The 57,487-nt window shown below is 69.6% G+C and carries 49 protein-coding genes and 1 pseudogene (1 of these 50 cut by a window edge); 24 read left to right on the plus strand and 26 right to left on the minus strand.

Going from position 1 to position 57,487, the window contains the following annotated elements; genetic code table 11:
- Positions 1-73 precede the first annotated feature (73 nt).
- The 11 genes and pseudogenes from ACIP9H_RS39675 to dnaK form a co-directional block, all read right to left on the minus strand.
- Positions 74-199, minus strand: a pseudogene (locus tag ACIP9H_RS39675) (aldehyde dehydrogenase); the annotation flags it as partial.
- A gap of 313 nt (positions 200-512) precedes the next feature.
- A complete protein-coding gene (locus tag ACIP9H_RS39680) occupies positions 513-1,604 on the minus strand; it encodes a hypothetical protein (protein ID WP_401597297.1) in 1,092 nt (363 codons plus the stop codon).
- A 302-nt stretch (positions 1,605-1,906) separates the two neighbouring features.
- A complete protein-coding gene (locus tag ACIP9H_RS39685; protein ID WP_401597295.1) occupies positions 1,907-3,619 on the minus strand; it encodes an FAD-dependent oxidoreductase in 1,713 nt (570 codons plus the stop codon).
- Positions 3,619-3,882: a UBP-type zinc finger domain-containing protein gene (locus tag ACIP9H_RS39690; RefSeq protein ID WP_401597292.1), complete on the minus strand. Its 264-nt coding sequence runs from the start codon at positions 3,880-3,882 to the stop codon at positions 3,619-3,621. Before ACIP9H_RS39690 ends, ACIP9H_RS39685 begins: the two co-directional genes overlap by 1 nt.
- A 442-nt stretch (positions 3,883-4,324) precedes the next feature.
- Complete coding sequence (locus tag ACIP9H_RS39695; RefSeq protein ID WP_401597290.1) at positions 4,325-4,774, minus strand: DUF1931 family protein; 450 nt, start codon at positions 4,772-4,774, stop codon at positions 4,325-4,327.
- Positions 4,775-5,153: 379 nt separating this feature from the next.
- Complete coding sequence (gene trxA / locus ACIP9H_RS39700) at positions 5,154-5,612, minus strand: thioredoxin (protein WP_401597287.1); 459 nt, start codon at positions 5,610-5,612, stop codon at positions 5,154-5,156.
- Entirely contained in the window at positions 5,609-8,248 is a 2,640-nt protein-coding gene (clpB, locus tag ACIP9H_RS39705; protein ID WP_401597284.1) for an ATP-dependent chaperone ClpB, read from the minus strand. Before clpB ends, trxA begins: the two co-directional genes overlap by 4 nt.
- Positions 8,239-8,646: a chaperone modulator CbpM gene (locus tag ACIP9H_RS39710; RefSeq protein WP_401597281.1), complete on the minus strand. Its 408-nt coding sequence runs from the start codon at positions 8,644-8,646 to the stop codon at positions 8,239-8,241. The genes clpB and ACIP9H_RS39710 overlap by 10 nt, the downstream gene beginning before the upstream one ends.
- A complete protein-coding gene (locus ACIP9H_RS39715) occupies positions 8,643-9,596 on the minus strand; it encodes a DnaJ C-terminal domain-containing protein (protein ID WP_401963804.1) in 954 nt (317 codons plus the stop codon). Before ACIP9H_RS39715 ends, ACIP9H_RS39710 begins: the two co-directional genes overlap by 4 nt.
- A gap of 6 nt (positions 9,597-9,602) precedes the next feature.
- Positions 9,603-10,214, minus strand: coding sequence for a nucleotide exchange factor GrpE (gene grpE / locus ACIP9H_RS39720; RefSeq protein WP_401597276.1), 612 nt, complete (start codon positions 10,212-10,214; stop codon positions 9,603-9,605).
- Between the two features lie 8 nt (positions 10,215-10,222).
- Positions 10,223-12,115, minus strand: a complete 1,893-nt coding sequence (dnaK, locus tag ACIP9H_RS39725; protein ID WP_401597274.1) for a molecular chaperone DnaK — start codon at positions 12,113-12,115, stop codon at positions 10,223-10,225.
- Between the two features lie 608 nt (positions 12,116-12,723).
- Here dnaK and ACIP9H_RS39730 point away from each other — a divergent pair.
- Positions 12,724-14,502 (plus strand): PucR family transcriptional regulator, encoded by a 1,779-nt coding sequence (locus tag ACIP9H_RS39730; protein ID WP_401597272.1) that lies wholly within the window; start codon positions 12,724-12,726, stop codon positions 14,500-14,502.
- A 153-nt stretch (positions 14,503-14,655) separates the two neighbouring features.
- On the opposite strand, the gene ACIP9H_RS39735 is transcribed toward ACIP9H_RS39730, so the two are convergent.
- The gene (locus tag ACIP9H_RS39735; RefSeq protein ID WP_401597269.1) at positions 14,656-15,108 is read right to left on the minus strand and encodes a helicase associated domain-containing protein; all 453 of its coding nucleotides are present in this window, start codon (positions 15,106-15,108) and stop codon (positions 14,656-14,658) included.
- A 1,252-nt stretch (positions 15,109-16,360) separates the two neighbouring features.
- Here ACIP9H_RS39735 and ACIP9H_RS39740 point away from each other — a divergent pair.
- Positions 16,361-16,753, plus strand: a complete 393-nt coding sequence (locus tag ACIP9H_RS39740; RefSeq protein ID WP_401963841.1) for a Type 1 glutamine amidotransferase-like domain-containing protein — start codon at positions 16,361-16,363, stop codon at positions 16,751-16,753.
- A gap of 10 nt (positions 16,754-16,763) precedes the next feature.
- Here the strand turns inward: ACIP9H_RS39740 and ACIP9H_RS39745 are convergent, their stop codons facing one another.
- A complete protein-coding gene (locus ACIP9H_RS39745; RefSeq protein ID WP_401592673.1) occupies positions 16,764-17,693 on the minus strand; it encodes a MerR family transcriptional regulator in 930 nt (309 codons plus the stop codon).
- 366 nt (positions 17,694-18,059) lie between these two features.
- Here ACIP9H_RS39745 and ACIP9H_RS39750 point away from each other — a divergent pair, with 366 nt between their 5' ends.
- Entirely contained in the window at positions 18,060-18,824 is a 765-nt protein-coding gene (locus tag ACIP9H_RS39750) for an SDR family NAD(P)-dependent oxidoreductase (RefSeq protein ID WP_401592675.1), read from the plus strand.
- Between the two features lie 36 nt (positions 18,825-18,860).
- Here ACIP9H_RS39750 and ACIP9H_RS39755 read toward each other — a convergent pair whose 3' ends face one another.
- A complete protein-coding gene (locus tag ACIP9H_RS39755; RefSeq protein WP_401592677.1) occupies positions 18,861-19,628 on the minus strand; it encodes an alpha/beta fold hydrolase in 768 nt (255 codons plus the stop codon).
- A 672-nt stretch (positions 19,629-20,300) separates the two neighbouring features.
- Between ACIP9H_RS39755 and ACIP9H_RS39760 the strand changes: the two genes are divergently transcribed.
- From ACIP9H_RS39760 to ACIP9H_RS39795, 8 genes are all read left to right on the plus strand, one after another.
- Positions 20,301-20,948 carry a cysteine hydrolase gene (locus ACIP9H_RS39760; protein WP_401592679.1) on the plus strand — a complete coding sequence of 216 codons (648 nt, stop codon included), beginning with the start codon at positions 20,301-20,303 and terminating at the stop codon, positions 20,946-20,948.
- 441 nt (positions 20,949-21,389) lie between these two features.
- Positions 21,390-22,472: a methyltransferase gene (locus ACIP9H_RS39765; RefSeq protein WP_401592681.1), complete on the plus strand. Its 1,083-nt coding sequence runs from the start codon at positions 21,390-21,392 to the stop codon at positions 22,470-22,472.
- A 332-nt stretch (positions 22,473-22,804) separates the two neighbouring features.
- Positions 22,805-24,025, plus strand: a complete 1,221-nt coding sequence (locus tag ACIP9H_RS39770; protein ID WP_401592881.1) for a phosphatidylserine/phosphatidylglycerophosphate/cardiolipin synthase family protein — start codon at positions 22,805-22,807, stop codon at positions 24,023-24,025.
- A gap of 164 nt (positions 24,026-24,189) precedes the next feature.
- Positions 24,190-25,125, plus strand: coding sequence for an SDR family NAD(P)-dependent oxidoreductase (locus tag ACIP9H_RS39775; RefSeq protein ID WP_401592683.1), 936 nt, complete (start codon positions 24,190-24,192; stop codon positions 25,123-25,125).
- A gap of 175 nt (positions 25,126-25,300) precedes the next feature.
- A complete protein-coding gene (locus ACIP9H_RS39780; RefSeq protein ID WP_401592685.1) occupies positions 25,301-25,957 on the plus strand; it encodes a TetR/AcrR family transcriptional regulator in 657 nt (218 codons plus the stop codon).
- Between the two features lie 51 nt (positions 25,958-26,008).
- The gene (locus ACIP9H_RS39785) at positions 26,009-26,326 is read left to right on the plus strand and encodes a hypothetical protein (RefSeq protein WP_360915789.1); all 318 of its coding nucleotides are present in this window, start codon (positions 26,009-26,011) and stop codon (positions 26,324-26,326) included.
- On the plus strand, positions 26,323-26,694 hold the full coding sequence (locus ACIP9H_RS39790; RefSeq protein ID WP_401592687.1) for a type II toxin-antitoxin system death-on-curing family toxin: 372 nt from the start codon (positions 26,323-26,325) through the stop codon (positions 26,692-26,694). The genes ACIP9H_RS39785 and ACIP9H_RS39790 overlap by 4 nt, the downstream gene beginning before the upstream one ends.
- A 20-nt stretch (positions 26,695-26,714) precedes the next feature.
- Positions 26,715-27,746: a WGR domain-containing protein gene (locus ACIP9H_RS39795; protein ID WP_401963810.1), complete on the plus strand. Its 1,032-nt coding sequence runs from the start codon at positions 26,715-26,717 to the stop codon at positions 27,744-27,746.
- 373 nt (positions 27,747-28,119) lie between these two features.
- Here the strand turns inward: ACIP9H_RS39795 and ACIP9H_RS39800 are convergent, their stop codons facing one another.
- Positions 28,120-28,539, minus strand: coding sequence for a CoA-binding protein (locus ACIP9H_RS39800; protein ID WP_401592691.1), 420 nt, complete (start codon positions 28,537-28,539; stop codon positions 28,120-28,122).
- Between the two features lie 338 nt (positions 28,540-28,877).
- Here ACIP9H_RS39800 and ACIP9H_RS39805 point away from each other — a divergent pair, with 338 nt between their 5' ends.
- Positions 28,878-30,209 (plus strand): PP2C family protein-serine/threonine phosphatase, encoded by a 1,332-nt coding sequence (locus ACIP9H_RS39805; RefSeq protein ID WP_401963812.1) that lies wholly within the window; start codon positions 28,878-28,880, stop codon positions 30,207-30,209.
- A 76-nt stretch (positions 30,210-30,285) separates the two neighbouring features.
- Here ACIP9H_RS39805 and ACIP9H_RS39810 read toward each other — a convergent pair whose 3' ends face one another.
- Positions 30,286-31,599 (minus strand): DUF2254 family protein, encoded by a 1,314-nt coding sequence (locus ACIP9H_RS39810; RefSeq protein ID WP_401592695.1) that lies wholly within the window; start codon positions 31,597-31,599, stop codon positions 30,286-30,288.
- Positions 31,600-31,948: 349 nt separating this feature from the next.
- On the opposite strand from ACIP9H_RS39810, the gene ACIP9H_RS39815 reads away from it, so the two are divergent.
- Positions 31,949-33,850: an alkyl/aryl-sulfatase gene (locus tag ACIP9H_RS39815; protein ID WP_401963814.1), complete on the plus strand. Its 1,902-nt coding sequence runs from the start codon at positions 31,949-31,951 to the stop codon at positions 33,848-33,850.
- A gap of 215 nt (positions 33,851-34,065) precedes the next feature.
- Here ACIP9H_RS39815 and ACIP9H_RS39820 read toward each other — a convergent pair whose 3' ends face one another.
- Entirely contained in the window at positions 34,066-35,064 is a 999-nt protein-coding gene (locus ACIP9H_RS39820; RefSeq protein WP_401963816.1) for an RNA polymerase subunit sigma-70, read from the minus strand.
- A gap of 142 nt (positions 35,065-35,206) precedes the next feature.
- On the opposite strand from ACIP9H_RS39820, the gene ACIP9H_RS39825 reads away from it, so the two are divergent.
- The 4 genes from ACIP9H_RS39825 to ACIP9H_RS39840 all read left to right on the plus strand — a co-directional run bounded on the left by ACIP9H_RS39825 (position 35,207) and on the right by ACIP9H_RS39840 (position 42,443).
- A complete protein-coding gene (locus tag ACIP9H_RS39825) occupies positions 35,207-35,545 on the plus strand; it encodes a ParB N-terminal domain-containing protein (protein ID WP_401592701.1) in 339 nt (112 codons plus the stop codon).
- Positions 35,545-36,099 (plus strand): histidine phosphatase family protein, encoded by a 555-nt coding sequence (locus ACIP9H_RS39830; RefSeq protein WP_401963818.1) that lies wholly within the window; start codon positions 35,545-35,547, stop codon positions 36,097-36,099. The genes ACIP9H_RS39825 and ACIP9H_RS39830 overlap by 1 nt, the downstream gene beginning before the upstream one ends.
- 58 nt (positions 36,100-36,157) lie before the next feature.
- Complete coding sequence (locus tag ACIP9H_RS39835) at positions 36,158-37,357, plus strand: cysteine desulfurase-like protein (protein WP_401963820.1); 1,200 nt, start codon at positions 36,158-36,160, stop codon at positions 37,355-37,357.
- 520 nt (positions 37,358-37,877) lie between these two features.
- Positions 37,878-42,443, plus strand: coding sequence for a family 78 glycoside hydrolase catalytic domain (locus ACIP9H_RS39840; protein WP_401963822.1), 4,566 nt, complete (start codon positions 37,878-37,880; stop codon positions 42,441-42,443).
- A gap of 93 nt (positions 42,444-42,536) precedes the next feature.
- Here the strand turns inward: ACIP9H_RS39840 and ACIP9H_RS39845 are convergent, their stop codons facing one another.
- Positions 42,537-44,078 (minus strand): PLP-dependent aminotransferase family protein, encoded by a 1,542-nt coding sequence (locus tag ACIP9H_RS39845; protein ID WP_401963824.1) that lies wholly within the window; start codon positions 44,076-44,078, stop codon positions 42,537-42,539.
- 21 nt (positions 44,079-44,099) lie between these two features.
- Here ACIP9H_RS39845 and ACIP9H_RS39850 point away from each other — a divergent pair, with 21 nt between their 5' ends.
- Positions 44,100-45,026 carry a DMT family transporter gene (locus ACIP9H_RS39850; protein WP_401592711.1) on the plus strand — a complete coding sequence of 309 codons (927 nt, stop codon included), beginning with the start codon at positions 44,100-44,102 and terminating at the stop codon, positions 45,024-45,026.
- Positions 45,027-45,327: 301 nt separating this feature from the next.
- Positions 45,328-45,807, plus strand: coding sequence for a nuclear transport factor 2 family protein (locus ACIP9H_RS39855; protein WP_401592713.1), 480 nt, complete (start codon positions 45,328-45,330; stop codon positions 45,805-45,807).
- A gap of 52 nt (positions 45,808-45,859) precedes the next feature.
- Here the strand turns inward: ACIP9H_RS39855 and ACIP9H_RS39860 are convergent, their stop codons facing one another.
- Positions 45,860-46,249: a hypothetical protein gene (locus ACIP9H_RS39860; RefSeq protein WP_401592715.1), complete on the minus strand. Its 390-nt coding sequence runs from the start codon at positions 46,247-46,249 to the stop codon at positions 45,860-45,862.
- A gap of 77 nt (positions 46,250-46,326) precedes the next feature.
- On the opposite strand from ACIP9H_RS39860, the gene ACIP9H_RS39865 reads away from it, so the two are divergent.
- Positions 46,327-46,647 carry a hypothetical protein gene (locus ACIP9H_RS39865; protein WP_401592717.1) on the plus strand — a complete coding sequence of 107 codons (321 nt, stop codon included), beginning with the start codon at positions 46,327-46,329 and terminating at the stop codon, positions 46,645-46,647.
- Positions 46,648-46,796: 149 nt separating this feature from the next.
- Here the strand turns inward: ACIP9H_RS39865 and ACIP9H_RS39870 are convergent, their stop codons facing one another.
- Positions 46,797-47,186, minus strand: a complete 390-nt coding sequence (locus ACIP9H_RS39870; RefSeq protein ID WP_401592719.1) for a VOC family protein — start codon at positions 47,184-47,186, stop codon at positions 46,797-46,799.
- Between the two features lie 242 nt (positions 47,187-47,428).
- Positions 47,429-48,826, minus strand: coding sequence for a carboxylesterase/lipase family protein (locus ACIP9H_RS39875; RefSeq protein WP_401592721.1), 1,398 nt, complete (start codon positions 48,824-48,826; stop codon positions 47,429-47,431).
- A 335-nt stretch (positions 48,827-49,161) separates the two neighbouring features.
- Between ACIP9H_RS39875 and ACIP9H_RS39880 the strand changes: the two genes are divergently transcribed.
- On the plus strand, positions 49,162-51,189 hold the full coding sequence (locus ACIP9H_RS39880) for an ATP-binding protein (RefSeq protein ID WP_401963827.1): 2,028 nt from the start codon (positions 49,162-49,164) through the stop codon (positions 51,187-51,189).
- Positions 51,190-51,398: 209 nt separating this feature from the next.
- On the opposite strand, the gene rpsR is transcribed toward ACIP9H_RS39880, so the two are convergent.
- From rpsR to rpmG, 4 genes are read right to left on the minus strand one after another with little or no spacing between them, the layout of a single operon-like run.
- Complete coding sequence (gene rpsR / locus ACIP9H_RS39885; RefSeq protein ID WP_360917775.1) at positions 51,399-51,635, minus strand: 30S ribosomal protein S18; 237 nt, start codon at positions 51,633-51,635, stop codon at positions 51,399-51,401.
- A gap of 42 nt (positions 51,636-51,677) precedes the next feature.
- Positions 51,678-52,844, minus strand: coding sequence for a CobW family GTP-binding protein (locus ACIP9H_RS39890; RefSeq protein ID WP_401963829.1), 1,167 nt, complete (start codon positions 52,842-52,844; stop codon positions 51,678-51,680).
- Positions 52,841-53,098 (minus strand): type B 50S ribosomal protein L31, encoded by a 258-nt coding sequence (locus ACIP9H_RS39895; RefSeq protein WP_360917779.1) that lies wholly within the window; start codon positions 53,096-53,098, stop codon positions 52,841-52,843. The genes ACIP9H_RS39890 and ACIP9H_RS39895 overlap by 4 nt, the downstream gene beginning before the upstream one ends.
- A gap of 21 nt (positions 53,099-53,119) precedes the next feature.
- Positions 53,120-53,284 carry a 50S ribosomal protein L33 gene (gene rpmG, locus ACIP9H_RS39900; protein ID WP_201843023.1) on the minus strand — a complete coding sequence of 55 codons (165 nt, stop codon included), beginning with the start codon at positions 53,282-53,284 and terminating at the stop codon, positions 53,120-53,122.
- Between the two features lie 66 nt (positions 53,285-53,350).
- Here rpmG and rpmB point away from each other — a divergent pair, with 66 nt between their 5' ends.
- The 3 genes from rpmB (at position 53,351) to ACIP9H_RS39915 (ending at position 55,245) form a co-directional block, all read left to right on the plus strand.
- Complete coding sequence (gene rpmB, locus ACIP9H_RS39905) at positions 53,351-53,587, plus strand: 50S ribosomal protein L28 (RefSeq protein ID WP_360917781.1); 237 nt, start codon at positions 53,351-53,353, stop codon at positions 53,585-53,587.
- Positions 53,587-53,892, plus strand: a complete 306-nt coding sequence (gene rpsN / locus ACIP9H_RS39910; RefSeq protein WP_401963832.1) for a 30S ribosomal protein S14 — start codon at positions 53,587-53,589, stop codon at positions 53,890-53,892. Before rpmB ends, rpsN begins: the two co-directional genes overlap by 1 nt.
- Before the next feature lie 258 nt (positions 53,893-54,150).
- On the plus strand, positions 54,151-55,245 hold the full coding sequence (locus ACIP9H_RS39915; protein ID WP_401592731.1) for a barstar family protein: 1,095 nt from the start codon (positions 54,151-54,153) through the stop codon (positions 55,243-55,245).
- Between the two features lie 267 nt (positions 55,246-55,512).
- Here the strand turns inward: ACIP9H_RS39915 and ligA are convergent, their stop codons facing one another.
- Positions 55,513-57,487 carry the 3' portion of an NAD-dependent DNA ligase LigA gene (gene ligA / locus ACIP9H_RS39920; protein ID WP_401963835.1) on the minus strand. Its footprint extends 44 nt past the window's final position, so the window shows 1,975 of its 2,019 coding nt (coding positions 45-2,019); its start codon lies beyond the right edge, outside the window; its stop codon occupies positions 55,513-55,515.

Consider the following 57,487-nt stretch of genomic DNA (forward strand, 5'->3'; position numbering starts at 1 on the left):
AGCGGGTACTTCCTCGGGGCAGGCATCGTCAGGGCTCCTCTCATGAGACCCATCTGACCCGCTGTCACCCTTCCCCGCATCTCGGGGGAACCTCAGTAGTGGTGATCTTGACGATGATGTCGCAGGGATGTTCGATCTTCGCGTCCGGTACGTCCTTCACGGTGACCGTTCGCGGGCCTTCGTATACCGCTGCTTTCATGATGGCTTCCTTTGGTGCCGCGGCATGACCGCAGCACGGCAGGGACGGAGACTGGCGCAGAGAGCCTGACTCCAGGAAGTGGATGCGACGGGGTCCGTGGCTCCGGCGTGCCTCTGCGGGCCGTTGCCACGGCAGTTGGACCGGTGGTGGCCACATCTGGGCCGTCAAGCGGAATCCCGGCGCTCCGGCGGCGTATCGTCCGGGTCCCGTCGGCCCGCGACGCGATATGGCCACGCGCCTATCGACCAGCGGAATTCCCGGACCCGGACAATCGCCGACAAATGACGCTTCTCAAGCCAACGTTACCAGCCGGCTAGTCATGATGGCCGTCCTGAAGCATGCGGCGACGTTCCTGTTCGCGCTTGGAGTAGGCGGCCGCCCGGATCGCCTCGTCGCTCTCCAAGCCTGAGCCCAGCGCTCCACCCACGGTGGCGACCGAAGCGACGAACCAGGACAACGTCCAGTATTCCGCGGCGTGCAGCGGGGTTCGTGTGGTGGATGCGAACACTTGGCCGTTGATGATGAACAGGGCCCACACCAGGTTGATGACGATCAAACCGCCGTAGCAGACGAGTACTCCGATCCCCACGGTCATGACGGTCGAGGTGTTGTAGAGCCTTGCCCTCTGCCTCGCCTCCCGGGAGACCTCTGCTGATCGATGCCACAGCTGCGCGTCCACGATCAGCCAGCCGATCATGAGCGCGACGGACCCGACCGTGGCGATCACGAGGCGTGGCGTGCTCAGGGACTCGGCCAGGCTCCAGATGGTGGAGTTCACCGTGGCGACTGCTCCTGTGGCGAGTGCGGCCGCCAGGGCTTTCGACAAGCCCGGCACCAACCGCCACGGCCGGTTGGCGCGGACCATACCGAGGAGCACTCTCAGGTACCCGCGGGGCCCGCTGACGACGTACCGGAGATCAGCGGTCTCCTCCTCACCGACCTGGCCCGGGTGAACAGGCGCGAGGCGACTGACGAAGGACCCCAAGAGCGGCTGACCCTGCGGAGGTCCATCGGGCCCGGAGGCCCCGGGGCCCGCCAGGCTGAGGACGGCTTCTTCCACGGCCCGCCGAGCCCTGGTCTGCAGACGCAAGCCCCCCAGCGGAGGGAGGGACAGCAGGGCCAAGCCGTGTTCGTGACTCAAGTCCACAACGAGTTTGAGCCCATGCGAGTGCAGCGGAAGGTCGGTGAGGGCCACGACGATGTCCCAGCTCTCCGCTCTTCCGCGGTCCATGATCCGGCGCATCAAGGTGGGCGGGTCCTCGGTCCCTGCGGTGAAGGGCTCACTGACCACCTCGACGTCGAAACGCCGTCCCTGGCCCCACTTGTCGGCGAGCCGAGCAGGAAGTACCCGTGCCATGCGCCGCGCGATCTCCGTCGGCGCATCCGGATCCGCCAGGAGAGCCACGACCGTAACGCCCTTAGAGGACACCCGCATGACTCCTTCTCGACGGTTGCCCCCGCGATCGCCCGCGCCCACAGGATGCCCCCGAGGTAACGTCGATGCCGCGTGACACGCTGGCCGCCGCCGGCAGGTGCACGGGGTACGGCCGGACCTCCTCCGCCGTGCTCATCGGCATCTCCCGTCTCTACGCCATGCCGTTTGAGTTACCGTCACCGCGGCGTTCTGCACACACCGGCGGCGTTGCGCTCGCTTGCCGGGTCCCATTCAAGGGCTGGACCGGCCCGCCACCGCCCGAGGCCCCTGCACTAGGAGCCGGCGGAGCGGACCAGACTTCCCGTCTTTCCGCGGTGCTCGTGCACGAGGCGGATCGCCATGGCACCCTCACCGGTTGCCGAGGCCACGCGCTTGACCGAGCCGCTCCTGACGTCGCCGGCGGCGAAGACCCCGGGAAGGGTGGTCTCCAGCAGCAACGGACCCCGGCCGAGCGAGTCCCACCGGGTCGGGTCGGCCGCCGCCTCGGCGTCGGCGCCGGTGAGGACGAAGCCCTTGTCGTCCAGGGCCAGTACGCCCCTGAGCCATTCCGTGTGCGGCCGGGCCCCGATGAACACGAAGAGCGCCGCGACCCGCAGCTCCCGGCGCTCACCACTCGCGTTGTCCTCCACCGTCAGCGACTCCAGCTTCTCCTGCCCGGAGGCCACCCGGACTTCGGTGTGGAGCAGCACCTCGATCTTCGGGTGCCGTTCCACCCGGTCCACCAGGTAGCGCGACATGTCCGCGTTGAGGTCACCGCCCCGGACGAGGAGGTGGACCCTGGACGCGTGCTTCGCGAGGAACAGTGCCGCCTGCCCGGCGGAGTTCCCGCCGCCGACCACGGCAACCGGGTCCGTCTGGCAGAGACTGGCCTCGTGGACCGTCGCGGCGTAGTAGACGCTGTTGCCCTCCAGGCGGTCGATGCCGGGCGCCTCGAGCCGGCGGTACCAGACGCCCGAGGCGAGCACCACGGCGCCTGCCCGGGCCCGGGACCCGTCTGTGAAGGTGACGACGTACTCGTCGTCCTGCGGCCTGAGCCCGCTGACCTGGGCCGGCACCATCAGGCGGGCACCGAACTTGCGGGCCTGGAGCACCGCGCGTTCGATGAGCTCACCGCCGGAGATGCCCGACGGGAAGCCGAGGTAGTTCTCGATCCGAGACGTGGTGCCGGCCTGGCCTCCGGTGGCCATGGCGTCGACGGTGACCGTGGTGAGACCGTCGGAGGCACCGTACACGGCGGCGGCGAGTCCCGCGGGGCCCGCCCCGACCACCATCACGTCACACCGCCCGGCCTCCGGGGAGGGGGCGGGCAGCCCGATGAGCCTGGCGAGTTCGGCGTTGCTCGGATTGCGCAGCACCCGTTCGCCCTTCCAAAGGACCACCGGAGTCTCCTCGGGGCGGATGGAGAACCGGCGCAGCAGCGCCTCTGCCTCCTTGTCCTTCTCCAGATCCACCCAGCGGTGGGGCAGCCGGTTGCGAGCGGCGAACTGGCGCAACCGCAGCGTGTCCGGCGAATAGCACGACCCCAGGATCCGGAAGCCGGCGCCGAGGCCGATGAGCAGATACCGGCGGCCCAGGTAGGCGCGGAGGATGAGGTCGCCGAGGACCGGGTCGCGGCCGACCAGGGAGCGTTGCCGCTCCACCGGCACGGCCAGGACCTCGCCGGCCTCGCGCACCACGGCGGTGTCGAACGCCGCCTGGCCTTCCAGCAACCCGAGTTCACCCAGGAATCTGCCGGGTCCGTGCACGGCCACCGTGCGCTCGTCGGACCCGCCGAGGTCGTGGACCATCTCGACGGTCCCGCTGAGGATCGCGAGGAACTCCCGGAACGGCTCGCCCTCGCAGTACAGCACTTGGCCCTCGGCGGTCCTTCGGCGCTCACCGTGCGCGGCGAGGACCTCGAACTGCTCCGGTGTCAGGCGCGGGAACGCCCCGTACCGGTCCGGTGTCTCGTGGACCGCGCTCTGCTGGTGCTCGGCCGCGTTCATCAGACCAGGGCCTCGTGGACGTAGCACCAGCGCCAGTCCTCTCCCGGCTGGAAGGACTGCACAATGGGGTGACCGGCGCTGCCGGCGTGCCGCCTGGCGTGCTTGAGGGGCGAGGAATCGCAGCAGCCGACGTGCCCGCAGGTGAGGCAGAGCCGCAGGTGTACCCACGGGGAATGCTCCTTGAGACACTCCTCGCAGCCCTCCGGGGTGTGCGGCGTCACGGCGCGCACCATCGCCAGGTGTGGGTCGGAAATCGTGACCATCAGGCTTCTCCTTCCGTGTGATGGGACTGCTCAGCAGCGGCCCGCGAAGCTCTCCTTCTCAAACAGCGGCGCAGTTCCGGAGCGGCGGCACCAGCCGGGCGGGTCGTCGCCCCCTCCCCGGCCAAGTAGGACCAGGGGCGTTTCGATGCGGTTCTCCTGCTGGCACCTGTCGGCGGGGTGGTCCGCCACGTGCAGGTCCTGAAGCGCGTGTTGCCGGGCGCGTCGGAGACGATGGAGAAGCCGTGGTCTCGGCCTTGTTGTGGAACTCGTCGAAGCAGCGGTCAGGGGAAACGCTGCGGGGAGTAGACGATCCCCGTGGGGTTGGGGGTCGCCCGCCTGCGGGCAGCTGGAGAGCCCGCGCTCAGGACCGGCCGCGCTTCCGGTGGAGGTGGCAGACCGCTCTTGGCGGCCCCCTGGACGTGCATGAGGCGGCGATCGCCACTCACAGCAGGAGGTCGAAGACTGCTCGGGCCTCGTCCCAGTGCTGGGTCTGGGGGTTCTTCAGCTCGGGGTGGAGGATTTTGAAGCTCTGAGCAAGGGCCAGGCTGAGTCCGCCGACGATGTCCGGATAAGCCGCCTCGGTCTCCTCGTCGGGCGTCCGGTCCAGCGCGGGGTGGCTGGCGAGCTGTTCCAGTATCGGTTTGACTTCCACCTCCTGGTCGATCTTCTGGAAGTGGTGAATGCTTTCCTGCAGGCCCTTCGTGATCGGCAGGTCACAGGTCCGGATGATGTCCCGTCCGTTGGCCTTGGCGGTGGCCTGGGCAACGATCAGCAGATCGTAGAGCTTGGCGTCGACGAAGTCGCTGTAACGCTTGAGATCGTTCTTGTCGACGTCCAGCCCCGCGGCTGCGCGGAAGAACCTTTCGAACCTGGCGATGGACATCACAGTCATAACGGCAACCTCCGACTGCGGGTGCCGGGGTGACTCCCGGCCCCAAGGTTTCTCCGCCAGCCTCGCCGACGGGGCATGTGAACGCATACGCATGTCGGGACCAATCAGCCTCCCCGAGTTGCACTGCCAGGCCCAGACGTCCGATCCGCAAAGCAGGCGGAGGAGCGTGCGATCCGTCGAGCCAGACATGTTTGTGGGTGGGCCCATGATCGCTGTCATTGTTTGTGTTGGTCGGCCTGGGCAGCCAAGTGAATTGCGCTTGGCCGTACGCAGGCCTTTCATTCGAGGCCGCCGAGCGGTTACGGCAGCACGCGGGCCGGCGAGTTCGGCATACCGGAGAGCGGTCTCGTCGGTTTCCGCAGTGGCCTGCCCATGGTGTTCACGCTCCAGCAGTGGTTTGCCAGCCCGAAAGCGCCTGCTCGACCCACGAGCGCAGGACGTGCGCGGGTGCCGCGCCGGCCTGCCGGGCGACGGTCTCTCCGTGGTCGAGGACGAGCAGTGTCGGTACCGCCTGGACCTGAAAACGCTGCGACAGCTGCGGGTTTTTATCGACGTCTACCTTGACGAGCTTGATTCGGCCGGCGAGGTCGCGGGCGACCTGTTCGAGGGCGGGGCTGACCATGCGGCAGGGGCCGCACCAGGTAGCCCACAGGTCGACCACGACGGGGACGTCGGCCCGCTCGGCGACCTCGGTGAAGTCGTCGTCGCCCGCGTCCACCATCCACGGTAGGAGCTGCTTGCAGTGGCCGCACTGGGGGCGTCCCTCCGCTGCCGCCGGCACCCGGTTGATACGCCCGCAGTTCGGACAACTCACGGTTGCAGCCTGCATCGTGTTCATGCCGCCCGCGCTCCCTTCACGTCCCCGGGCTGGTCGTAGGTGACAACCAGCTCTCCGTGCTCGGCGTCGACGCGCACCGTCGCACCGTCCTGGACGTCGCCGCGCAGCAGGGCGCGTCCGACCAGCGTCTCGACCTCGTGGGAGATGTAGCGGCGAAGCGGCCGGGCCCCGTACACCGGGTCGTAGCCCTGGTGGGCGATCACCTCGCGGGCCGCGTCGGTGAGTTCGACGGTGATGCGGCGTTCGGCGAGCCGCTGCCGCAGCTCGCCGAACTGCAGCTCGACGATCCGCTCGATCTGCCGCTCGCCGAGCGGCTTGAACAGCACGATGTCGTCGACGCGGTTGAGGAACTCCGGGCGGAAGTGCCCGCGCAGTTCGCCCATCACCCGGGCGTATGCATCGGGCTTGATCTCTCCCTCGGCGGTGGCGCCGTCGAGGAGGTGCTCGGAGCCGATGTTGGAGGTCATGATGACGATGGTGTTGCGGAAGTCGACGGTGCGGCCCTGTGCATCGGTGATGCGGCCATCATCGAGCATTTGCAGCAGGGTGTTGAAGACATCGGTGTGCGCCTTCTCGATCTCGTCGAGGAGCACAACGGAGTACGGCTTGCGGCGCACGGCCTCGGTGAGCTGTCCGCCCTCCTCGTAGCCGACGTATCCGGGCGGTGCGCCCATGAGCCGGCTGACGGTGTGCCGCTCCTGGTACTCGCTCATGTCGAGGCGGACCATGTTCTCCTCGGAGTCGAACAGAGTCCGGGCGAGGGTCTTGGCCAGCTCGGTCTTCCCGACGCCGGTGGGGCCGAGGAAGATGAACGAGCCGATGGGCCGGCGAGGGTCGCGGATGCCGGAGCGGGCTCGGATGATGGCGTCGGTGACGAGCTTGACGGCCTCGTCCTGGCCGATGACGCGCTCGCGCAGGATCTCGTCGAGGCGCAGCAGTTTCTCGCGTTCGCCCTCTTGGAGACGGGCGACGGGGATGCCGGTCCAGGCGGCGACGATCTCGGCGATTTCCTCCTCGGTGACGACCTCGCGCAGCAGCCGGTCCTTCCCCTGTTTGGCGGCCAGTTGTTCCTCCTCCGCGGTGAGTCGCCGCTCCAGTTCCTGGAGGCGGCCGTAGCGGAGTTCGGCGGCGCGGTTGAGGTCGTAGGCGCGTTCGGCCTCCTCTGCGTCGTGGCGGACCTGCTCCAGTTCCTGGCGCAGTTCCTGCACGCGGCGGATCGCCTGCCGTTCGGCCTCCCACTGGGCGTGTTTGGCGTCGGCCTCGCCGCGCAGGTCGGCCAGTTCCCTGCGCAGCTCCTCCAGACGGGCTTTGCTGGCGGGGTCGGTCTCCTTGGACAGGGCCGCTTCCTCGATCTCCAGGCGTGTGACGCGGCGGGTGATCTCGTCGAGTTCGGCGGGCATCGAGTCGATCTCGGTACGCAGCCGGGCGCACGCCTCGTCGACGAGGTCGATGGCCTTGTCGGGCAGGAATCGATCGGTGATGTAGCGGTGGCTGAGGGTGGCCGCGGAGACCAGCGCGTTGTCCTGGATCTTCACGCCGTGGAACACCTCGAGGCGTTCGCGCAGTCCGCGCAGGATGGAGATGGTGTCCTCCACGCTCGGCTCGTCGACCAGGACCTGCTGGAAGCGGCGTTCGAGGGCGGCGTCCTTCTCGATGTGCTTGCGGTACTCGTCGAGGGTGGTGGCGCCGATCATGTGGAGTTCGCCGCGGGCGAGCATCGGCTTGAGCATGTTGCCCGCGTCCATGGCCCCTTCGGCTGCGCCCGCTCCTACGACGGTGTGGAGTTCGTCGACGAAGAGCAGGATGCGCCCCTGGGCGGCCTTCACCTCGGCCAGCACGGCCTTGAGGCGTTCCTCGAACTCGCCGCGGTACTTGGCACCGGCGACCAGGGAGCCCATGTCGAGGGCGAACACCGTCTTGTCGCGCAGGCCCTCGGGGACGTCGCCGCGAACGATGCGCTGGGCCAAGCCCTCGACGATGGCGGTCTTGCCGACGCCGGGGTCGCCGATGAGGACGGGGTTGTTCTTGGTCTTGCGGCTGAGGATCTGGGTCACGCGGCGGATCTCCGCGTCCCTCCCGATGACCGGGTCCATCCTGCCGCCGCGCGCCTCGAGGACCAGGTCGCGGCCGTACTTCTCCAGAGCCTCATAGGCCACTTCGGGGTTGGCGGAGGTGACGCGCTGGTTGCCGCGGACCTGGGTGAGCGCGTTCAGGAACGAGTCCCTGGTGATGCCGGCCTGTTTGAGCAGTCGCCCGGCGGCGGTCGAAGAGCTCTCGTCTGCCAGGGCGAGCAGGAGGTGCTCCACGGACACGTATTCGTCCTTGAGGCGTTTGGCCTCCCGTTCGGCGGCGTCCAGCAGGCGGCTGAGGCGCTGGGTGACGAAGACCTGGCCGGGTGCCGCGCCAGGGCCGGTGACCTTCGGGCGGCGGGAGAGTTCCTCCCGCACGGCCGCGCGCAGTTCCTTCGGCTCGGTGCCGGCCTGCTGCAGCAACCGCGGGATCAGACCGTCCTCCTGATCGAGAAGTGCGAGCAGCAGGTGCTCCCCGTCGACCTCGGTGTGCCCCAAGCCGACGGCCGCGCTCTGAGCCTCCTGGAGGGCTTCCTGGGACTTCTGGGTGAGACGGTTCATGTCCATGGGGATGTTTCACTCCTCGTGCCGCGGCCGCGCAGGGCGGCTTCGAGCAGGCTGATGCGGTCCAGCAGGTCGAGCACCAGGCCGATGGATGCGTAGTTGAGGCAGAGTCCGGCGCGCAGCCGCTGGATGCGGGCGAGAACCGCCGGGGCCGTGGGGTCGAACACCAGGTGCCCCGCGGCGTCGCGTTCGGCGTCGACAAGGCCGAGGGCGACGAACCGGCGGATCAGATCGGGGTGGAGGCCCGAACGGCGCGCCACGGCGTCCAGCGAGAGCCTGGGGGCGGGCACGAGCCCGTACCGGACAGCCGTCGAGGCGGTGACGTCGGCGCCCGTTCGTACCGGACGGGCGCCCACGCCGGCCCGGCCGATGCCTGCCGCTCCCACGGGTCGGTCGTTCATCGCGTCCTCCTGGGGTCGAACGAGGAGGTTGCCGCCAGCTCCTCGAACAGTTCGCGCTCCCTGTCGCCGAGGGTGGGCGGCACCATGATGCGGACTTCGGCGTACAGGTCACCGTTCGCGCCCCGCGGGTTCGGCATGCCCTCACCGCGCAGCCTCAGCCGCCGGCCGCTGGACGAACCCGCGGGCACCGTGACCTTGGCCGTTCCGCCGCCGGGGGTGGGCACCGGAACTGTCGCGCCCAGCGAGGCCTCCCAGGGGGTGACCGGAAGCTGCACGTACACATCCCGGCCGTCGAGGCGGAAGCGGGGATGCGGCTGGATCCGCACCCGCAGATACAGGTCCCCCGCGGAGCCGTCGCCGCTGCCTCGGCCGCCCTCGCCCGCCAGCCGGATGCGCTGCCCGTCGACGACGCCGGGCGGCACGTCCACCTCGTACCGCCGCGGCTGCCCGGTGGGACCGGCGAGCGTGACGGTGCGACGGCCGCCTCTGTACGCCTCCTCGACGGTGAGCGGCAGCTCGGCCTCCTGATCCGCCCCAGGGACGTTGCCTGGAGCGGTGCCGGCTCCGAACATGGAGCCGAGCAGGTCCTCGATGTCGATGTCCTCCGCACCGAAGCCGTCGCCGAAGCCAGTGGTGTACCGGACGCGGGGACCGCCCCCGCCCGCGGTCCTCCGACCGCGGAATCCGCCGCCCGCTCCCGCCGCGACCCGTTCGTCGAAGTCCTCGGGGACCTTACGGAAGTCCTCGCCGAAGCGGTCGTAGCGGGCCCGGGCCTTGGGATCGGACAGGACGCTGTGTGCCTCGTTGAGGTCCTTGAAGCGTTCCTCCGCCCCGGGGTCCTTGTTGACGTCGGGGTGGTACCTGCGGGCGAGTTTGCGATACGCCTGCTGGATCTCGTCCTGGCTCGCGCTCCGCGACACGCCCAGCACCTCGTAGTAGTCCCGTGCCATGACCGGTCACTCCCGCTTCGCGACGGTCACCGCGGCCGGCCTGAGCTGCATCTCGCCGTCCCCGTAGCCGGGGCGCAGCACCTCGACGACAGTGCCCGGTTCCACGTCGGGGTCCTGGACGACGCCGACCACCTCGTGCCGGGCCGGATCGAAGGCGACGCCGGTCTCCGCATGCCGCGGGTAGCCGAGCCGTGCGAGGACGTTCACCGCCTGGTCGCGTACGGCCCGGACGCCCTCCACGATCGCGCCCGAATCCCCGCCGGCGTGGGTCAGGGCGAGTTCGAGGTTGTCGATGACGGGCAGGAAAGCGGCCGCCGTGCGGGACCGCTCGACCGCCCGCTCCCGCTCCAGCTCCCTGGCGTGACGCTTGCGAAGGTTGTCGAGGTCGGCGAGCGCGCGCCGCCAGCGGTCCTCCAGTTCCCGGATCGCGGTCGTGTACTCGTCCTCGGCACGCGCGGGGCCGGCGGCGTCGGGCCCCGGTTCGCCGTCCGCCGCTTCCGGCCGGGGCAGCGGGCCCGGTTGCGGCACGTCCCCACGCGGAGGGCGTACGGCGTTCTCCGGGACCGGTTCGACCGGATCCGACGGAGGGCGGCCGGGTTCCTGGGGGCGGGTGGGCATGGCGCGCCTCAGCCCCTCTCGAACTCGGCGTCGACGACATCGTCGTCACTGCCACTCGTGGGACCACCGGTGTCGGCGTCCTGGCCGGGACGGCCTGTGGGAGCGGCGCCTTGATGGGCAGCCAGCCCGGCGAGCACTTGCTGGAGTTCGGAGGTCAGGGGCCGCACTCGCTCCACGCCCGCCTCGTCCTTGACGGCCTCCCGGGCGTCGGACACGAGCATCTCGGCGCGTGCCTTCTCATGTGCGGGCGCTGCGTCTCCCAGTTCGGCGAGGCGCCTCTCGACCTGGTACGCGACGGCGTCGAGTTCGTTGCGGGCATCGACGGCCTCGCGGAGTGCCTGGTCCTGGCCCCGGTTGCTCTCGGCCTCCTGCACCATGCGTTCGACCTCACTGCGGTCCAGGTTGGAACTCTCGCTGATGGTGATGCCCTGTTCCTTGCCGGTGTCCTTGTCACGGGCGGTGACGTGGAGGATGCCGTTGGCGTCGATGTCGAAGGTGACCTCGATCTGTGGTTCTCCCCGTGGCGCCGGCCGGATGTCGGTGAGCTGGAAGCGGCCGAGTACGCGGTTGTCGGCCGCGGACTCGCGCTCGCCCTGCAGGACCACCACGTCGACGGCCGGCTGGTTGTCCTCCGCGGTGGAGAACGTCTCGCTGCGGCGTACCGGGATGGTGGTGTTCCGCTCGATGATCTTCGTCATCACGCCGCCGCGCGTCTCGACACCCAGCGACAGCGGGGTCACGTCGAGCAGCAAGACGTCCTTGACCTCGCCCTTGAGCACGCCGGCCTGGATCGCGGCGCCCAGGGCCACGACCTCGTCGGGGTTGACGCTCATGTTGGGGTCCTTGCCGCCCGTCAGCCGGCGGACCAGGGCCTGGACCGCCGGGATACGTGTGGAGCCGCCGACGAGGATGACCTCGTCGATGTCGCTCTCGCCGACCTTGGCGTCGGCCATGGCCTGTTGGACCGGTCCCAGGCAACGCTCCACCAGGTCGCCGGTGATCTGCTCGAACGTGGACCGCATGATCGAGTCGGTGAGGTGCTTCGGACCGGACGCGTCGGCGGTGATGAACGGCAGGCTCACCTGCGTCTGCGTCACCGAGCTGAGCTCGGTCTTGGCCTTCTCCGCGGCCTCGAAGAGCCGCTGCAGCGCCTGCGGGTCCTTGCGCAGGTCGATGCCGTTCTCCTTCTGGAAGTCGTCCGCGAGGTAATCCACCAGACGCCGGTCGAAGTCGTCGCCGCCCAGGTGGCTGTCGCCGGCGGTGGAGCGCACCTCGACCACGCCGTCGCCGACATCGAGCAGGCTCACGTCGAAGGTGCCGCCACCCAGGTCGAACACGAGCACCGTCTCGTGCTCCTTCTTGTCCAGGCCGTACGCGAGGGCAGCCGCCGTCGGCTCGTTGATGATCCGCAGCACCTCCAGGCCCGCGATCCGTCCGGCGTCCTTGGTGGCGGTGCGCTGGGCGTCGTTGAAGTAGGCGGGCACCGTGACGACCGCCTCCGTGACCCGCTCCCCGAGCTGCTTCCCGGCGTCGTCGGCAAGTTTGCGCAGCACCTGTGCGCTGATCTCCTCGGGCGCGTACAGCTTGTCGCGCACCTTGAAGCGGGCCGCTCCGCCGTCGCCCTCGACGACGTCGTAAGCCACTGCCCTGGCCTCCTCGGAGACCTCGTCGAAATGCCGGCCGATGAACCGCTTGGCCGAGTAGATGGTGCCCTTCGGGTTGAGGATCGCCTGCCGCCGGGCCAGCTGTCCCACGAGACGTTCCCCGGTGTCGGTGAAGGCGACGACGGACGGTGTCGTACGGCTGCCCTCGGTGTTGGGCACGACGGAAGGTTCACCGCCCTCCCACACGGCGATCACGGAGTTCGTGGTGCCCAGATCGATGCCCACTGCCTTGGCCATGAGGAACTCCTCCCGATGCGGCGGCATGCGCCGGCACTGCGGATCTGTCGTTCATGTATGGTCCCGACCGGTCCGAAATCAGGTCGTACAGGGCGGCGACGAAGCGAAGGCGAGGGGGCCGCCCGATCGCCGAGGCCGCGAACCCAAGGTCAGCGCACCGGAGAGGGCCCCGCGCGACGCTTGCGTACTGGCTGGCCCGCCGTAGTTCGTACGGCCGACGACATCCTCGACGAGGCGGACGTCATGACCGATGACGGCCACCCTTTGTCCGAGAAAACTCCCGGTCCGCGACGTGATCGACGGCGCGTCCGGCTTCCTGGTACGTCCTGTACGTGACCATCGGCCTTCATGGGTGCCCGGTCATCGCCCAGTGCTTCCGCGGCCCCCGACACACCCAGACTCGCGAACCGAGCACCTCTACGCCTGCACCCGGCAAGTCAAAGAACAGCAGAGCCCGTCGCCCCGCGAGCACAACCGGATACTCCGGACATATCGGGTAAGGCTCTACGCGAAGGGTCGCCGTCATTTCTCGGCCGGCTCGGGGGACGGGAGTAATCCCATGGCCGGCTGCCGGGGCGTACCGCCCCTACGGAGAACGGAGTGATCTTATGACTGGCAGCCGGGCGCACAGCCTGTACCGCCGCCACGACCGGGAGATCAGCCCACGGCGGTGTAACGGGCGGTACCCCACGCCCGCGCGGAGAGGACAGCGCCCACGCGTTCCCACCCCAGCCGAGCATGCCCCCCACGAACTGATGGCGCTCTCCCGCGCCCTGTTCGACACACGGGACGAAGGCGAGATCCTGCGCTTGGCCATGGACCGCATAGCCGCCGCAGGGCCATACAGCGCCGAAGCCGGATACCTCAGGGTGGACGGTGACCTGGTCCCCAGCCCAAGGGGCCGACAGATCCATGCCTTGGCCGTGGACCGGAAGGTACGAGAGCTGACTGGGCAGGACGGCCCTGTGGCCGTACCCGACCGGCCCTGGGGACGGGCCCTGGGGCTGCGCGGACACGAGGGACTCCTCGGCTACCTCGTGGTGACGTCCCGGTCCCAGCCCACCGAGGCCGAGCGATCCCTGCTCGCCACGCTCGTCCGGCACACCGCTGCTGCTTTGTCAGTCGCCTTCGCACACCGCTGCCACCGCGAGGACGCGCTGGAGCTTCACCGGCTGCGGGAGGAACGGACAGCCCTCCAGCGGCAACTGATTTCCGTCGTGGCCGAGCTGGGGTGGCAGCGAGCCGTACACGCGATCATGACCGAGGTCGCCGGCTCGGGCGGCGGCGAGGAAGCCATCACCCGCGCTCTGCACAGGCTCACCGGACTTCCCGCGCTGGTCGAGGACCGCTTCGGTCGGCTGAGGTCCTGGACCGGCCCCAGCCGCCCTGACCCCTATCCGGAACCGGACCCCCTGCGCCAGGACGAGATGCTGCACGCCGTCGCCCGGGAGGCCGGGCCGGTGCGGATCAAAGACCGGCTGATCACCCTCGTCCGCCCGCACGGAGAGATACTGGGCGTGCTGGCCTTGGTGGACGCCAGGGAGGAAGCCGACGAGCACACGGTGCTCGCACTGGAGCACGCCGCCACCTCGCTCGCCCTGGAGCTGGCACACCTGCGGCACCTGGCCGAAGTGGAACTAAGACTGCACCGCGAGCTGGCCGACGACCTCCTGGCCGGGACGGACGCGGCGAGCGCCTACGCCCGGTCCGAGGCAGTCGGACACGACCTGCACCGCAGCCACTACATCGTCGTGGTGCAGTGGTCGAACCGGACTGCAGACGACTCTTTCGCACAAACCGTGGGCCGAACGGCCTCTGCCGTGGGCATGCGCTCGCTGCTGACCCGACGTTCCGACCACGTGGTCCTACTCGCCGACGACAGACCGCCCGCCAGCGCTTTGTACGAGGCGCTCGCCCGGGAGATCGGGACACGGTCCGGGGCTATCGGGGTGAGCGTCCCCTGCAACTCCCCGGACGACATCCCCCACCGCTACCAGCAGGCACAGCGCGCCCTGGAAGTGCGCCGCCGCTCCCGCGACTGCTACGGCACGACGTTCTTCGACGAGCTAGGCATCTATCGCATCCTGGGACCCGGCAACGATTACCGGGAACTGGAGACGTTCGTCCATGAGTGGCTCGGGCAGCTCATCGACTACGACTCCCGGCACCATACAGCCATGGTGGAGACCCTATGCAGGTACTTCGACTGCGGCGGCAACTACGACGAGACCGCCAAATTCCTCGCGATTCACCGCAGCACGTTGCGCTATCGGCTCCAGCGCATCCGCGACATCAGCGGCAACAACCTCGCGAACGTCGAGGATCGGCTCAATCTCCAGGTGGCGACCCGGGTGTGGAAGATCATGTTCGGCCTGTCTGGTAATTGATCTTGTGGCAGGTCGAGGTGAGTTGACGGACGCGGCATGGGAGCGCAAGTCGTCTCCAAGTAGAGCCCACCGCAGCCGACGGCACTCAAAGGCGTCATGGGGCGGGATCATGCCATGTGCCACGGACACCGCCGCGTCACCACATGCTCCTGCTCAAGCCCAGCGCATGCCGAGTTCAACGAGTTCTGTGACGCGCTCCGGGGCGAGGTTGGCACGTCGGGCCCGCTGGTTGGCGATGAAGACCCCAAGAGCATGGCCGGTGCCGTCGACGTCCTCGACATGGGATCGGGGGACGTTGAGGTGTCCTTCCCGTTGGGCGTATTGACGGGCGGCGGTGAGGTTGGCTGCCCAGATCTGCGCCCGGGTGCGCTTCGGCCTCGCCGCCCCTGAGGCCGGTGCCTGCTCCTCTTCCGCGGCGGCGGTGATGCCGAGGATTTCGGTCAGGAGCCATTGCTGGACGGCGCTGAGGGTGTCCCACTGGGTTCGCTGGGCTCGTACACATCGGCCGATGTCCTCGCCCTGGACGACGAGCTGACCATCCCGGTCAGGCAGTGTGCCGCCAGCGGTGTGGTAGGTGCGGGCGAGGTGGAAGCAGCGTTGCCACACGACGGGCCAGGTGGGGCACCAGGCGGGGTCGATGTCCTCGAGTGCCTCGCGCCGCTCCCGGTCCAGTCTCGCGCCCTTCCGGTCGTCTGCGGTGGTGCCTCGGCGGGCTGCGGATCGTCGGCTGGTCCGCCTCGACCACCCAAGCAGACCCGTCTGGGTGCGTGGTTCACGAGTCGAGACCGGTCGGGCCCGGACACAGGTGGTGCTCACGGGGTGGCCGTGGTGCTTCGTCCAACCCGATAGCTGGCCTTCGGGAACGATCTTGTTGCGTGTGGGAAACGATCTTCGCTGGTGGGGAGGCGGCGGGCGAGGCGGACCTGATCCGGCGTTCGGTGCGGTCGGGTTCCGGCACCTGGAAGTGTTCCGCGGCCTGGCGTCGGGGCCGGCAATCCTCGATGACGCAGCGGGCCATCGCAGCCGTCCGGCATCGGCCAGGGGCGCATTGCGGTGTGACACAAGCGCCCTTCTGTCACTGGTGCAGATGCCGCAATCCATACCAGGTCGGAAGGCTCTCACCCGGTTCAAGGCCGAGACCTGCACTACCCGTCCAGGCCCTTTCCTGACAGAGCAGGTAGGACCTTGCGGACGGGTGGCGTAATCCCCGAAGTGCGTTGCCTGAATCGTGACGTTCTACACAAGAGGGCATCTGCACGTGCATCTGCACGTGATTTCAACTCTTGGGACCCCGTGGGCCGTTAACGTCAACTCAGGACGCCCGCCCTCCGACTGAAGGTTTTGCGGACCGGTCGGGAGCGGGCGTCCCACGCACAACCACGCCTCCAACTGAGAGAAACGAGGTTTCGCATGCCCATCCATCCTAGGACTGCAGCTCTACTTGCTGCAGTGAAGCGCGTCGCAGGGGCTCTCTGTGCGGATTTCTGCCGAGCTGGCCGCTACCTCCGTGAGCGGGTCCAGCGGTACCGGAAGATCGTGGCCTACGGGCTGGCCACGGGAGTCGCGACGAAGGTCGGCGCGTTCGCCGCCGACCTGATCATCCTCTGGTGGATCAGTCGCCACTGACCCCAGCAGGCCCGCGAAAGATGCCCCCGCCGCCGCGGAACATGCGGCATGAACTGGCTCGTGGGAAACGATCTTGATGTTCGTGGGAAATGATCTTTGTTGGCTGTGTGTAAGCCCCTGATCAGCGCATTTCGTCGGTGCCCCGCACCTGACCGGCCTGGGCTGGGCGTCGCTCGGCGTCCTCGAGCTCACCGCACTTCCTACGGTCGGCGCCGAGCGGTACGTCCCCTGGATCCGGGAGGCCGACGTCCTCCTGGTCGACGGCGGCGACGCGACGTACCTGTGCCACTGGATGCGCGAGTCCGGAGTGGCCGACCTGCTGCCTTCGCTGCCCGACACGGTCTGGGTGGGAGTCAGTGCCGGAAGCATGGTGATGACACCCCGGATCGGTGCGTACTTCGTCGAGTGGGCGTCCGCGCCGGACGACCGTACCCTGGGGGTCGTCGACTTCTCGATCTTCCCGCACCTGGACGCCTTCCCGGGCAACACCATGGCCGACGCGGAGCGGTGGGCCGCCGACATCGGCGCCCCGGCCTACGCCATCGACGAACAGACGGCCATCAAGGTGGTCGACGGCATCGTCGAGGTGGTCTCCGAGGGCCGATGGACGAAGTTCGGGTCGTAGCCGCCCGGCATCAAATGTGCGCCCGCAGGGCCTGTGCCAGCCAGTGGTGGTCGGGGTTCGCTGCGGGCCCGGGTTCCTCGCCCCGGATGACCGCCAGGAGGTGTCCGTACCTGTCGGCCTGCGTGTCCAGGGCGGCCTCGATCCGTTGCAGGACCTCGCTACGGCGAGGCGACCCGGGCCCCGTACCCAAGAGGTCGTCGAGTACGGCGGCGGCCTCGTCCGACGCGGGATCCGTGCCGTTCTCTCGCGCCGGGGTGACGAGCAGGGCGATCTTCTGGGCGAAGAACAGGAAGGCGCCGGGCTGCCGGCCCGGCCCGTTCCGGTCTCCTCGCCCCTGGGCGTGGTGCTCCATCATGTGCCGCATGCGGGTGCGGAAAGCGGGGTCGGCGACCAGTTCGGCCAGTTCGATCCAAGCGTCGACCTGTTGCGGGGTCGGGTCGTCGGGAAGCTGCGGGGGCAGGCCGCGTATTCGGTCCTGAAGGAGAGGATCGGCCTCGAGGCCGTCGAAGACCTCACGGGCGAAGTCCTCGATGATCGCCGTTCGCTCCTGTGCGGAGAGCCGTGCGAGGTGGTTCATGAGTTCCATCTCCTCCGTGTCGGACTGCCGTCCGGCCACCGTGGCAAGGACGGCCCGGTTCAGCCGCAGGGCACGGATCTGTACGTCCAGGGCCTGCACGTGTGCGGCGGCGACCTCGGCGACGGTGGCCTCCCGCTCCAGGACCCGGCGCACCTCTTCCAGCCCGAGCCCCAGCTCACGCAAGGTGCGCACCAGCTGGAGGCGGGCCACGCCCTCGGTGTCGTAGAGCCGGTAGCCGCCGCCGGACCTGTCGGCCGGAGGCACGACGCCGAGGTCGGACCAGTAGCGGATCGTGCGTACCGGCATGCCGGTACGCCGGGCCAGCTGCCCGATGGTCAGCAGCGGAAGGCTGTCGTCGTTCACGTCAGGAGTGTGGGCCTTCCAGCCGGTGGAGACTCAAGAGCGGGCCGACTCGCACGGGCAGAGAGCCGGCTCATGGGCGACCGGGTGGACACCCGGCCCCGATGCCGCCAGGACCGCGCCCCACGCGGCGCCGTGGTCGTTGTACCGCCCGTCCGGCCGGACCGCCGCACGCTGTCCTGCGGCCAACGTGTCACAGACCGGAGCGCCGTCCGGTCCAGTACCCCGAAAGGCAAATGCCTCATGTCGTCGGGAATCAGGGCCTGCGCGACGGACGCACATGGTCCGTTTGCCGCCGCGGTGGCCGTACGCCTGTGACCCCGGCGGCTCGGGTGCTCCCAGTCCACGTTCCAATGGAAGGGTCCGACCATGTCGAATCGTCCGGCAGTCGACTTCACCGGCCGAGTGGTGATCGTGACCGGCGCCAGCTCGGGAATCGGCCGTGCAGCGGCCATGTCCTTCGCCGATGCCGGAGCAGCCGTCCTCGGGACCGGCCGCAACGCACAGGCTCTCGCCGAGCTCTCCGATGCACACCCCTCGATCGAGACCATCCGCTGCGACGTCAGCGAGCAGGACGTACCTCAGTCGATCATCCAAACGGCCGTGGACCGCTGGGGCCGGCTGGACGTCCTGGTCAACAACGCCGGCGTCTTCGTGTCCATGCCACTGCGCGAGGTGGCGGCCGACCGCGTCAGGCACATCTTCGACACCAACGTCGTCGCCCCCAGCCTGCTGGCCGGCGCCGCACTGCCGTACCTGGCGCAGTCCCGCGGGTCGATCATCAACATCGCGAGCACCTTCGGGCACCGTCCCCTTGCCGTGGCGAGTCATTACGGCGCGTCGAAGGCGGCGATCGAGCACCTGACCCGTAGCTGGGCGCTCGAACTCGCCCCGGAGGGCATACGGGTGAACGCCGTCGCCCCTGGGCCCGTGGAGTCCGGGGCGCTGGCCTCTTCCGGCTTCTCCCCGGCCGAAGTCCAGCAGATCAAGGACGCCGAGGCCGCCCGCATCCCCCTCGGCCGCCGTGGCAGGCCGGAGGAGGTCGCCGCATGGGTGCTCCGGCTCGCCGACCCCACGGTGGAATGGGTCACCGGCCAGGTCCTCACCGTCGACGGCGGCCTGGAGAACACCTGACGCGGCCGCCCGCAGAAGCCTGGTCCGCAGGCCCACTCACGTCCGGTCTCCCAGCCAGTCCGCGAGGAGTGGGCCGACGATTCCGGGTGCTTCCACCTGGGGGAAGTGGCCGACTGCCGGAGCCTTGTCCAGGACGGTGAGCGCCGCGTGGGGCGCGACCTCGCGGATACGGGGAATCACGTGTGCGCCGCTGACGGGATCGGCCGGTCCCCAGATGAAGTGCTGCTCGCCCTGGTAGGTGCACAGCGTCCCGGTCCAGCGGGTGCTGTTCTCCCTGCGTTCTTGCATGTAGTTCAGGAGCGACGGCAGGATTCTGAAGCCGTCATGTGAGCGTGCGCCGAGCCACATGTCGTGCAGCAGGTCGGCCGGCAGGGGCCGTTCGCCGGTGAGGCGCTGGATGGCCGCGGTGAACTTCTCCTCGTCCACATGGCGCGCCACGTCCGTACCGCCCGGGCCGGCAAGGAGGTTCTGCTCGGGGATCGGGTGATGCAGATCAGGCCAGATGCCTCCGTTGAACCACGTCATGGACGTCACCCTGGCCGGACCCCGGGCCAGCAGTTCCTGCGCGACGGACACCCCGTAGTCGTGGGCGACCAGGGCAGTCGTCTCATCGCCGGTGAGCCGCCAGAGTGCTTCGACGAGGTCGGCCTGCTCACAAACCGAATAGTGATGGGGGTACGGCTTGTCGCTCTCACCGAAACCGAGGAAGTCCGCTGTCGTCACCCGGCACCCGGCAGCCACGAGGTGGGGGACTACGGCACCCCAGTCGTGCGAGGAGGTGGGGAAACCGTGCAACAGGGTCACGGGACGACCGGACACGGGCCCGTCCTGTCGCACGAATATCGTGTACGGGAATCCGGGGAGGGGCCGGCGGCTGCCCCCGGCGATCCACTCCTCGCGGGATGGAAAAGTTTCAGCCATGCTGATTCCTGAATTCTGGCGGGGATATGATTCCAGTGGCTGTGTGAACTGGCGCTCTTTCGGCACATCATGGTAGGCGGCTCATCGCGGCGCATCCTGGGACATTCCGCGAGTGCGTCAACCCGGTCGGGAACACTCCCGTCCGCCCGTCGTGCTCGGGTCGCGTGGAGTCGTTCACCTGCTCCCAACGGCGTAATCGACGACGCCGAACCGGCGTTGTGCGGCCCCGAGGGCCCGGCCCGCCGGCACCGGCCAAGACCGGCCGATCGCATCGTGGGGCGGCAGGGACGGTGATCGGGTGCAGCAATGCACCGATGCGGAACGCCCCGAGATGGTGCAGGGTGGGACGGAGGGCCGAGTGGCCGGGAAAGCGCCCCTCAGGGCATGCACCCCGAGGTGAGCGCGGAACTCGAGTGCTGTCGCTTGGTGTCGCAGCAATCCGCACCGGACAAGGAAGAGACATCGTCTCGCCGGACCGGAATGTACTTCGGCAGGACACCCCGCGATACCGGAATATTCGTCGCGCCAGTGGTGCGTATCGCGTGAGGAGCACAGGTGGAAATCTCGAAGACCGACACGGCCGTCGTGTTCATCGACCCGCAGAACGACGTGCTGAGCGAGGACGGGGCTGCCTGGGACGCGGTGGGGGCGAGCGTCACGGAGAACAGGACCGTCGAAAACATGGAGAGAATCTTCGAGGCGGCGAAGGCGGGGGGATACGAGGTCTTCATCTCGCCCCATTACTTCTATCCGACCGACAGCGGATGGCGAATGAACGGCCCCCTCGAGACCAGCGAGCTGGAGAACCACACGTTCGCCCGTGCGGGACAGCTCGATCTGACGGGGTTCCGGAACTCCGGTGCGGACTGGGTGGAGCGCTTCAAGCCCTATATCGAAGACGGCAGAACGGTGGTTGCCAGCCCGCACAAGGTGTTCGGGCCGGAAAGTAACGACTTGGTACTGCAACTGCGCAAGCGGGGAATACAGCGCATCATTCTTGGCGGCATGCTGGCGAACATGTGCGTCGAGTCCCACATGCGTCACCTCATCGAGGAGGGATTCGAGGTCACCGTGGTCAGGGATGCGACAGCCGGACCCCGCCACCCGGTCTGGGGCGACGGGTATCAGGCGGCGATCATCAACTACCGCTTCTTCGCCCATGCACTGCTGTCGACCGACGAAGTCCTCGATGCCATGCGATGAGGAGTCTGCCGGCGCGACTCGTACGTGCCCGCCGGCTGGTTGCTGACGCCGTCCGGTGCCGCAGGGCGAGGATCCTCCGCTCATCGCTGCGGGTCGATGCCCGGCCGGACAGGTGCAGCTGATCTCCGAATGCCGCTCCTGCGGCGTGGGCGGGCCGCCGAGGCCTGGACGCAGCTCGCCCCCTCTGCCTGCTGCGATCTGCCAGTCACGGCACGATCGATAACTTTATTGATCAATCCAGAAACATGTTAGCCTTCCCCGTGAGGCGGAGCGAACGCTCGACCCCGATCGCGGTCGGGTGGGACGGGCCCGCGTTCCGGATGTCTCGCGGTGGGGACGTGTGTGGTCTGGCGGGCGGCCGCGGTCGGGCTCCGGCTTGCGCGGCGCAAGCCGGTCTCCGTCTGCCGTAATTCTGTATTGATCACTCCACAAAGGAGCTTCATGGAACTGCACTCCGAGAGCAAGGCCGGGGTCGTCGCCGACGCCGGTGCGACCACCGGCCCGACGGCCGGCGTTGCGATCACCCCCGAGCCGATCCTGCAGCTGGGCCTGGGATTCATGGCGTCGAAGACGCTGCTGAGCGCGGTGGAGCTGGGAGTGTTCACGACCCTCGCGCGGGGCGGTCGGGACCGTACATCGCTCGCCGGGGAAGTGGGCCTTCACCCCAGGTCGTCGGCGGACTTCCTCGACGCCCTCGTGTCGCTGGGCATGCTGGAACGCGACGACGACGGCGTGTACCGCAACAGCCCCGCGGCGGACGTGTTCCTGGACCGGGCGAAGCCCTCCTACATCGGTGGAATCCTGGAGATGGCCAATGCCCGCCTCTTCGGTTTCTGGGGCAACCTCACCGAGGCCCTGCGAACCGGCACCCAGCAGAACGAGGTCACGCTCACCGGGGCCCCCTTCTTCGCCACGCTGAGCCAGGACCCCGTTGCCTGGCGCAACTTCCTCAACGGCATGGACGGAGTCAGCACCCCCCTCGCCGGCGCACTCGCCGCCGACTTCGACTGGACCGGCCGGCAGCACGTGGTCGACCTCGGCGGCGCTCTGGGAGCGGTACCCGCGGCCGTACTGCGATCCCACCCCGAGATGACCGGAACGGTCTTCGAACTGCCCCAGGTACGGCCGGTGTTCGAGGAATCCGCGCATGCCCGCGAGCTGGCCGGCCGCCTCTCCTTCCACAGCGGCGACTTCTTCGCCGATCCCCTTCCTCCGGCCGATGTCTACGTCATGGGGCAGATCCTGCACGACTGGGCTCCCGAGCAGCGGCAGTTCCTGCTCCGCAAAGCGTATGAGGCCCTGCCGGCGGGAGGCACGCTCATCGTCTACGACGCCATGATCGACGACGGCAGGCGGCACAACACCTACGGTTTGCTGGTGTCGCTGAACATGCTCATCGACACGGAAGGCGGATCCGAGTACACCGTCGCCGATGCCACCCATTGGCTGGAGGCGGCGGGCTTCGCCACGACGGTGGCCCGTCCCCTCATCGGCGGCTACACGGCGGTCTACGCCACCAAGTGATCTGACGGTGGCGGCGCGTCGTGCGGCCATCCCGGAGTGAGGATGCGCATGTGGGACGCCCTCGGCTCTGCTGGATGCCTGCGGACCTGCCGGCTCCGTCGCGAGGGAGCGGGGCGGGGCAGGGTCCGCAGGTGTTCGTGAGGGCGCCCCCGCGCGCCACTACGACACCGTGGTGGATTCGTCCGGGGTCCGGCGATGGTGCCCGACTGCTCGGCGTGGGGGGCGATGAAAACGATCGTGGTGGACAGACTGAGCGTGTCGCTGTCCGCCTCGCACGCGTCCAGTCGGCTGCCCGGCACCAGCCCGTTACGGATCCCCAGGAGAAGCCCCGCATGAGTACGGAGAAGACCCTTGTCCCGTCCCTCCCTCCGGAGGACGGCGACGATCCGGTGCGGGTGGGAGAGCGCAAGCAGCGTCTGCGCAGACGTCTGGAGCGGCTGATCGGGGTCGCGGCGACCGAAGGCAATGAGCTTGTTCCGCTGCGCAACGGGGATGAGATCTTCCCCGCGATGCTGGAGGCGATCCGCGGGGCCGAGCACGTCATCGACATGATGACGTTCGTGTACTGGCGCGGCCAGATTGCCCGTGACTTCGCCGCCGCTCTGGCGGACCGCGCCCGCGCCGGCGTCCGGGTGCGGCTGCTGCTGGACGGCTTCGGGGCCAAGGAGATCGAACAGGAACTGCTCGATGACATGGACGCTGCCGGGGTGCAGGTCGCCTGGTTCCGTAAACCGGCGTGGATCTCCCCGCTCAAGCAGAACCACCGGTGCCATCGCAAGGCCCTCATCGTGGATGAGCGCACCGCGTTCACCGGCGGCGTCGGCATCGCCGAGGAATGGTGCGGCGATGCCCGCACCCCTGACGAGTGGCGTGACACCCACGTGGAGGTCCGTGGCCCGGCGGTTGACGGGATCGCGGCCGCGTTCGCCCAGAACTGGGCCGAGTGCCACGACGACCTGTTCGACGACCGGGACCGCTTCGCCGAACATGCCCAGCCGGGCTCCGCGACCGTACAGGTGGTGCGCGGCTCGGCCAGCTTCGGCTGGCAGGACATGCAGACGCTCATCCGCGTCGTGCTCACCTCCGCGCAGGAACGCTTCCGGCTGTCCACCGCCTACTTCGCTCCCGACTCCTTCTTCGTCGACCTGCTGTGCGCCACCGCCCGCCGCGGCGTCCAGGTCCAGATCCTGCTGCCCGGCCCGTACACCGACCAGCGGGCTTGCCGGCTCGCGGGCCAGCACCATTACGCCGCGCTGCTCGCGGCGGGTGTGGACATCCGCCAGTACCAGCCGACGATGCTCCACACGAAGATCATGACGGTGGACGGGGTCGCCGCGCTGATCGGTTCCAGCAATTTCAACCGCCGCTCGATGGAGCACGACGAGGAAGTCATGCTCGCCGTTCTCGACGAGACCTTCACGGGCGTCCTGGACAACGATTTCGACGACGACCTCACACGCAGCGAGGCGATCGAGGCGGACCGGTGGAAGCGGCGGCCCCTGTCGCAGCGTCTGAAGGAAGCAGCCGTCATTCCTGTGCGGCGCTTCCTGTGACCTGCGGGCTCCGCGCGCGGGCTCGGCTTCACGTAGGCGCACTCCGGGCAGAACGAGAGTCTGAACACGATGTATGGTTTCTCTTCAGTGACGCCTGGACCGAAGCGGTGAGTGGTCTCACCGGCCGGGCGAGGAACCAGATCTTGTGAAGGCAGGGCACAGCTATGACGCTCATCACCACGCCGTTCGGAATGCGGGCCACCGCCGCTGAGGTACTCGAGGGAGTCGACCTCAGCGGGCGCCGGATGATCGTCACCGGGGGGTCGTCCGGTCTCGGTGTCGAGACGGTGCGCGCGCTTTCCGGTGCCGGGGCGCAGGTCACGATCGCCACACGGAACCCCGCTGACGCCGAGGTGCTGGTCAAGGAGCTGCCGGGCTCGCGGGCCGTCGCACTCGACCTGGCCGACCCGGCTTCCGTCCGCGCTTTCTGCGACGACTGGAGTGGGCCGCTCGACGGCCTCGTCGCCAACGCGGGCGTGATGATGCTCCCGACGCATCAGCTCAATGCGCAGGGATGGGAGATGCAGCTCGCCACCAACTACCTCGGCCACTTCGCCCTGGCGGTCGGACTGCACAGCGCATTGCGGGCCGCAGAGAAGCCGCGCGTCGTCGTGGTCAGTTCCGGCGCCCAGCTGCGGGCGGGGTTCGACTTCGACGACCCGCAGTTCGAGCGGCACCCCTACGACCCGTTCGTCGCCTACGCGCAGTCGAAGACCGCGGACGTGCTGCTCGCCGTCGGGATCAGCCGTCGGTGGGCGGAGGACGGCATCGCCGCCAACGCCTGCGCGCCGGGGTGGATCCACACCAACCTGGCCCGCCACATGGACCAGGCGACCATGCAGGCCCTGGGTGCCATGGACGCGGACGGCAACCTGCTCACCCCCGACTACTTCAAGACCCCGGCCCAGGGAGCCGCCACCACCGTGCTGCTGGCCGCTTCGCCGCTCCTGGACAACGTGACAGGGCGGTACTTCGAGGACAACCAGGAGTCGCAGGTCGTCGACGGGGGCCCCGACGTGATGGCGGGTGTCGCGAAGTGGTCGGTGGACCCCGCCGCCGCGGACCGGCTGTGGGACTACGCCCTTCCCGTGGTGCGCTGAGCCGGGGACGCCCGTGCACAATGGGGGGGGGCGGCCCCACGGCCGTACGAAGCCGCAGGCGGGCCCCCACCGGGCATGCGGCCGTTTCCACATCGGGGAAGATGGAGCGAGCCGCTGCGCAGGGACACTGCGGCACGGGTCGGTTCGAGGCACGACACACACCGGAGGACGCCTGATGCGACCCGTGACCCGCCGCCAGGCGGACAGCTACGCCGCGCGGTCGGCCGCGACCCGGGCGCAAGTGACGTCCACCCTGGAGCGGCTGCTCGATTCCGGTACGGCCTTCTCCGACATCAGTGTCCAGCAGCTTCTCGAGGAAGCGGGCGTCTCCCGGGCCACGTTCTACGCGCACTTCCAGAGCAAGTCGGAGGTCCTGGTGCGGCTCACCGACGGCCTGCGGGAGTCGCTGCTGGCGCTCGCACGCCAGTGGGACCCTGCCGCGGGCGAGGACGGAGCAGACCGCTTCGCCCGGTTCTTCGAGGAAGTGATCAGGATCCAACGTGCCAACCAAGGCGTGATCATGGCGGTCCGGGAGGCGGCGTCGTACGACTCCGTGGTGAGCGATTTCTACACCGCCAACCTCGAAGGCTTCGAGGAGACGACGCTGCGCACCGTACTGTCCGAGCAGGCCGCCGGCATGACGACGGCCGACCTCGACGCCGTTTCCGCCAGCCGGATCATCGTGTGGGGCGGCGCCCAGGCGATCGCGCACCACATCGAAGTCGACGACGGCAGTCATGACGCCGTCCTCGCCCGTGAACTCGCCCGGATCTGGTGGTACGGCGCCTACCGTCGCCCCGCCCATGGCGAACAGGACACGAAGCCCGCCTGAGCGGGTGGGCTGCCCCTCCCCGGTGGTGCCACCAGTGGTAGCATCGCCACCATGAAGCCGTCATCGGAGAAGAAGGCGATGAGCCTCCGGTTCCCCGACCCGGAGCAGTACGACGCCATCGCCGCGGCCGCGAAGGCCGCCGACATGAGCTTGCAGGAGTACGTGCTGTCCGCGGCCTACGACCGTGCCACGGCCGTTGAGCGGGTCTTCCTCGACGCCGCCCGGCAGGCATCGGAGTACACCCGTGAGGCCTTCGCCGAACTCGGCGACGACCGGCCCGACACGGACCGCCGCGCCGCGGCCCAGGCCGCGCGCAACCGCCTGGCCGAGCTGGACGGCGCCGAGGCCGGCCACGGGAACGCCGCGTGATCCACCGCATCGACGTGCCGTTCCTGCTGCACGTCGCCGAGCAGATCGACGGCGACCCGCAGGTGCACGAACTGGGGGTGCTGTACGCCGCAGTGGCCCGCGTCCACTCCAGCGCCATGGACCGCGACTGCTACGGCTCGGACCACCTCAAGGCGGCCGCGCTCCTGCACCAACTCGCCCGAACCCCCTGCCTGGAGCACTCGAACCTGCAGTTCGCCTGGGTCAGCACCTTCGGGTTCCTGACCCTGCAGGGCCACCGCCTGGAGTACCCGCCCAAGGAGGCCGCCGCTCTCGTCCGCGACACGGAGGCCGGCCAGGTCACCGTGGAGGAGATCGCCGTGACGCTGCGCGGCTGGACCGTCCGATAAGTCGTATCGCGGCTCCGGACGTGGCTCGGCCCGCCCTGGCTCTCGGCGTCGTCGGGGTCGGGTACGGACATGTGCTGGAGGAACGGGTGGCGGACTGGCGGCGATTCGAGCTCCTGCGGGGGGCCAAGACCGAGTACCGGGAGATTCGTCAGGAAGGCATCCGCTGCTTCCTCCGTTGGGGCGTGATAGGCACCAGCGGCAAGGCGAGCACGTCGACGCTGGACGACGAACAGCACGCCGGCCGCCATGCTTCCCGCAAGATCAACGAATGGCTCCGCAAGGGCTTCGCCGAGGTCGAGCGGCCGTCTGACGCCGCCGAGCTTGACCAGCAGACGCCCGTCCTCGACGTGATCAAGTCAAGCACCCGGCCGCATGCCCCGGTCCCCGAGTATCTGCCGATCGATGGCTTTGACGAGACGTACCACCGCAGCCATGCCCCGGATCACCCGATGGGATTCCACGAGTACTTCGTGCTGCGAGACCAGGGACGCAGCGCCGTTCGCTTCACCGTGCGCGGACAGTGCCATGACCCCGCGGCCGTGTCGTCCTTCCTGGCCGTCCTCGGCGCCGGGCGCGACCTGCCCTTCGACGGGCAGTCCCACCACAAGGTGCCGCTGTCAACGCCGGTGGGACCTTTCAGTCACGCCTTGTTGTGCTCGCCGGCACTCGGGCAAGCCTGCATCGCGTATCCGGCCATCGCCGCTCGCGTCGCGACAGCCTTCCCGATCTTCGACTGCGAGATCGGCGACGCGGATCCGGAAGTCCTCGTCGACGCGCGAATCCGCGGCCGCGGTGCACTGCCTTACAGCGACTGGAGCCGCCGGCCACAGCCGGTCGTCGACCTCAGGTTCGATGTCCAGCCGTCCGACTACCGGCGGACGCAGACCTTCAAGGTCTTCAGGTCCGCGGACGTCAAGGCACTGTTGGACGTGCTCCCGACTGCGGCAGCCCAGAGTTGGCTGGAGGTCCGCTCCTTCCGAGGAGAGACCAGGCGCTTCACTCCCGAGACCGCCACACCGTTCTCCGAAGTCACCTCCTTCCTCCACGGCTGAGCCTGCTGGGAGCCTCGTCCGCGAACGCACACGACGCTGCGAGCAACATCCCGGCGATCCCGGGCCCGCTGACGATGAGCGGACATGAGAAGGGCATCGACATGCTCGCGCTCCGCCGGCAACTGCTGTTGTGCAGCGGCCGGTCGGCAAGCCCGCTTTCACCACCACCGACCGTGCCGCACTCGCGGGCCTCTTTCACCGCCTGCCGACCGTCGAACGGTGAGGCCTGCCGGCAGTTCCTGGATGTTCGCGCGCAGTTCGTCGGTGGCCGTCGCCCACGCCGGGCCGGGGGAGTTCTCAACTCTGCCCGGGAGCGGCCGACGTGCCATCGGCCGCCCGGGCCTGATGGGTGGCGGGCGGTTTGTGAGCGGTGTCAGCCCAGTCCGAGCCGGGGTATTTCGCGTCCCGGGGAGCGGTCCATGACCATGAGCAGGCCGGCTTCGCGGGTTCTGTCGTAGGCGGCCTTGTCGGTGACGCCGAGTTGGAACCAGACCGCCTTGGCACCGATGGCCACGGCCTGGTCCGCGATGTTCCCGGCGAGAGCCGAGTTGACGAAGACGTCGACGACATCGACCGCGAACGGGATCTCGGCAAGGGAGGCGTAGCCCTGCTCGCCGTGCACTGACTCGGCCTTGGGGTGTACGGGCACCACCCTCTTGCCGATGCGCTGGAGCTTCTCGGCCACGCGGTAGGCGGCTCGTTCGGGGTTGTCGGACAGGCCCACCAGGGCCCAGGTGTCTCCCGCAGCGGTGAGGATCCGCCTCATTGTCGTGTCGTCGCCATAGGTCGCCATACTCAGCTCCGCCGTGCGGTGGTCATGGGGAGTGTCGGGTCGGTGCACTTGGTCAGCCGCATGAGTAGACGTTAGCCTGACAGGATACTGTATGCAATACCTCCAGGGGTCTGTATGGCAGCCGGCCCAGGTGGCACCCGGAACATCGCGGTGCGGATCTTCCAGCCCCGCAGGCCCGCATCGGTGATCCGGAACGACAGTTCAGAGCCGCCTTCCCCCGACAGTGGTGGGCGGCTGGTGACCATGCATCGCGCCGGCCGCACAAGGGAATGCACGGACGGAGGGTCGAGAGGTGCGGCTTTCATGGCACTTCATGTGATTTATGCAAGGATTTGTTCATGGACGGGGCCGGTGGTTCGGAAAGGGGCGGGGACGGTGGTGTGCGGTTTCCGTTGGATCCGGGGCTGCAGAGGATCTCGGCGGAATTGCGTGACCTGGGGAGGGCACAGCGGCGGTTGCAGGTGCTGATGGCGGCGATGCTCGCGGTCAGCCGGGAGCTGGATCTGGGGGTGGTGCTCTCGCGGGTGGTGTCGGCCGCGGTGGAGGTGACCGGGGCGCGGTACGGGGCGTTGGGTGTCCTGGACGAGGACGGGGTGGGGCTGGCGGACTTCATCACGGCGGGGCTGGACGAGGAGGAGCGGGAGCGGCTCGCGGGGACGCATCTGCCGCGAGGGCGGGGGTTGCTGGGGTATCTGATCCGGCATCCGGAGCCGTTGCGGGTGGACGACATCGCGCGTCATCCGCAGTCGGTGGGTTTCCCGGAAGGTCATCCGGCGATGAGGACGCTGCTGGGGGTGGCGGTCCGGGTGCAGGAGCGGGTGTACGGGAATCTGTATCTGTCCGAGCGTCGGGACGATCTGCCGTTCGACGAGGAGGACGAGGCGATGCTGGTGGCGCTGGCCGGTGCGGCGGGGGTGGCGATCGAGAACGCCCGGCTGTTCGAGCGGGTGCGGGACAGGAGTGAGGAGTTCCAGCGACTGTTCCTGCCGCGCCTGCCGGATCTTCGGCCGTTCGAGGCTGCCGCGGTGTACCGGCCGGCGGGTCGGCCTCAGCGTATCGGTGGTGACTGGTACGACGTGTTCGTTCTTCCGGACGGCGCCTGTGCCGCGATCATCGGTGATGTCGCAGGGCACGACCTGCATGCCGCGGCTGCCATGGCGCAGACCCGCAGCATGCTCCGCGCGCTGCTCTGCGACCGTCCGGTGCCGCCCAGTTCCATCCTGAAGCGGCTGGACGCCACCGAGGACACACTCGACATGCAGTGCCTGACCACCGCGTGCCTGGCCCGGATCGAGCCCGCTGGGTCGGACGAATGGACGCTCACCTGGAGCACGGCGGGCCATCCCCCGCCTCTGCTGGTCACCCCGGACGGGCAGGCCCGTTACCTGGCCTTCGAGCCGGATCTGCCCCTGGGCGTCGACCCGCTGGGACACCGGTGCGATCACACGCGCCGGCTGCCGCCCGGTACCACCGTGGTTCTGTACACCGACGGGCTGGTGGAGCACCATCGGCGGCCCATCGACGCCGGCCTGCGCACGCTGGCCGAACTTGCCGCGGCACACGTGGGCCTTCCGTTGACGGAGTTGTGCGACGTCCTGGCGGACCGGCATCCCAGCGATGGCCACGACGACCTGGCCGTTCTCGCCCTGCGTACGCCTCCTGCGCGCTGACGCGGAGGCATCCGACGGAGCCCCCCGGGTCTCCGACCAGCCGCACGGGCTCCGCAGGACCTTGTGTGCGGCACCGTCACTCGGAAGTGTCCTGCGGTGCAGCGGTGCCGCCGAGGCCCTGCCGGTCGGGCTGGGACGCGACGTGGTGGAGGAGCGGGTCGGGCAGGCGTGCGGCGGCGAGACGTTCCAAGGCCTCGGCGCGGTCGGTGATCGGTGGTCGGCGGCTCGGGGGTGCTGCTGAGAGCAGGCTGAGGAGAAGGGCATTGAGGCGCCGCACGGTTTGCGGGGTGGAGGAGCCGTACAGGAGGGTCTCGTCGAGTGCGAGGGAGACGAGGTCCTCCCATTGAGGCGCGTGCAGTCTGACGCGGGGTGTGTCGTGCGCGTCGACGAGCCAGACGGGACCGAGGGGCCGGTGCGCGAGTCGCAGCAGGGCGTTCTCGATCTGGTCGAGTGCCTGGACCGCCGTGGTGGGGTCGTTGATGCCGGGAGACAGGGCCCGGATCGCGATGTCGGCCAGCAGTCGCAGTCCGTATGCGGCGTCCTGCCGGAGGCTGCGGCTGGGACCGTAGCGGATGCAGGCGCTGACCCGACGCGCCAGGCGCGGGTCGGTATCTGTCCCTTCCGCCTCCACGTCGGCCACGACTTGGCCCGTCCCGGCGAAGTCGCCGACGGCGTGGGTCAGGCGGATGCGGACGTGGTGGCGGGCGGCGAGCCGGGTGATGCGTTCTTCGTCGATCCACGTGATCGTGGAGGGCCGCCCCCGATGAACGGCGGGAAACGAGTTCACCTGGTCCTCGTGGAACGGACGTGGTTCCGGACCGGTCTCGGCGGCCGCGGGATGGGCCAGATCGATGGCCGCGCGCAGACGTTCCCCGACGGCTCGGGAGAGGCCGCCACCGGTGACGGCGTGACGGAGCGAGGCCAGCAGGCGCAGGACGATGACAGCGTCCAGGAGTACCAGGACAACGGCCAGAGTCACGCTCAGGCGCGGGACGCTGTCGCCACGGACATGGCTGAGTGTGACCAGCGCATAGAGAGCCGTGCCGATCAGCAATCCGAACAGTACGAGGTAGCGGCTGAAGTGCCCCAGGGCCGCGACGAGCCGTGGCGACATGGCCTGGACGGTCTGCACGATGAGGGTGATGGCCGTGACGATGAAGCCCGCCAGCGTGATCATGCTGCCCGCGACGGAGGCGAGTGTCGCCTGCGCCGTACTGGTGTCGAATCCCAGACCTGGTGTCGGCAGATGCCGTTCCCACAGCGGCAGGAACCACCCCAGCAACCCGCCTCCCACGACCAGGATCAGCGCGATGCTTCGACCGTGCAGGCGCCGGGCATGGTGGATGCCCCGCGAATGAACAGGGCGTCGGGTTGTCACCTGGGCCGCCATGAGCGCATCGCCGAACCGGTACTTCCGGCGTCACTGGGGCCGGCTCCCATGATCCGGCGGTTCCGGGCCAGGGAGGAGCGCGGCCTGCCGCACGCGTGCCACCCGGCCACGGGCCGACCACCTCGCTTCTCACCCCTGGGACCATGGAACCTCGATCATTCAGCGCGGTCGGCCGTCGTGCGAGCCGGCCCGGTCCGCTCGGATGAGGCCTCGCGGGCGGCAGGGCTGCGTCAGGCTCCCCGACAGCGCAGCACCGCTGGTGGAGCCGCAGATCCCGGGCGAGGATTCGAGGCGTCACGACACATGCCGCGGTGGCCGATCGTGCTCCGGGCCTGCGAGGGAGACTGCCTTGTCCCAGCACAGCGGAGCCAAGCCCGCCCAACCTGCCGTCGCCCAGGCCAACGAGCAGGTGACATCGCGCTTCCCGTTCGACGACACCCAGGATCTGGCCGATGCCCGGCGCGGATTCCTCGGTACCGCCTCGGACGACGTCATCCGCGACCGTGCGGGGCGCTCGGTGTGGGATCTGGGCGCCTACGGCTTCCTCGACCAGGACTGCCCGGACACCGCCAACCCGAGCCTGTGGCGGCAGAGCCGGCTCTGCTCGGATCACGGCCTGTTCCAGGTGACCGAGGGCATCTACCAAATCCGCGGCTTCGACCTGTCGAACATGACGCTGGTGGAGGGCGACCGCGGGGTTTTCGTGATCGACCCCTTGCTGTGCGCGGAGACCGCGGCGGCCGGCCTGGCGCTGTATCGCAGCCACCGCGGTCAGCGGCCTGTCACGGGAGTGCTGTACACGCACAGCCACGTCGACCACTTCGGCGGCGTGCGCGGGGTGGTCGGCGAGCAGGAGCTCACCGACGGCGTGCCGGTGCTGGCCCCACAAGGATTCCTGGAGCACGCCGTCAGCGAGAACGTTTACGCGGGCACCGCCATGGGCCGCCGCGCCGCCTACATGTACGGAGCGGCACTGCCCAAGGGCGGCAGTGGGCAGATCGGCGCGGGTCTGGGGCTGACGACGTCGACCGGAGCTGTCGGCCTGATCCCGCCGACTGCTGACATCACCCGCACCGGACAGGCGGAGACCGTCGACGGCATTCGCATGGTCTTCCAGCTCACCCCGGGTACGGAGGCACCGGCAGAGCTGAACATCCACTTCCCCGACCACGCGGCACTGTGCATGGCCGAGAACGCCACCCACAACCTGCACAACCTGCTGACGCTCCGGGGCGCCGAAGTACGCAACCCGCGAGTGTGGGCCCGCTACCTCACACAGGCCGTCGAGTTGTTCGCGGGGGCCAGCGATGTCGTCTTCGCCTCGCACCACTGGCCGACCTGGGGCCGCGAACGCCTCACCGTGTTCCTCACCCAGCAGCGTGACCTGTATGCCTACCTCCACGACCAGACCCTGCGCATGCTCAACCAGGGTATGACCGCACTGGAGATCGCCGAGGCCCTCCAGATGCCCCCCGCCCTGGAACGTGCCTGGCACACCCACGGCTACTACGGCTCGGTCAGCCACAACGCCAAGGCCGTCTACCAGCGCTACCTCGGCTGGTTCGACGGCAACCCCGCCCACCTGTGGGAACACCCCCCGGTCGAAGCCGCCCGCCGCTACGTCGACTTCATGGGCGGCGCCGACGACGTCGTACGCCGCGCCCGCGAGTCCTTCGACGCCGGCGACCACCGCTGGGTCGCCCAAGTCCTCGACCACGTCCTGTTCGCCCATCCCGACCACGCCGACGCCCGCGCGCTCCAGGCCGACGCACTGGAACAACTCGGGTACGGCAGCGAGAACGGCACCTGGCGAAACCTCTACCTCACCGGTGCCCTCGAACTCCGTCACGGCTCCGTCGGCACCCCCACCGTCACCGCCTCGCCCGACGTCCTTGCCGCACTGACACTGGACCAGCTCTTCGACGCCCTCGCCATCCGCATCGACGGCCCCCGCTGCTGGGACGCGAACATCACCGTCCGCTGGAACATCAACGGCAAGGACCCGATCACGCTCACACTCCACAACGGAGTCCTCACCCACACCTCCGCGATCGGACCCGCCACGCCGCACCCGCATCTCGACATCACCCTGGAGGAAGCCGACCTGCGCGACCTTCTCCTCGGCACGAGCAGCCCTACCGACCTCCAAGCACGCCCAGGCATCCGCATCGCCGGCGATCCGGGCAAACTGGAAGAACTCCTCGGCTACCTCGCAGCCCCGGACCCCGACTTCGCCATCGTCACACCCTGACCGCCACGACGAGGACACAGGTTCGGCCAGTCCTGCTTGCGGCGGGTTCCGGAGCGAAGAGGGAGGGTGTCGCGCCGGGTTGCGGCGCGATAGTCGCCGAATGGCCGGGCCACGTTCGGGCTCTCACGAACCGTTTTCAAAATCCCGAGCTACCTCGCCGCCTGCAAGGCTTTGGAGCGTGCGGGATGCCCGCGACATGAGTGCCCCTCGCCGCACTACTCCGCGCCGTCCGCCAACAGGCGCTCCGGCAGCCCGAGCCGCGGGAACCGGTCGGCGTGGAAGATGACGATCTCGGTGATCACCCCGCCGGAGATGCGGAGGACGTCGAGCGTCAACGGCAGGTGGGCGCTCTCGCGTTCGTTCCAGAGGTAGAAGGCGACAGCGGGCTGCCGGTTCACCGACGTGGGGACGCCGCGCAGTCCCTGCATGCCCTCGAAACCGTCCTCGACCCAGTCGGTCACCACCGCGTCCCGGCCCAGGGACAGGCCCGGCGTCGGCGGCATCGAGCAGCGGGCGTCGTCACGGAGCATGCCGGCGAGCCGGGCGACGTCCGTGGCCACGCTCGCCTCGGTGAAGCGACGGACCAGCTCGCGCGTCCCGGAGTCCTCGGCGCCGCCGCTCCAGTCCTGCCGCTCGGCGGGCAGGTGCTCCCGCATGCCGGCGCGGGCCCGTTGCAGCGCGCTGTTGACGGAGTTCACGGAGTCGCCGAGGAGTGCCGCGACCTCCTTCGCCGGCCAGCCGAGCACGTCGCGCAGGATGAGCACCGCGCGGGGGCGCGGCGCGAGATGCTGGACGGCGACGAGGTACGCCAACTCGATCGTCTCGCGCGCGACGGCGACGGTCTCCGGCTCGTCGGCGCCGGCCGCGGGCAGCTCGTCGAGCAGCCGGTCCGGGTAGGGCTGCAACCACGGCACCTCGCCGCCGGTCGCGGGCTCCGGGCGGCGCTTGGCGAGCAGATCCAGGCAGGCGTTGGTGGCGATCCGGTAGAGCCAGGCCCGGAAGGTCGACCGCCCCTCGAAGGTCTCCCGCCGCCGCCAGGCCCGCAGGAACGTCTCCTGCACCGTGTCCTCGGCGTCCTCGAACGACCCGAGCATCCGGTAGCAGTGCACGTGCAGCTCCCGCCGGTGCCGCTCCGCCAGCCCGGAGAACGCCGGCTCGTCGCCCTCGCCAAGGCCGCTCCCGCCCCGCTCCGCCGGCCATGTGTCCGCACTCATCACGTCGTCATCCTTCCGTCCTGTCGTGTCCCGCTACAGGTGTGACGGCTGCGGGCGCGAGAAGTCATCACCGGGACCGGTCGGCACGGCTGAGCGCTCCCATCCCGGGCTCACGGCGCGGACGGCGAAATAAGCTGCTTCCATGTCGCTGTCGGAAGTTCACCTGCCAACGGCCCTCGTCGCGCGATACCGGGCGGTGGATCGCGAGATCGTCGGCTCGGCGATCGTGGACACCCCCCGTCATCTGGAAGCGCTCACGGCCAGCATCCGAGCACACGGTATGCGCACACCGCTCCGACTCGGCTTCAATGAGGAGTTCGCGACGCTGGACGGACATCACAGGGTCGCCGTAGCGATTCGGCTCGGCCTGAAGGCCGTCCCGGTCGTCTTGTTCGCAGTCCCGCTGACCCCGCGGCCAGGACATGCGCAGCCGATGCGTCCCACGGACCTGGTCGTCCTCCGGGAAGCGGCAGGTGCGTGATGGCGGTGGAGATCGTCTACGAGACGCACGCGACCACCACGGACAACGAGGCAGGCATCGCGACCGGTTGGCTACCGGGGCGGCTCTCGGAACTGGGGCGCCGACAGGCCCGGGAGCTGGGTGAGCGCCGAGCGGGTGACGGCCTCGCGGCCGTGTTCACCTCCGACCTGCACCGCGCCGTGGAGACGGCCCGCATCGCGTTCCCCCACGGCCGGCCCCCGATCCACCAGGACAGTCGACTGCGGGAGTGCAACTACGGGGAACTCAACGGCGACGCGCTCTCCGTCGTCGCCGGTCAGCGAAACCTGCGCATTGACGATCCGTTCCCCGCGGGCCAGAGCTACCGCCAGGTCGTCGCGGCCACCCGCGCTTTCCTCCAGGAGCTCGCCGCCGACTGGGACGGCCGGACGGTCCTGGTGATCGCTCACTCGGCCAACCGATGGGCACTCGATCACCTGCTCGTCGGCACGCCGCTGGAAGACCTGCTCCGCACGCCACCGGCTTGGCGCCCCGGCTGGCACTTCACGCTGCCTGGCGACTGGGCCGCGAACTGATGCGTCGGTCGCGATCGGGACCGTGCGTGCGGAGTCCGGGCTCGGGCAGGATGGGTGCATGCATCTCGATGTCCTGCGCATCCGTGACGACTTCCCCGCGCTGCGGGAGAAGGTGGCCCACTTCGACGGGCCGGGCGGCTCACAGGTGCCTCGCCAGGTCGCCGAGGCGATGGCTGCGGTGATGTGCTCGGGCATCTCCAACCGCGGCTCGGTGACAGCAGCCGAGCGCCGTGCCGAGCAGGTCGTCACGGAGGCGCGGCAGGCCATGGCCGACCTTCTGGGCTGTGAGTCGCGTGGTGTTGTCTTCACACGGTCGGCGACGCAAGCGGCGTATGACGTTTCCCGGTCCCTGGCGCGGCAGTGGACAGCCGGTGACGAGGTGGTCGTGACCCGTCTGGACCACGATGCCAACATCCGGCCGTGGATCCAGGCGGCTGAATCCGTCGGCGGGGTGGTGCGGTGGGCCGCGTTCGACCCCGAGAGCGGTGAGTTGAGCGTCGACGCCGTCCGGGAGCAGTTGTCCGGCCGGACCCGGCTGGTGGCGGTGACCGGTGGGTCGAACGTGCTGGGCACGCGCCCCGACATCGCGGCGATCGCGGCGGCCGTTCACGAGGTCGGAGCCTTGCTGTACGTGGACGGGGTGCACCTGACGCCGCACGCGCCGATCGACCTGGCCGGCATGGGCGCCGACTTCTTCTCGTGCTCGCCCTACAAGTTCTTCGGCCCCCACCATGGTGTCGTGGTCGCCGATCCCGGACTGTGGGAGGAACTGCACCCGGACAAACTGCTGCCCTCCACCGATGACGTCCCGGAACGTTTCGAGTTGGGCACCCTGCCGTACGAGATGCTGGCCGGCACCACCGCGGCCGTGGAGTACATCGCCTCGCTCGCCTCTTCCTCGGGCGACCGGCGCAGCCGGGTCCTGGAGTCGATGCGAGCGGTCGAGGCATACGAGGAGCGGCTGCTGGGACGCCTGGTGGACGGGCTGTCGGGCATCGGAGGGGTGCGGCTGTACGGCGCGCCGGCACGCCGTACGCCGACGGTGTTCTTCTCCGTGGCCGGAGTGCCCGGCCGGGAGGTGTACGAGCGGCTGGCGCGGCGCGGTGTGAACGCCCCCGCGGGCAACTTCTACGCGCTGGAGGCGTCGCGGCTGCTGGGGCTCGGCGACACGGGCGCGGTGCGTGCCGGGCTCGCACCGTACGTCGACGGCGAGGACGTGCAGCGGCTGATCGACGGTGTCGCGGAGGTGGCCGGGTAAGCCGCGGGTGTCGGCCGGGCCGCGCCGCGACGTTCAGGCAGGCCGGGGAACCACGCGGACCCGGGCGGAGCGATCTGTTCCTGAGTGACGCACCAGCGCTTGCCGCTCGGCCGTTTCCGGGCGGAGGTCTGCGCTGACAGGGCGCACAGAGCGGTGACCATCGTTCCGCCGCCCGCCCCGAGCCCTGATACGCCGTGTCGGCCGTCATCGTTCGCGGTCGTGGACTCGCCCCCTCCGTGCGCTGGCGGCTGCCTGCCGGGCACCGGACGCCACCAGGTCGGCCCGCTGCCCCGGGGATGCTTGGCCCGTCGACTTAAACCGATTCATTGATCTCGCGCAACCGTTTCATCAAATCTGTCCAACTCATTGCCATGGAGGGGTAGTCACCGCCAGGGTGTGATTGAAGCGTTTCAATGACTCTTCTTGAGGAGCGCCCGTGCGTCAGCAGATCGCCGCGGTGGTCGCTGCATCAGTCCTCGTCGCGGTGGGACCCGCGACGGCGACGGCAGCAAGTCCACCCGTGACCTCCACCGCCCCCGCCGCAGCTGCAACGAGCGTCGGCCATTTGACGGTCAACGCCCTTGACGACCCGCTCGGCATCCCGTTGACAGCGCCCACCCTGGGCTGGCAGCTCGGCTCCGAACGCCGCGGGGTCACGCAGCGGGCCTACGAGATTCGCGTTGCCTCCTCGGCCGGCCGCATCGAGAGACCCGACGTCTGGGACAGCGGAAAGGTCACCTCAGGCCAGTCGGTCGGTGTCCGATACGGCGGCCCCGCGCTGCAGCCGCACACCGACTACGTCTGGTCCGTCCGGGTGTGGGACGACCGGGGCACCGCCTCGCAGTGGAGCAAGCCCGCCACGTTCGGCACCGCTCTGGGCGACCAGCCGTGGACCGCCGCGTGGATCGGTGCGGACACACCGGCGCTGGGTGCCAAGTGGAAGGACTACACGGTCGAGTTCACCGCTTCCGACATCAACGGGGCGCTCGGTGTCTACTTCCGCGGTCAGGACACCGAGAACGCCTACATGTGGCAGATCAGCGAGACCGACGACGCATTGCGCCCCCACGTGAAGCGCAACAGCAACTACTCGGTCCTCAAGGCGACACCGTTCCCGGCCGGGTTCGACTTCGCCGCCGAGCACGACTACGCGATCGCCGTCGACGGCGCCACGATCACCACCACCGTCGACGGCAAGCAGCTGGACCAGCGCACCGATGCGACGTTCGGCGGCCCCGGCACGATGGGTTTCCGCACCAGCGGCGCGGAGCGCGGTCTGGTCCACGACGTCACGGTCACCGGCGCCGACGGCACCGTCCTGGTCGACACCGCCTTCCCGGCGGGCGACCGCACCTTCGCGTCGGGCACCGTGACCGCCGGCGGCCTGCGCGTCGACAGCGCGGGCGGCGAGGCCTGGCTGCGCCGCGACGAGCCGGTACCGCTGCTGCGCAAGGAGTTCGACCTCGGCGGCAAGAAGGTCGCCCGGGCACGCGTCTACGCGTCGGCGCGCGGTGTGTACGAACTCCGCCTCAACGGCGCGCGGGTGGGCGACGCCGAACTCGCGCCCGGCCTGACGGCGTACGACAAACGCATCGACTACCAGACCTACGACGTGACCCGGCAGGTCCGCGCCGGCGCCAACGTCCTCGGCGCCGAGGTCGCACCCGGCTGGTACAGCGGCAAGGTCGCCATGTTCGGCACCGACGTCTACGGGCAGGACGACTCGGTGATCGCCCAGATGCTGGTCGAGTTCACCGACGGCACCAGCACCACGATCCGTACCGACGGCACCTGGACCACCACCTCCGGGCCGACCCGCGAGGCCGACCTGCTCGACGGCGAGTCCTATGACGCACGGGTGGCGAAGCAGGTCGCCGGCTGGGACAAGCCCGGCTTCGACGCCGCGAACTGGGCCGCGGCGGACGTCCGCGACGAGCCGGTGAACGTACTCGAACCGCAGACCGCGGTCGACGTACGGGTCACCCAGGAGCTCAGGACCGCGAAGCGGATCGACTCGCCGACCGCCGGCGTCTACCTCTACGACCTCGGGCAGAACATGGTCGGCCACGTCCGCCTCACGCTCAAGGGCGAGCCCGGCCGGACGGTGACGATCCGGCACGGCGAGGTGCTCAACCCCGACGGCACGCTCTACACCGCGAACCTGCGTACCGCGAAGGCGACCGACCACTACACCTTCGCCACCGACCAGCCGGAGACGTTCGAGCCGTCGTTCACCTTCCACGGCTTCCGGTACGTCGAGATATCCGGTGTCGACCAGGCCCCCGCGGCCAAGGACCTGGTCGGTGTCGTCGTCGGCACCGACGGCGACCTCACCAGCAGCCTCGACACCAACTCCGCCCTGGTCAACCAGTTGCAGAGCAACATCGTCTGGGGCATGCGGGGCAACTTCCTGTCGATCCCCACGGACACCCCGGCGCGCGACGAGCGGATGGGCTGGACGGGCGACATCGATGTCTTCGCCCGCACCGCGGTCTACAACATGGACGCGCAGTCCTTCCTGGGCAAGTGGCTGCAGGACCTGCGGGACACCCAGCGGCCCAACGGCTCGCTGCCCGGCGTCGCTCCCGTGGTCCCCGGCCGCTTCGACGGCGGCTACGAGTCGGCGGGCTGGATGGACGCCGGCGTGCACGTGCCGTGGACGGTGTGGCAGGCCTACGGCGACACCGACGTCATCCGCGAGAACTACGACATGATGAAGGCCTACGTCGACTTCCTCGACGCGGACTCCACCAACCACATCCGCTCCGCCGGCGGCTATCTCGACTGGCTCAACCTCGACGACGCGACCCCGGCCGACGTACTCGACACCGCGTTCGTCGCCAAGAGCACACGGGAGTTCGCGCAGATGGCGGCCGCCGTCGGCCGGGACGGCGACGCGGCGGCGTACCAGCAGCGCTACGAGGCGATCAGGTCGGCGTACCAGGCGGCGTTCATCGGCGCCGACGGCACCGTCAAGGGCGACAGTCAGACCTCGTACATCCTGACGCTGACCAACGGCCTCGCCCCCGCCGACCGGCGCGACGCGATCGTCGCCAAGTTCGTCAAGACCCTGGAGCGCCGCGACTACCACCTGTCGACCGGCTTCCTCGGCGTCGACGGACTGCTGCCGGCACTCACCGAGGCGGGCCGCTCCGACATCGCCTACCGGCTGCTGCAGCACACGGACTACCCGTCCTGGGGCTACGAGATCGGGAAGGGTGCGACCACCGTCTGGGAACGGTGGAACTCCATCAACCCCGACGGCACCTTCAACGACGTGGGGATGAACTCGTTCAACCACTACGCGTACGGCGCCGTCGGCGAGTGGATGTACCGCACCATGGCGGGCGTCTCGGCGGCGGAACCGGGCTACCGCAAGGTGCTCATCGCCCCCGAGCCCGGTGAGGGCATCGACCACGTCGACTTCAGCCACCAGACGCCGTACGGCACGGTGCGCAGCGCGTGGGACACGACGGGCGGCGCGATGAAGCTCGACGTCACCGTGCCGGCGAACACCACCGCCGAGGTGCGCATCCCGGCGGCGAACCGCTGGGCGGTCACCGAGGGCGGCACGCCGATCGGCGACGTCCATGACGTGACCTACGTCGAGCAGGCCGGCGGCGATGCGGTGCTGGAGGTCGGCTCGGGGCACTACGCGTTCGCGGTCGACCCGGTGCTCGGCGACCTGGGGGCGGCCCGGGCCCAGGCGGAGTCGTTCGCCGACGATGTCGACGCACTGCAGGTGCGCGGTCTCGGCAAGATCGCCAAGGGGCACCTGCAGCTTCGTACCGCCCTGACGCGGAAGGAGCTCGACGCCGCGTGGCGCCTGCAGGCCCAGGGCGCGGACGAGCGGTTGACCGCCGCAGCGGTGCACCGTGCGCTCGCCGGCGTGGCCGACCTCGACCGGTGGACGCAGACGTACGCCGATCAGGGCGCGATCGACAAGGCGGCGGCCACGAAGCTGCGTGACTCACTGGCCGGCATCGAGAAGATCCTTTCGCGGGCATCGTCGCGCCTGGTCGGCGCGGTGGCCACGCTGGACGTGCCGGCCGGCGAGATCCTCCCGGGCGACGTCGTCCGCGTGAACGTCGCGTTGAAGAACACCGGCAAGCAGCCGCTGACCGGAGTCGATTCGACGCTGCGGGCACCCAGCGGCTGGACGGTGAAGTCCGTGGGCCGGCACGCGTCCACCACGGGTGCGGGCAGTACGGTCGAGCACGCCTACGACGTCACGGTGGCGACCGACGCTCAGGCCTCCGTCGCCGACCTCACCGGCTCGGTGTCCTACCGGTACGCGGGGGGAACGGCGACGCTGCCGGTGTCCGCGGGCCTGGTGGTCGCCCCCGGCGTCGCCATCGAGGGCGTGTCCACCGCGCCTGATCCGGCCGGCCCGGGTGAGCGGGCCACCGTCGCCGCCGTGCTGGCCAACCGCACCAAGGTGGTGCAGTCCGGCAAGCTCACGCTCGCCCTCCCCGACGGCTGGACGGCGCCGGACCCGACCGGCTACCGCCTGGACCCGGGGGAGCGGGCAACGGTCGAAGCCGTCGTGACGGTGCCGCTGACCGTCGTCGGTCAGAAGGCCACGGTCACCGCGGCGACCGGCCCGACGGCGGCGGAGCAGGCGACCGGCACGATCGCGGTCTCGCTGCCGACCCCGCCCGCGAAGTCGAGCGACCACATCGACCTCGGTGACGGGCCGTCGGAGTCCGCCCACCGGCTGACGGCGTCGGAGCACTCGGGGACGAACACCGAGGCCGGGCTGACACGCCGGTACACCCACTCCTCCTACCCGGGCGGCTGGTTCGAGTTCGATGCCGCCGTACCGACCACCGGCCGCTTCGTGGTCCGCATGGTCGAGACCTTCGACGGTGCCCGGCGCAAGACCTATGACGTCCAGATCGACGGCAAGGCCGTGCACAGCGTCGACCTGAGGCGAAGCGAGGGCGGCCAGGGCACGATCACCCACCAGTTCGTGGTCGAACCCTCCGCCGCCACGTCGGACGGCACCGTGCGGATCCGCTTCCAGGACACCGACGCCGACTACGACCCCTCGATCGCCGACGTGTGGGTGATGCCGGTCGACTGAGCCGCCGACGACCGTCGTGTGCCTGAGCACGCCCTGCGGAGGGTGCTCAGGCACACGACCGGCATCCGGGAAAGCCATGGGACCCCCGCGGCCTCAGGGACGCAGCCCGCGCAGAGCGGCCCCGATGGTGGCGATGCCCTCCTCGATGTCGTGGACGGAGCCCGCCGCGTAGCCGAGCACCAGGCCGGGCGGCCCGGGGCCGATGCGATGCCAGGACAGCGGATGCACCTTCACGCCCCGGTCGAGCGCCGCGGCGGCGAGGGCGCCGTCCGGCGGGTCGCCGAACGTGACCATGAGGTGCAGGCCGGCGGCCGTCCCGTGCACGCGCGCACCGGGCAAGTGCTCCTCGATCGCTCTCAGCATCACGTCCCGGCGCCGGCGGTGGCGCCCCCGGACGTGGCGCAGATGCCGTTCCAGCTCGCCGGAGTCCATCAGCCGGGCGAGGACCAGCTGGGTGAGGACGCCGTTGCCCAGGTCGGCGTACCGCTTGGCGGCCACGACGGCGTCCAGCCGGTCCGGCGGTACGAGGAGCCATCCGATGCGGAGCGCGGGCGCGAGCAGCTTGGAGACGCTGCCCGCGTAGCAGACCCCCTCGGGCATCAACGACCGCAGCGCCGGCACCGGTGGCCGGTCGTAGCGGTGCTCGGCGTCGTAGTCGTCCTCGATCACCACCCCGCCCTCGGCGGCCCAGCCCAGCAGCTCTCTGCGGCGTTCCCCGTCGAGGACGACACCGGTCGGGAACTGGTGCGCCGGGGTCAGCAGCACCGCCCGGGCGCCACTGGCACGCAGCGCACCGACGTCGAGGCCACCCGCGTCCACACGGATGGGCACGACCGAGTGGCCTCCGTACTCCAACTGCTGGCGCGCCCCGAGGGATCCGGGGTCCTCGACGGCGACACGGCGGATGCCGTCCGCCAAGAGAAGTCGCGCGAGCAGGCTCAGAGCCTGCGCCACCCCCGCGACCACCACGACTTCCCCGGGGTCGGCGCGGATGCCGCGGTTGCGCGCCAGCCAGCCCACGACCGCTCGGCGCAGGGCGGGCGTGCCCCTGGGATCGCCGTAGCCGAAGTCGGCCGGGGCGGCGTCCGCGAGGACGGCACGCTCGGCGCGCAGCCACCCGGGGCGCGGGAAGGCGGCGAGGTCGGGGACACCCGGTGACAGGTCGATGCGGCAGGGCATGGCCCGCAGCACGTCGACGACGCCGTCGCGGTCGCCCGAGGAGAAGATCGCGGCCCCGGATCCGGCTCCGGTCCCCGGCACGTCGTGTGCGCGCCCGGGCGGAGCGGCAGGGGCCGCCACGACCACCGTCCCCAGTCGACCCCGACCGGCGACCTGTCCCGACTCGGCGAGCCGCCGGTAGGCCTCGGTGACCACGCCCCTGGTGACGTGCAGCTCCTCCGCCAGGACGCGACTGGCGGGCAGCCGCGCTCCGACGTGCAGCCGGCCGTCGGCGATGGCGGACCGGAGCCGGTCCGTGAGCCAGGCGGTGCGCCCGCCTGCGGGTACGTGGCCGATCTCCAGTTGCAGGAAGTCCGAACCCGGTGAACCACCGGGGCCCGGCGCCTTGTCGGCTGGATCCTCCGCCTGATTGGACCCCTCCACCGATGCCTTTGTGGACCTGTCCATGACGTCCATTGTGCGGGCAGCGTGAGTGGTATGCGCACACCTTCCGCTTCCCTCACCCCGCTCGTGCCCGGCATGTTGGGGATGGCGCTGGTCGGCAGCAGCGTCACCGTTTCGCGCACCCTGGTGGACGCCCCGCTGTTCACCGCGCAGGCGGTTCGCTATGCGATCGCCACGGTGATCCTGCTGGTCGTCGCCCAGTTCGCCGGGACACGGCCGGTGCGGCCGCGTGGACGGGAGTGGCTGTGGTTCGCCGGGATCGCTGTCACCGGTCTGCTGCTGTTCAACGTGGCCGTGGTCCGGGGCGTCGCCCATGCCGAGCCCGCGGTGGTCGCCGTCGCGGTCGCGTCCGTACCGGTGGTCCTCGCGGCGGTGGGCCCGGCGCTGGAGCGGCGCCGGCCCAGCCGGCAGATCCTGTTGGCGGCTCCCGTGGTCGTGACGGGAGCGGTACTGGTGGAGGGAACAGGCCGCACAGACGCCGTCGGCGTGGCCTGGGCAGCGCTGGCCCTGGCGTGCGAGGCCGCCTTCACCCTTCTCGCGGTACCGGTCCTGCGCAGGCACTCCCCGTGGGGGGTGTCCGTGCACGCGATGTGGATGGCCGCCGTACTCCTGGCCGTTCTCGGCGCGACCTGCGAAGGGCCCTCGGCAGTGGGGGAGTTGTCAGGTCCCGAGTGGGCCGCCATCGGCTACCTGGCGTTGATGGTGACGGCGGTCGCCTTCGTCCTGTGGTACTCGACGGTCCGCGCCGTCGGCTCCGGGCGGGCCGGACTGCTCACCGGCATCGCGCCGCTGGCCGCGGCGGCCGTCGGCGGCATCTCGGGCAGCGGCACGCCGAGCCCGTCGGTATGGCTGGGGATCACCGTGCTCATCCTCGGCCTGGTGCTGGGCCTGCGCCCGCGGAGCGCTCCTTCCGTCGAGGTCGCACGCGTGGATCCGCCCACCTCCGCACGGACCAGGTAGCAGCGCCGGACGTCGGCCACGCCCAGGCTCGTGACGTCACGCGATCCGGCGGGACCACGCGATGTCTCGGCGCATCAGCTCTGTTCCAGAACGGCCGAAGGGCCCTCGCCGTACGAGCCGGCCGTCCCGGCACCTGTGAACGACATTTTCATCGAGTGAAAGCTTTTGGCGCGCCCGGCGATTCCTGGATAACGTGCGGAGTGCCTGGTTCCGATTGCAAAGTGGAGTGAGCTGGGCGTGAGGTACCCCATCTGTTCATGCCGTGCGGCCTTCCAGGCTGCTCTGACCGAAGTGAGGGAACTTGATTAACGCTCAGGATTACAACGACGTGTTGAACGTAGTGCACCAGGACTTTCACCTCTGCGACTCCAAGGATTTCAGCGGCGAGCGGTCACTGTGGGCCGACGAACTCACCGTCGACTTCGGGGGTGTCAATCCGGAGGCTGAGGGCGTCGTTGCCGCCGACACGCTGATCGACGTCTGGGAGCGTCAGCTCAGGCCCCTGGAAGTCGTGGTGCACATGCTGTCCAGTCAGATTGTCACCGTTGACGGTGACGAGGCATCCGTCACGTACTACCTGCAGGCGTTGCATTACCACTCGGCTCTGGGTGAAAGCGAAGACGTGAACACGTGGACTCACTACGGCCGGGGTACGCACGGGCTGCGTCGCATTGACGGAAGCTGGAAAGTGGTCTCCGTGAACTACACGGTTCTTCACAACGTGGGAAACGCCGCGATGATCCCCCAGGTCATCGAACTGAACGCGTCGTCGGGGAATTGAGGTTTTCTCAGGGGAAATGATCTTGCGAACTTCCCTGTCGCGGTAGACGGACTCACACCCCTGGCGGGATGGCGAACGGGTCGTACCCCTCGGGCATGAAACAGCCGTAGTCCTGGAGTGGTTGCGGATCGTTCAGCACGATGCGCTTCCACTCGCCCGCAGGTGAGAGCCCGTCTGGGCGGTCCAGAACTCGTTGGCCCGGGAGTCCGGCGGACGCTGGCGCGTCGGCTGCGAGTCGACCGAAGCGGTCCAGCAGAGCCCAGACAGCGTCGTAGACATCACGGATTTCCTCGGCTGCCCCCTCCTCGGTGATTTCAGCGGAGGCTTCCCGGTATGCCGCGCGGGCCGAAGCGACAAAGCGCTCCGGGTCGATGATCACCACGTCCTGGCGCATCCGAACGCTGATCGTCATACCCGGCGTCGGGGTTGGCATCTCATCCACCGGCCCACGGTACTGCGGCGGAAGCGCGACCAACCGCGGATTCTCCGTTGTGCACGGCCAAAGGGCAGGCGCCGACTGTGAGATCCACTGGGCATTCGGTTCAAACGCGGACACCGAGCCATCTCGACCGGTACGAATCGGGCGGGTCCCGCCGGCGGTCGGGCCTGAATTCCCTGGCAGGACAGGTTTGGCAGGATCATGTCCGCCAGTCCGAGCAGGCCCTGCACACCGACACCCGGTCCACGAACACCCTGATCAGAGACCTGCGCGCCCTCGGCGAGCGCGCTGCCGCCGAACTCAGGGAACGCTGGCGCGCACTCAAGCACGTCACGCTCGGCCCGACCCGCATCGGCGACATCGTCCGCGCAGCCCTCGTCCTCAGCGGGCAGTGGAAGTGATCTTCATTGAGAAAACCTCACTGCTCTGATTCCAACCCGATGGGCTGCTGGAGCGGTGACCCTGGTGGCGGGCATGAAGCAAGGCGGCGATCGGTGGGTCACCGTCCTGTGACAGCGAGGGTCGAGTTGCTGTACCTATACAGAGGGCCTCAGCCGAGGTAGTTCGCGCGTCCTTCGTCGTCGAGCTCGAAAGCGCCCTCAGGGATGATGCAGAACTCATTGCCTTCAGGGTCCGCCATCACCAGGAAACCCCCGTCGTCGTACTGCTCCAGTCTGCGCCCGCCGAGCGTCTCCACCCGCTGCTGCTCGGCTGCGGGGAAGGGCGAGGTGATGTCGAAGTGCATACGGTTCTTGCCCGACTTGGCCTCGCTGGTCCGCTGGAAGCCCAGGCCGAGGCCGTTCTCCCGCCGAAGCCATACGTACGGGCCCATGCGGCCCACGACGGGCCTGCCGAGCAGCTCGGACCAGAACTCAGCGAGCCGCTCGGGGTCAGTGGCATCGACGATGAGCGCATTGACCTGCATGCGGGAATCGGTCATGCACCTGATCCTCTCACGGCGGCGTTCAGGACAACGAGCACAGCGTGAGCGGTGGCACCCTGTCCCGACCAATCCAGTCCGCCCAGGTCATGGGCGGACCCCCTTCGGCGTTCTCCTCGGGCTGGTGGGGTGTGCCGTCATCGGTCGCCGGCTGAACCGGCGGGAGACCGCTGACGCCCCCACAGCCCGGGTCGGGCGCGGGCCCACCGCTCGTCCACGCCCGGCGGACTCCGGGGAGGGCGTTACACCTTGTCCGCCCAGATCTTCCGGGACGCGGACTCGGGATCGGCCACCACCGAGACGGGCACGTCCCAGATCCGCGTGAGCGCCTCACCCCTCCGGTACTGCGGCCAGCCGGGGTCACCGGTGGCGGCGAAGGCCGTCAACGACCTGCGGACCTCCTCGGCCAGGCCGATCGCCTCCGGCGGAATGGCCTCGCCGAGGAGCATGCCCGCCATCGGGCCGTGGAAGTTGCCGAACGTCAGCGGCACGTCGAGCAGGTGGCAGGCGCCGAGCGCCCCGCCGAACACAGGGGTCGGCCAGGCCACTTCGTAGCACCAACTGCGGCCGGTGTGCTCCTGTGCGCACCACATCGACGGGATGCGGAAGAACGCGTCGGACTGGATGAGCAGGTACAGATCGGCGTCGGAGGCGCCCGGGTACGCGGCTCGGTAGGCGTCGAGCGGAACGCCGTGCATCGCCGCGACACCGGAGACGTCGACGGCGGACAGGTCCTCGCCCATCGCCATGGCGAAGAACCGGTACTCGTCGCTGGTGTACCCGGTCATGAGGTCGACCTCCGCACGCAGGCCGCGCCAGGGCTGGTCGCGCACCAGATCCCCGTCCACCACCGGTCCGTAGGGAGTGACCTCGCCCTCCCTGGACTGCACGGCGTGGATCGCCTCGGGCGCCACGCCCGCGAAGGCCTCGGAAGTGAGCGGAACACCGAGCGCCGCCGCGATCCGCTCTGCCGTCTCACGCGCCCGCTCTTCCGGCAGAAACGCCGCTGCGACACTCTGCCCGATCGCCCGGCCGAACAGCCCGCGGCCGGCCTCGGCGGCCGTCAGCGCCGCCACAGAGCTGCCTCCCGCCGACTGCCCGAAGATCGTCACGTTGTCCGGGGCGCCGCCGAAACCCGCTATGTTCTCCTGCACCCAGCGCAGGGCGGCGAGTTGGTCGAGCAGCGCCCGGTTGTGCGGCGCGTCCGGCAGCCAGCCCAGGCCCTCGAAGCCGGTGCGGTAGTTGAGGGTCACCAGCACGACGCCCGAGAGGGCCAGGTTGGTGCCGTCGAACTCGGGCTGGCTCGCGGAACCAAAGATGAACGCTCCCCCGTAGAGCCAGACCATCACCGGGAGACCGGCCGCCCCGGAATCGGGCGTCCAGACATTGACGGTGAGGCAGTTGGTGTCGTCGCCGGGGTGCCACAGCGCCGGCAGGGGAGGCATCTGGGCCTGCGGCGGCGCGGCGCTGAAAGCGGTGGCGTCGAGGACGCCGTCCCACGGCTGCGGAGGCTGCGGCGCCTGGAAGCGCCTGGGGCCGTCGAGGGGCGCGGCGTACGGAATGCCCTTGAAGACGGTGACGCCCTTGTCCGTGACGCCTTGAACGGCGCCCTGCGTCGTCTGCACGAGGATCTTGTTCACAGGGATCCCCGGTGGGTGGAGTCGGCCGGCTGACGGACCTGAGAAGACATGGGGCTGACTTTCCGGGCCCCGCTCGAGGCATGGCCCTGCACTCATGGAAATGCCGCTTCGGCACTCTTGATCGCGACCCCTCGGCGACTGCGCCGGGAGTCGTAACATGGGATGACGTTAAGAAGATCGGCTGTCCACTCTCCAGTCCGTCCGGTGTCCAATCACTGCTCATCGGTGCTCTTACGCCCGGGACGCGAGCCGGTGAGCCCCCGCAGGTGCGCCGGGTGCCCGAGCCATGGGAGGGGGGAGGCGTCCTGCCGTCGGAAAGGGAAAGTGTGCGGACCGTGCGCGACCGGCTGGATGCCGCCCGGCGCAGGTCGTTCGTCGGCCGGGCCGACGAACGTCACCTTTTCGCCGCGGCGCTGGCCGGTGAGGCCGGGGCCTTCTCGGTGTTCTACGTCCACGGACCAGGCGGCATCGGAAAGTCCACACTGCTGAACCGCTTCGCGGCCGATGCCCGGGGAGCCGGCCGGCCCGTGGTGGAGGTGGACGGGCGGCTCGTCGAGGCGTCGCCGCGCGCGTTCGAAAATGCCGTCGGAGAGCCGGCGGAGGGCGCGGTCCTGGTGATCGACACCTTCGAACGGTGCCAGGGCCTCGAGACGTGGCTCAGCCAGAGGTTCCTGCCGCGGCTGCCGTACGACGCGATCGTGGTGCTGGCCAGCAGGCTCCCGCCCACTCCCGGCTGGCGCGCCGACCCTGCCTGGTCGGAGACGCTGCGCGTGATCAGGCTGCGCAACCTCGACCCGGACGAGGCCGATGCCTTGATGGAGAGAAGAGGGGTGGCCGAGCACCTGCGTGCCAGAGTCCTGGGCTTCACCGGCGGCCATCCCCTCGCTCTGACGCTGGCGGCCGAGGTGGCCAGGGACGAACCCGGCTCGCTGCTGTCCCGGGACCCCGGCCGTTCCTGGGAGCCCGGGCAGGAGGTGGTCGCCTCCCTCCTCGGCCACCTGGTGGGCGAGGTGCCCTCCGACCAGCACCGCCGGGCCCTGGCGGTGTGCGCGCACGCCGAGGCCACCACCGAGGACCTTGTGCGTGCCGTGGTACCCCCCGATCAGGCGGGCCCCCTGTTCACGTGGCTGCGGGGCCTGGCGTTCACCGAGTCCGGTGCCCGCGGGGTGTATCCGCACGACGTGGCGCGCAACGCGCTGGAGGCCGATCTGCGGTGGCGCGATCCTGAAGGCTACGCGTCGATCCACCGCTCCGTCCGAGGACACCTGCTGGAGCGCGTACGGGCGTCCGCCGACGCGGAGGCGCTGCGGACGGTGCGTGAACTCCTCTTCACCTTTCGGCGCTCCCCGGTCATGGCCGCTTTCCTCCACTGGGGCGGCGCCGAGGACGTCTTCGGCGACCTTTACCGAGAGGCCGACCGGCAAGGAGTCCTGGACCTCGCCCGGCGGGCCGAGGGCGCCGAACTCGCCGCGATCGTGGATCACTGGCTGGACCGCGCCCCCGAGGCGTTCCAGGTGTGCCGCCGGACCTCCACCGGACTGCCGGTCGGCTTCTCCGCGTGGCTGCGGCTGAGCGAACCGGACGAGCACGACCGCCGTACCGATCCGGTGGTCGACGCCGCGTGGAACCACGTCGCGGACCAGGGCGGGCTGCGGCCGGGGGAGCACCTGGGCATCTCGCGGTTCTTCGTCGACCCCGAGCAGTACGAGCGATCCTCGCCCGTGATGGACCAGATGCTGTTCAGGAACGCGCAGGCATGGCTCATGGGAGAGGGGCTCGCCTGGTCGTTCTGCGTCGCGGCCCATTCCCTGCTGTGGCAGGACAACTTCGCCGGCATCCAGCACACCCTGGTTCCCGGCACCAGGCGGATCGGAGCCACGGACTTCGCCCTCTTCGCCCGCGACTGGCGCAGGACACCGCTGGAGCCCTGGCTGGATCTGCTCACGACCCAGGCGATGTCCGGCCAGGCGGTCCTCCCGGACGCCGACGAGGAGGAGTACTCGGTGCTGTCCCGGCCCGAGTTCGACGAGGCGGTGCGCGCTGCCCTCCGGACGTTGCACAGCGATGCCCTGGCCGACAATCCCCTCGTACGCAGCCATTTGGTGGCCACCGGTGACCTCGCCGACCGCACACGCGAACTGCGGGAACTGCTGACGCACACGATCCGGGCCATGGCCGCGGACCAGCGGCTCGCGAAGCTGCACCGGGTGCTCGACGCGACGTTCCTGGGCACTGCTCCGACCCAGGAACTGGCCGCACAGTCACTGGCCGTTCCCTTCACCACGTACCGCCGACACCTCACCAGGGGCACGGAGTTGCTCTGCGACCGCCTCTGGCGGCAGGAACTCGCCAAGGACGACTGACCACCGGCCGGCCATGGCATCACCTCGGGCCCCGCGCGGACGATGACGAAACAGTCCGGTTCAAGCGGGCCGGCCTGCGTGACGCCGCGTTGTGTCCCGCAGACGCGCGGAGCCGAGCCTGCTCGTGGGGACACCGCGGCGGCGGTGCCCCCACCCGCAGGACGGGCGCCTGCCGAGGCGGACGGCCGCGGGAGCCGGCGCGCGGACTTCTACCGATGCGCGTACGGCAGAAGCGCCATTTCGCGCGCGTTCTTGATCGCCCGTGCCAGCCGGCGCTGCTGCTGGGCGGTGACGCGGGTGACGCGGCGGCTGCGGATCTTGCCGCGGTCGGAGATGAACTTCCGCAACAGGTCGGTGTTCTTGTAGTCGATGTAGGTGATCCCGGCCACCTCGAGCGGGTTGGGGCGGGCCTTGACGGCCTTGTGGGGAGCGAGACGTCGAGCCATGAGGTTCCTTGTGGGTGATGCGCCGGACACGTTCGGGCGAGGTCAGTGAATGGGGTCGAGGAGAGCGTCGAACGCGGCGGGCAGGCGCCTCCAGGCTTCCGGCCCCGCACCGTACTCGGCGTCGGTCAGCAGGCAGGATTCGAGGAGCTGCACCAGCCCTTCCCGGTCCAGACCGGGTGACGTGAAGACCAGATGCTGGCAGCGGTCGCCGTGCTCGGCATCCCAGTCCAGGGCCGCGGCGGCCCTGCGCACCGGCGGGACCATCTCCCAGGCGGCGTCGGGAAGTGCGGCCAGCCAGGGCCCGGTCTCCTCGACGCACAAGGCTCCGCCCGCGGCCTCCCACGACAGGAGGGTGTCCGGCCGGTCCGCGAGCCAGAACCGCCCGCGGCTGCGGGCGGCCGCGCACGACAGATCCTCCAGGGCCTGGTAGAGGCGTTCGGAGTGAAAGGGCCGCGTTCGGTGCCACACCACCGTGGCGACGCCGTGCTCGTCCGCTTCCTGTGGGAGCAGTGCGCATGCGGGGTGCTGAGCCGCTGCTGCCGCTTCGACGTCGAAGCCCGCAAGAGCCGCGGCAGCCAGTTCCCCCGAATCGGCCGACACATGACGGGCCGTGGGATGGAGCTGCGTCAGCAGTGCCGCGTCCTGGTCGTCCCGCTCGTCGGTCTCCTCGCTGTGGACGAGTGCGATGACCGGCGCGTACTCCAGCTGCCGGGCCCAGGTGTCCCCGATGGTGCGTTCGTCGGTGGGGGCCGCTTGCAGGCCGGCTTCCGCCAGATCGTCGCCGTTGGCGAGGTAGGGAAGGATCAGCGCGGGGTCGACGGCGGTGATGACACCGGTGAGTTCCATGCTCCGGCTTCCGTGCGCGCAGATCACCTCGGCCATCGCCTTGGGTTCCACGGAGTCCCACAGCTCGACGATGGCGAGCGTGGTCAGGCCGCTGCCCGTCAGGCGTTCCAGTTCCGGCAGCAGATCCTCGCGCAGGGCGCAGCAGGCGCAGTCGTTGACCAGCGGGGCAGTGCCGCTGTCCAACTCGCCGGAGGCGTCGCGCACGGTGCGCCGCACCCAGGTGTCCTGTGCCGTCGACAGGTCGTGGTGCAGCGCGACACTTCCCGGCACGGTGCGCAGCAGGCGGTCCACCACGTACCGGCGGGCATCCGCGTGCAGGCCGGCGACGATGACCACGGGCAGCCGGTTTGCCTCCTCGTTCACCGTGCTCCCTCGCGTCGGCCGTAGCGGCGCTCGAACCGTTCGACGCGCCCGGCGGTGTCCAGGACCCGTGCCGTGCCGGTGTAGAAGGGGTGGCTCGCGCTGGAGATCTCGACGTCGATGACGGGATAGGTGTTGCCGTCCTCCCACAGGACGGTCTTGTCGCTGGTCAGTGTGGAGCGGGTCAGGAACGCGAAGTCGGCGCTGCGGTCGCGGAAGACGACCGGGCCGTAGGCGGGGTGGATCGACTGCTTCATGGGATTGCCTCCTGGTGGGGGTCAGCGCTCTTCGCGGAAGTCGACGTGCCGTCCGGCCACCGGGTCGTACTTGCGCAGGACCATGCGGTCCGGGTCGTTGCGGCGGTTCTTGCGGGTCACGTAGGTGTAGCCGGTTCCTGCGGTGGAGCGGAGCTTGATGACGGGACGGAGTTCGTTGCGAGCCATGCCGCTACTATATGGGAATGGTTTTCATTAGCGAAACGCGGTTGTCCGCAGGAAGCAGGTAGTCCCTTGTCCGCCCACTGTCAGCTCACCGGCGCCAAGCCGGGCTTCGGCAACCGGATCTCCCACTCCCACCGGCGCACCTCGCGCCGCTTCAACCTCAACGTCCAGACCAAGCGCTACTGGCTCGCCAGTGAGGGACGGCACGTCCGCCTCACGCTGAGCGCCAAGGCCATCAAGACCATTGACGCGATCGGCATCGAGGCCGCCGTCGCCCGGATCCGAGCCCGAGGGGAAAAGGTCTGATGGCCAAGAAGAGCAAGATCGCCCGCAATGACCAGCGCCGGGAGACGGTGGCGCGCTACGCGGCGCGACGTGCCGAACTGAAGGAGATCATCCGGCGCCCGTCCAGCACGGCAGCCGAACGCCAGGCCGCGCAGGCGCAACTGCGCCGCCAGCCGCGCGACGCCAGCCCCACCCGCGTCCGCAACCGTGACAGCGTGGACGGCCGCCCCCGTGGCCATCTGCGCAAGTTCGGGCTCTCCCGGGTGCGGATGCGCGAACAGGCCCATGGGGGGTTCCTGCCCGGCGTGACCAAGTCCTCCTGGTAGCCGTGCCCCACGGATGACGCAGCAGGCGGCGGGCCGCGCCCCTCATGGGGCGGGGCCCGCCGTGTTCATCGGGGCGCGGGAAGCCGCACGCAAGGTCGACCCGCGTGGTGACGATGCTCGGCCGCCGGCACAGCGCGATCAAAGTCGTGCGTGGGCAGGCCCTTGAGCACGTCGGTCGTGCCGGTTCTTGAACGCGCCTGTTGCGGCATCACGACCCCCGCAGGGGAAATGCCTTCGCTGTGGCGGCCTGGTCCCGGCATGATTCGCGTCGTGCATCAGGACCAGGAGCGACGCGGGCGAAGGCGGTACACGCTGAGGGACACGAAGCACGGGCATGCCTGGGGCGTCTGTGCCGAGGTGGAAGGACTGTTCGGAGACATTCGGCGCGGGACCTACGAGCTGTTCGGCTGGGTTCCGCAACCCGGAGTCGGCCGGTGGGTGGGCGACCGGGTGTGGCTGGTGCCGGACGACAAGACGCTCGGCCCCTGGCTGCTGGAGGGCGCGGAAAGTATGGGCCGGCTTTTCGGGACAGGCAGTCTCGCAGTGACCGGGCTGGACCACTACGAAGGCCCGCCCGAGGGTCACCGGGGCCGGATTCGCGTGCACGACGGGCTCCGCTGGCTGGGCTCTTGCCGGGAACTCGCCCGTGTCCTGCCGCCGGAGCAGCCGGCGCCCCCACTCGTCCTGCGAGGGCTCGCCCCGGGCAAAGAGCTGCGGGCGGCATTGGCAAAGGGCACCCGACGGGAACTGGACTTGGAAGAGGCCGCTCTTGAGCTACGCGACGATCAGGGGGAGCCGCTCACCGAGCGCCTGCTGTGGGCGAGAGTCAGCGCCTGGCGCCCGTCCTCGTACGGGACGGATCTGATCGACGTGGAGCTCAAGGCGGAGCACGTCACGCCCGTTCCCGAATACGCCCGGCCGATCTGGGAGCGGTGGCTCGCCGGGCCGCCCGGCACTCAGGGTGCCTGGGCCGGTCTGGACAACCGCTGCCGCGGGGCCTGGCACGATCTCGTCCGAGAGCGGGCCTTCCAACGGGCCCGATGCGACCGGCCGGCCGGTCACGTCTACGAACTCGACGGACGACACGTCACCGACGAGCCGGGCTTCTACTTGGCGCTCGGCGAGGCGGTGAACGGGCCGGGCGGTTACTTCGGCGGTTGCCTGGACGCCCTCGCCGACTGCTTGCGCGGCACCTTCGGCCGCACAGCTCCCGCGACACTGCTCTGGCGTGACGCCATGACCGCACGCGAGCACATGTCCCGGACGCTGACACCGGAAGGGCAGCCCCGCGACCTGTTCCGCGAGGTCCTCGACGTCCTGCACCAGGGCGGCATGCACGTCACTCCCGCATGACTACGGCCGCGCATGACCTGCTGTTCAGCGGGGTGCGGGGATCGTCGGGAAGCGCCGGTGCTGGTGTGCTGGTAGAACGCTCCGCCCGCGGGCCGGTGTGAACAACCCGAAAACCTCCTGGCCGGGGCAGCCCCGCTCCACCGGCCGCTTCCCCGAGGCGGTGGACCCCTGGCCCGGGTGTCCGCGGGACCGCTGTCACTGCTTCAACCTCGTCTGGTGTAGGCGTCGGCCAAGACCCCGCCGTGCGAGGTCGGCATGAGGTGCCACCTACGTGAGGTAGTCGGCTATGAGGTCCGCGAACTCCAGTTCGCTGAGGACCCTGGTGCCGAGTTCTTGAGCCTTCTGGAGCTTCGACCCGGCTCCCTCGCCGGCGACCAGGATGGTCGTCTTCCGCGACACGGTGCCGGAAGAGGCACCACCGGCCTGGCTGACGAGGTCGTTCATCTCGGTTCGGTTCCGCCCCGCCAAGGGGCCGTGCATGCCGCCGGTGATCACTACGACCTCGCCGGTCAGAGGGCCGCCCTCAGCGGTGGGGACGACCGGCTCGGTCATGTTCACGCCCGCGCCGACGAGCTTGTCGACGACCAGCCCCAACGCGGCGATGTGAGCGGCGATCTTCGAGGAGTTGGCGGCGGGCAGCTTCGGCACCGCGGCGAGAGCATCCGCGTCCGCCGCGCGGATCGCGTCCATGGTGCCGAAGTACCGTGCGATCTCCCTGGAGAGGGTTCGCCCGGTGCGCACAACTCCCAGTGCACAGAACACCTTGGACAGGGGCTTGGTCTTGGCCGCTTCGATCTGGCCGAGGACCGTGTCGGCCCGCTTTTCGCTGCGGGTGGCGTCGACCAGCTGCTCGCGGCTGAGGGTGAACAGGTCGCCGATGTCGGCGACCGCGCCGCTGTCGACCAGGGCTTCGATGTAGGTGACGCCCAGGCCGTCGATGTCGAGCTGGTCGCGGCCGACGGCATATCGCAGGGCGGCGAGCAGTCCGCAGCCCCCGCCGGCGCCGCCCGCGCACTCCCACCGCTCACCGGAGCTGTCGATCTCGCCCCCGCACTTCGGGCAGGTCTCAGGCAGGACGATCGGCGTCTCCTCGCCGGTGCGGAGTTCGACCACCGGGGCTTCCACGCGCGGGATGATGTCGCCCGCCTTGAACACGCCGACCGTGTCGCCGATCATGAGGCCGCTGTCGCGGATGAACCGCGGGTTGTGCAGTGTCGCGTACTGCACGACGCTGCCGTCCACTTCGACCGGCTCCAGCACGGCGCGCGGGGCGATGACGCCGGTGCGGCCGACGTTCCATTCCACGGCCAGGAGCTTGGACCGCGACACGGTCGGGGGCAGTTTGTAGGCCGTCGCCCAGTGCGGATGGCGGGTCGCGAGTCCGGCTTTCTCCTGCTCGGCGACCGCGTTGGCCTTGATGACGACGCCGTCGATGCCGAAGGGAAGCTCCGCGCGCATGGCCGCGATCTCCTCGACGCGCTGCTGGACCTCCGCCACGGTGCCGAGCACCCGCAGACCCGCAGGCGTGGCCGCCGTGGTCTGCACGCCGGTGGCAGCGACCGCCGCCATCATCTCTGCGTGCGTGTCGCCGGCCAGTCCGACCACACCGTAGGCGTAGAACGTCGACTCGATGACGTACGGCCTGTCCTTGGCCCGCAGCGTGCCGGCCGTGCCGTTGCGGGGGTTGGAGAAGACCTTCGCCCCGTGGGCCTGCCGGATCGCGTTGGCCGCCAGGAACTGCTCGCTGGTGAGGAGGACTTCGCCGCGGACCTCGAACGTGGCGGGTGTGCTCAAGTCCCGGGGGAGACCGACGATGGAGCCGATCGCGTGCGAGATGTCCTCGCCCAAGGCTCCGTTGCCGCGGGTGACGAGCTGGACCAGGTGCCCGTCCACGTAGCGGGCGGCGATCGCGGCGCCGTCCAGCTTGGGTTCCGCGACGTACCCACCCGCCGCCGGGCCGCCGAGGCGTCGTGCGAGCGAGGCGTCCCACTTGGTGAGTTCCTCGCCGCTGAAGACGTTGTCCAACGACAACATCGGCACCGTGTGGGCGACGTCGCCCGTGGGGGCCGCGCCGCCGCCGACCTTGCCCGTGGGGGAGTCCTCCCGGACGTCGCCGGGGTGCTCCAGCTCGAAAACCCGGATACGGCCGGCCAGGGCGTCGTAGGCGGCGTCGTCGAGCGGGCTGGTCCCGTCGGCGTAGTAGGCGGCGCATGCCGCCAGGGCCTCGTCCACGGCGGAGTGA

Origin of the sequence: Streptomyces sp. NPDC088732 (assembly GCF_044751205.1) — a bacterium.
Lineage (GTDB): Bacteria > Actinomycetota > Actinomycetes > Streptomycetales > Streptomycetaceae > Actinacidiphila.

Coding starts and splice junctions, on each gene's coding strand:
- ACIP9H_RS39785 (WP_360915789.1), top strand. CDS start 26,009: ATGAAGCCGTCATCGGAGAAGAAGGCGATGAGCCTCCGGTTCCCCGAC.
- ACIP9H_RS39825 (WP_401592701.1), top strand. CDS start 35,207: ATGTCGCTGTCGGAAGTTCACCTGCCAACGGCCCTCGTCGCGCGATAC.
- trxA (WP_401597287.1), bottom strand. CDS start 5,612: ATGAACACGATGCAGGCTGCAACCGTGAGTTGTCCGAACTGCGGGCGT.
- ACIP9H_RS39685 (WP_401597295.1), bottom strand. CDS start 3,619: ATGAACGCGGCCGAGCACCAGCAGAGCGCGGTCCACGAGACACCGGAC.
- ACIP9H_RS39915 (WP_401592731.1), top strand. CDS start 54,151: ATGATTCGCGTCGTGCATCAGGACCAGGAGCGACGCGGGCGAAGGCGG.
- ACIP9H_RS39850 (WP_401592711.1), top strand. CDS start 44,100: ATGCGCACACCTTCCGCTTCCCTCACCCCGCTCGTGCCCGGCATGTTG.
- ACIP9H_RS39895 (WP_360917779.1), bottom strand. CDS start 53,098: ATGAAGCAGTCGATCCACCCCGCCTACGGCCCGGTCGTCTTCCGCGAC.
- ACIP9H_RS39805 (WP_401963812.1), top strand. CDS start 28,878: ATGGACGGGGCCGGTGGTTCGGAAAGGGGCGGGGACGGTGGTGTGCGG.
- ACIP9H_RS39710 (WP_401597281.1), bottom strand. CDS start 8,646: ATGAACGACCGACCCGTGGGAGCGGCAGGCATCGGCCGGGCCGGCGTG.
- ACIP9H_RS39835 (WP_401963820.1), top strand. CDS start 36,158: ATGCATCTCGATGTCCTGCGCATCCGTGACGACTTCCCCGCGCTGCGG.
- ACIP9H_RS39765 (WP_401592681.1), top strand. CDS start 21,390: ATGGAACTGCACTCCGAGAGCAAGGCCGGGGTCGTCGCCGACGCCGGT.
- ACIP9H_RS39750 (WP_401592675.1), top strand. CDS start 18,060: ATGTCGAATCGTCCGGCAGTCGACTTCACCGGCCGAGTGGTGATCGTG.
- ACIP9H_RS39695 (WP_401597290.1), bottom strand. CDS start 4,774: ATGACTGTGATGTCCATCGCCAGGTTCGAAAGGTTCTTCCGCGCAGCC.
- ACIP9H_RS39780 (WP_401592685.1), top strand. CDS start 25,301: ATGCGACCCGTGACCCGCCGCCAGGCGGACAGCTACGCCGCGCGGTCG.
- ACIP9H_RS39715 (WP_401963804.1), bottom strand. CDS start 9,596: ATGGCACGGGACTACTACGAGGTGCTGGGCGTGTCGCGGAGCGCGAGC.
- ACIP9H_RS39820 (WP_401963816.1), bottom strand. CDS start 35,064: ATGAGTGCGGACACATGGCCGGCGGAGCGGGGCGGGAGCGGCCTTGGC.
- ACIP9H_RS39845 (WP_401963824.1), bottom strand. CDS start 44,078: ATGGACGTCATGGACAGGTCCACAAAGGCATCGGTGGAGGGGTCCAAT.
- ACIP9H_RS39690 (WP_401597292.1), bottom strand. CDS start 3,882: ATGGTCACGATTTCCGACCCACACCTGGCGATGGTGCGCGCCGTGACG.
- grpE (WP_401597276.1), bottom strand. CDS start 10,214: ATGCCCACCCGCCCCCAGGAACCCGGCCGCCCTCCGTCGGATCCGGTC.
- ACIP9H_RS39810 (WP_401592695.1), bottom strand. CDS start 31,599: ATGGCGGCCCAGGTGACAACCCGACGCCCTGTTCATTCGCGGGGCATC.
- ACIP9H_RS39730 (WP_401597272.1), top strand. CDS start 12,724: ATGACTGGCAGCCGGGCGCACAGCCTGTACCGCCGCCACGACCGGGAG.
- ACIP9H_RS39800 (WP_401592691.1), bottom strand. CDS start 28,539: ATGGCGACCTATGGCGACGACACGACAATGAGGCGGATCCTCACCGCT.
- ACIP9H_RS39775 (WP_401592683.1), top strand. CDS start 24,190: ATGACGCTCATCACCACGCCGTTCGGAATGCGGGCCACCGCCGCTGAG.
- rpsN (WP_401963832.1), top strand. CDS start 53,587: ATGGCCAAGAAGAGCAAGATCGCCCGCAATGACCAGCGCCGGGAGACG.
- ACIP9H_RS39870 (WP_401592719.1), bottom strand. CDS start 47,186: ATGACCGATTCCCGCATGCAGGTCAATGCGCTCATCGTCGATGCCACT.
- dnaK (WP_401597274.1), bottom strand. CDS start 12,115: ATGGCCAAGGCAGTGGGCATCGATCTGGGCACCACGAACTCCGTGATC.
- ACIP9H_RS39770 (WP_401592881.1), top strand. CDS start 22,805: ATGAGTACGGAGAAGACCCTTGTCCCGTCCCTCCCTCCGGAGGACGGC.
- clpB (WP_401597284.1), bottom strand. CDS start 8,248: ATGGACATGAACCGTCTCACCCAGAAGTCCCAGGAAGCCCTCCAGGAG.
- rpmG (WP_201843023.1), bottom strand. CDS start 53,284: ATGGCTCGCAACGAACTCCGTCCCGTCATCAAGCTCCGCTCCACCGCA.
- ACIP9H_RS39830 (WP_401963818.1), top strand. CDS start 35,545: ATGGCGGTGGAGATCGTCTACGAGACGCACGCGACCACCACGGACAAC.
- rpsR (WP_360917775.1), bottom strand. CDS start 51,635: ATGGCTCGACGTCTCGCTCCCCACAAGGCCGTCAAGGCCCGCCCCAAC.